Genomic DNA, 56,086 nt, shown 5'->3' on the forward strand with positions numbered 1-56,086 from the left:
GCGCTCGCGGAACCCCATCTCTTTCGGCGTCTGCCCGAGCAGCGGCGACTCGCGCCCGACCACGACCTCGACGATGTGGCGCGACGGCGCCTCGACGCTCGCCATGTGCACGCGCTCGGCGGAGTCGAGGCCGTCGATGTTCTGGAGATCGAGGATCAAGCGCGCCTGCCCGACGAACAGCAGGTGGTCGCCTTCGCGCAGCACCGTCGTCGGAGCGACGGGTGCGATCGGCTCTCCGTCGCGCTCGATCTCGACGAGGAACACGCCCTCCAGGTGGCGCAGGCCTGCCTCCTCGACCGTGCGGCCATCGAGGGGCCCGCCCGTTTCGACCACCATGCGCACGGAGAAGTCGCGGCCCGGATCCTCGAAGCCGCTGCGCGGCGGATTGCGCTCGGGAAGCAAGCGGCCCGCGGTCAGAGCGACCACGATCAACCCGACGATCGCCACGGGCAGGCCGACGTGGGTGATCTCGAACAGCCCGAATGGCGCGCGCCCGCTCTTCTCGAGCAGGCCCGAGACGACCAGGTTCGTGGAGGTGCCGATCGTGGTGACGACGCCGCCGAGGATCACCGCGAAGGAGAGGGGCATCAGGTAGCGCGATGCGGAGCGCCCGTTTCGCTCCGCCCACTCGGAGACGGGGCGGATCAGCATCGCCACGATGGGCGTGTTGTTGAGGAACGCCGACGCGGCGGCCGAGGGCACGCACAGTCGCAACAAGCGCACGATGTCGTGCGTGCCGCCGCCGAGCGCAGCGCGCACGAGGGGCCGCAGCGCGCCCGAGTCCTCGACCGCGCGCGCGAGCACGTAGAGCGCGGCCACCGTGATCGGTGCGGAGTTCGAAAAGCCGGCGAACGCTTCGGCCGGCTCGATGATGCCGACGCCGAGCAGCGCGATCACCGCGCACAAGATCGCGGTCGCGGGCGACGCCTTGCCGCGCGCCATGACGACGAACATCGCCGTGACGACTGCGAGCGTGAACCAAGCTTCGGGCTTCATGGGGCGAGCACGGTACCTGCTGAGAGTCTTGCCGCGACCAGCGCGAGCATCCGCGGGACATCGGCCGTGCGCGGCGGGTGCAAAAGCCATTACGTTGCCGCGCTCGCTCGGAGAACCTCGCGTGTCCGCACCCACCGCAGTGCCCGCCTTCACGACTCCCCCGCCCACGGTGCGCGATCTCTGGCGCGCGCGGCGCGATGACGCGCGCGAGGGCTTGCGCTTCGAGGACGAGGCCTATACGTGGCGCGAGATGGACCAAGCCGCGCGCGACCGCGCGGCGCTGCTGCTCGCGCTGCGCACGCCGGGCGTGCCGTTTCACGTGGGCGTGCTGCTCGACAACGTGCCGGAGTATTCGTTTCTGCTCGCGGCAGCCGCCTATGCGGGCGCGACCGTCGTCGGCATCAACCCGACGCGCCGTGGCGCCGAGCTCGAGCGCGACATCGCGCACACGGACTGCCAGCTGCTCGTGACGGAGGCTCGCTACGCCGCGCTGCTGGGTGGCCTCGCGCTGCCGATGGGCGCCGAGCGCCGCTTCGAGGTCGAGTCGCCGCGCTGGCGCGAGGCGGTCGCGAAGTTCGCGGGCTCGCCCGAGCCGCAAGTCGAGCTGAATCCGCTCGCGCCGTACCTGCTGATCTTCACCTCGGGCACCACCGGCCAGCCGAAGGCCGCGATCTGCTCGCAGCTGCGGCTCGGCGGCATCGCGCGCACGATCTGCGCGATGCGCGGCATCACGCCGGACGACGTGAGTTATCAGGTGATGCCGATGTTCCACTCGAATGCGCTGATGGCGGGCTGGGCGCCGGCCGTGCACGCGGGCGCGACGATCGTGCTGCGGCGCAAGTTCTCGGCCTCGGGGTTTCTCGCCGACGTGCGCAAGCACGGCGTCACCTACTTCAACTACGTCGGCAAGCCGCTCACGTACGTGCTCGCGACGCCCGAGCAGCCGGACGACGCCGCCACCACGCTGCGCCTCGCCTTCGGCAACGAAGCGGCCGACCACGACCTCGAGCGCTTCGCGAAGCGCTTCGGCTGCACCGTGATCGACGCCTACGGCTCGACCGAGGGGGCGGTGTCGATCGCGCGCGTGCCGAACATGCCCGCGGGCGCGCTGGGCGTGGGGATTCCCGGCACCGTGATTCTGAGCTCGGAGACGGGCGCCGAAACAGCCGTCGCGCGCTTCGATGCGGCGGGCAAGCTGCTCAACGCGGACGAGGCGATCGGCGAGATCGCGAACGTGCAGAGCGCCGTCACGTTCGAGGGCTACTACAAGAACGACGAGGCGAACGCCGCGCGCGTCCGTAACAAGATCTACTGGACGGGCGATCTCGGCTATCGCGACGAGCAGGGCTTCATCTACTTCGCCGGCCGCGACTTCGACTGGCTGCGCGTCGACGGCGAGAACTTCGCCGCGGCCCCGGTCGAGCGAATTCTCACGCGCCATCCCGACATCGCGCTGGCGGCGGTGTACGGCGTGCCCGACGAAGAGGTCGGCGACGCGCTCATGGCGGCGCTGATCCTCCGCCCAGGCGCCGCGTTCGACCCCGAAGCGTTCTCGGCATTTCTCGCGCAGCAACCCGACCTCGGTACGAAGCAGGCGCCGCGCTACGTGCGCGTCGCGAGCGAGCTGCCGCAGACGCAGACGAACAAGATCTTGAAACGCGAGCTGCGCAAGCAGCGTTGGGAGTGCGCGGATCCTGTGTGGCTGCGCACAAAATCGGGCTACCGCGCGCTCACGAGCGCCGACGTCGCGGCGATTCGGGAGCGATTCGAAGCGCGCGGGCGCGCGAACGTGCTCGACGCCTGAGCGCTGCACTGCGAGCTTCGCGCGCATGTTTCGCGCCGCGCTCGCACTCGCCATCGCCTCGCTCGCCGCGTTCGCGCACGCGCAGCCCACGTCGCGAGTCGTCGACGACGCGCGCCTCGCCGCCGCCGAGCGCGACGCCGCGAACTGGCTCGCGCACGGGCGCACCTGGAGCGAGCAGCGCTACAGCCCGCTCGCGCAGATCCACGAGAAGAACGTCGCGCAGCTGAAGCCGGCCTGGGTCTACGCGACGGGCGAGACGCGCGGCCACGAAGCGACGCCGATCGTCGTGGACGGCGTGATGTTCGTGACGCTGCCGTGGAGCATCGTGGTCGCGCTCGATGCGGCGACCGGCCGCGAGCTGTGGCGCCACGATCCCGAGGTGCCGCGCGCGTGGGGGCGCTTCGCGTGCTGCGACGTCGTGAATCGCGGCGCGGCGGTTTATCAGGGACGCGTGTACGTGGGGACGATCGACGGCCGGCTCGTTGCGCTCGACGCGAAGACGGGCGCGCGCGTGTGGGCCGTGAACACGATCGATCGCACAAAGCCGTACACGATCACCGGCGCGCCGCGCGCCATGCGCGGGCTCGTGATCATCGGCAACGGCGGCGCCGAGTTCGGCGTGCGCGGCTACGTCTCGGCCTACGACGCCGAGACCGGCGCGCTGCGCTGGCGCTTCTACACCGTGCCCGCGGCTCCAGACCGGCCGCGCGAGCACAAAGAGCTCGAGCTCGCGGCGAAGACTTGGTCCGCGAGCTCGCTCTGGGAGTCGGGGCTCGGCGGCACGGTGTGGGACTCGCTCGCCTTCGATCCCGAGCTCGACCTCGTCTACGTCGGCGTCGGCAACGCGAGCCCGTATCCGCGCGAGATCCGCAGCCCCGGCGGCGGCGACAACCTGTTCCTCGCCTCGATCCTCGCGCTGCGGATCGGCACGGGCGAGCTCGCGTGGCACTACCAGACCACGCCCGGCGAGAACTGGGACTTCACCGCGACGCAGCACATGATCCTCGCGGACCTCGCGCTCGGCGGGCGCACGCGCAAAGTCCTGATGCAGGCGCCCAAGAACGGCTTCTTCTACGTGCTCGACCGCGCGACGGGCGAGCTGCTCTCGGCGGACAAGTACGTCGCGGTGAACTGGGCCAGCCACGTCGACCTAACAACCGGGCGGCCCGTGGAGACGGGCCTCGGCGAGTGGAAGAAGACGCGCTTCATGCGGCCCGGTCCCGCGGGCGGCCACAACTGGCACCCGATGGCGTTTCATCCGGGCACGGGCCTCGTCTACATCCCCACCTACGCGATCGCGTACCCGTTCCATCGCGACAAGCAGTTCAAGCAGACGCCGCGCCGCTTCAACACCGGCGAAGACTTCGCACGCATGCAGAAGCGCGTCGACGGCTTCGAGCGCTCGCTGCGCTTTTGCGCACCGACGCGACTCGTCGCGTGGGATCCCGTGAAGCGCGAGCGCGTGTGGAAGATCGAGCACACCTCCGAGATGCACGGCGGCACGCTCGCGACTGCCGGCAACCTCGTGTTCCACGGCACCGGCGGGGACTCCACGCTCGCCGCCTACCGCGCTACGGACGGCGAGCTGTTATGGGAGGCGCAGGCGCCGACCGCCGTGCTCGCAGCGCCCGTGAGCTACGCGGTGAAGGGCGAGCAGTACGTCGCAGTCGTGATCGGCGCGGGCGGCTCGGCGGGGCTCAACTTCTCGCTCGTGCCCTACGAGAACGCGGGCTACGTGGCGGCGTTCAAGCTCGGCGGCAAAGCCGCGCTACCGCCGCGCAAGCTGCGCGCGCCGGGCATCGTCGACGCGCCGCCCGCGACCGCGAGCGCCGCCGACATCGAGCGCGGCCGCGTGCTCTACCACCAGTGGTGCATGTTCTGTCACGGCATCGGCACCAAGAGCGGCGGCTTGCTGCCTGATCTGCGCTTCGCGAAGCGCGACGTCTACGCGCAGTGGCAGGACATCGTGATCGCCGGCGTTCGCGCCGATCGCGGCATGCCGAGCTTCGCCGACTCGCTCTCGCGCGAAGACGCCGAGCTGATCCGCGCCTACGTCATCTCCCAAGCGCATCGCGAGCCCACTCTGCTCGAGAGCGCAGGCGAGTGGCTCTACGAGCAAGGCGCCTGCGTGCCGGCGCGGTGGGTAGCGGATTGAAGGTGTGCACTCGCTGTGAGTGCTGACAGAAACCGAGGTTCGCGGGCACGCACTTCCACGTTTACTCCGCATCGGCGTCGAAGACTCCGCCGCTGCTGCGCGCTTCGCTTGCGGTCTCGGCCGACACGCGCCGAGTAGCGTTCGACTTCAAGCGCGTTCCGCCGTTTCCTCAGCGCGGCAATGCACCGAGGTGGCGGCGTGCAGGTTGGCACCTCGGTGCCTTGCCGCGTTCGCGATGGAGCCGGAACGACCTCGGAGTCGAACGCTCCTCCCGAGCGTGTCGGCCGAGGCCGCAAGCGAAGCGCGCAGCTTTCCGCGGAGTCTTCGGAGCGGAAAGCGAAGTAAACAAGGAAAGGAGCGGGCGCCCCCACGCTCCGATGCGCCACTAAGAATCGCAGACCACCGAACGACTTGACCTGCACAACGCTCGGACCGCGCAGCTTTCCGCGGAGTCTTCGGAGCGGAAAGCGAAGTAAACAAGGAGAGAGCGCACCTCGATCTCGCGGGGACCACCGCGGTACGGTGCACCTCGATGAGCGCGCCCCTCGCAAGCTCGGATCCGAGCCATCCCCACTTCATTCCCGAGCCCACCTACGACCTCTTCTACGAGACGTTCGCGCCGATTTGGCGGTGGGCGTTGCGGGAGCGCGAGACGCGGCAGGTGTTGATCGAGCGGCTCGCGATCGGGCCGGGGCATCACGTGCTCGACGTCGGCTGCGGGCGCGGCGAGACCACGGTGATGGTCAAGGTGCACGAGCCGAATGCGCACGTGTACGGCATCGATCCGAGCCCCGCGCGCCTCTCGCGCGCGATCGGGCGCGCGCAGCACGCGGGCTATCGCGTGCAGTTCTATCGCGGCCCGAGCACGCTCTTGCCGTTCCGCTCCACGAGCATCGACCGCGTGATCTCGATCTTCCGCATGCACACGCTCACGCGCGCGCAGAAGCTCGTGGTGATGCGCGAGGCGCATCGTTTGCTCTACCGCGAGGGCTCGATCCACATCCTCGACTTCGGTCCGCAGCACTCGCGCTGGGGCAACGCGCTCGCGCGCATCTACAACCGCAAAGGCACCGCCGACGACAACCTGAGCGGCGAGATGCCGCGGCTGCTGCACCACGCGGGCTTCGTCGATCCCGCGGAGATCGCCCGCGTGCCCACGGCGGCTGGCAACCTGTGCGTGTGGGAAGCGTTTCGTACCTGACAAGGAGAACGGGATGAAGGTTCTTCGTTGGCTCGCGAAGGCGCTGTTCGCGCTTGTGGTGCTCGCGCTCGTCGCCGTCTTCGCGCCGCGCTTCTTCACGGATGGCCCGCTCGGACCGATCCCCGGCGGGCCGCTGAAGGCAGGCGAGCTGTTCGAGTTTCCCGTGAGCGACTGGTCGTTCGCGGCGGACGTGAAGCAGATCGAGTTTCAGCTCGAGAACGAGTCGATTTCGCGCACGAGCTGGATCCTCGTGCGCGGCGGCGTCGCGTACGTCCCCTGCGGCGCGTGCGAGCCGCCCATGAAGCGCTGGCAGCTTGCCGCGCAAGCCGATGGACGCGCGCTGCTGCGCATCGAGGGCAAGCTCTACCCCGCGCGCCTCACGCGCGACGACGACGCGAGCCTGCGCGAGTTCGCGCGCGGCGAGGTGATGCGCAAGTACGGAGTGGATGCGAGCGGCGCGGGCACGACGCTCTTCTTCAGGGTGGACTCGCGCGCGGCGGGGAGCTGAGGCGCGCGCGTGCGCGCGAGCGCTGGACCTCGCGGAGCAGGTCCGCGAGCGACGCGCCGGGGCGCGCGCGCCACCGAGATTCGCGCGACAGCTCAACCAACCGATGCAACCGCGCCCGCCTGGCGTCCGGCACTCGTCCTGCGTCCAGGATGAAGAGATTCTCAGGGCGCCGCCGCGCCGCACAGCTCCGGCCGATCCGTCAGCACGCCCGTCACGCCCAACACCTTCATCGCCTCGATCTCCTCGCGCGGCGCGCCGCCCATCAGCGCCCACGCTTCGGCGCCGAGGGCGCGCACGCGCTGCGCGAGCTGAGCGTCGCGGCGCAGCCAGGCGGGCTCGAGGCGGATGATCGCGGCGCCGGCGCGTGCGAAGGGCTCGGCGTCGCGGGCGTCTTTGGGAAACGCGAGCGTGCGCGGTCGCGGCGACTGCACGTGGGCCTCGCGCAGGGAGTCGACGTCGCGCACGCCGAGGATCAGCGCGTGCGCAGCGTCGTGCTCGTGCGCGATGCGCAGCAGGTCGCGCAGCGGTACGTCGCGCGTCTTCACGTCGACGAGCACCGCGGCGCGCTCCTGCGCGAGCAGGGCAAAGGCCTCCGCCAAAGTCGGCACTCGCTCGCCGTTGCCGGCGTCGAGGCCGCGCAGCTGCGCAAGGGTGAGTCGCGCGACGAGGCCGCGGCCGTTCGTGGTGCGCTGCACCGTGTCGTCGTGCATCACCACGAGCGCGCCGTCTGCGCTCCTGCGCACGTAGAGCTCGACGCCATGTGCGCCGCGCGCGAGCGCGTGGCGAAACGCGGCGAACGTGTTCTCGGGGATGCCGCGCACGATGCCGCCGCGGTGTGCGAAGCACGAGAACGCGGGCTCGCTCGCGCGCGCGGCGAGCGCGAGGCCTGCGATCGCGAGGGCGATGAATACGCGCAAACCCATGCGCGCATCTTCCCACGCGCGCGCCGAGTTCGTCACCCTGCGCGGCGATGCGCGCACGCATGCGGCTCCCGTTCCTCGCAGCGGCCCTCGCGTTGGCTGCGGCGAGTGCGTTCGGCCGCGACTTCCCGGCGATGCCCGGCGAGCCGCCGACACCCGAGCGCGCCGCCCTCGGGCGCCTCTTGTTCTTCGATCCGGTGCTCTCGCGCGACGGCTCGCTCTCGTGCGCGCATTGCCATCGCCCCGATCGCGGGCTCGCGGACGGGCTCGCCAGAGCGCGCGGCTTTCGCGGCGCCGTGCTCCAGCGCAACACGCCCACGCTCTACAACGCCGCGTTCAAGGCGCGCCTGATGTGGGATCGCCGCGCGAGCTCGCTCGAGGAGCAGGTGTTGCTGCCCCTGCTCGCGGAGGACGAGCTGAACGCGGATCCGCGCGAGCTACTCGCGAAGCTCGCTGCGGTTCCTGCGTATCGCGCTCAGTTCGCGGCGGTGTTTCCGGGCGACGCGAACGCGATCTCGCTCGCGAACGTCGCGCGCTCGCTCGCGGCGTTCGAGCGCACGCTCGTCTCACGCGCGTCGCGCTACGACCGCTACGCGCGTGGCGAACGCGAGGCGCTGAGCGCGAGCGAGCGCAACGGGCTCACGCTGTTCCGCTCGCTCACGACGCGCTGCTTCGAGTGCCATCGTCTGCCCACGTTCGATGCGCCCCTCGCGCTCTCGATCGGCGTGCCATCGGGCGACCTCGGCGTGAGCGCGATCAGCGGGCTCTCTGCGCAGCGCGGCTTCTTCGGCGTGCCCACGCTGCGCAACGTCGCGCTCACGGCGCCGTACATGCACGACGGCTCGCTCGCGACGCTCGAAGACGTCGTCGCGTTCTATCGCGAAGGCGGCGGGCTCGCGCAGGGCGTGCCGGCGGCGCGGCTGCACGAGTTCATCCGCCCGATCGAGATGAGCGACGCGGAGGCGGCCGACCTGGTTGCGTTTCTGCGCGCGCTCACGGATGAATCTGCGCGCCCGGAGGTTCCCGAGCGCGTGCCGTCGGGGCTGCCGCTGCTCGCTCCCTAATCACTCGCCGGACTGGAGATCGCCATGACCTCGCGGATTCGATGCGCCTCACTCACGTTGCTGTGCGGGCTCTTCACGCTGCCTGCACTCGCGGAGACGATTCGCGTGCGCGCGGGCGAGTCGATCCAGAGGGCGATCGAGAAGGCGCCGCCGGGCAGCGTGATCGAGGTGGAGGCGGGCACGTACCACGAGGCGCTCGTCGTCGACACGGCGGGCATCACGCTGCGCGGCCTCGTGAGCGGCGCAAAGCGGCCCGTGCTCGACGGCAAGGGCAAGCTGAACGACGGGGTGATCGCGTCGGGCAGCCCGTTCACGATGAGCGGCTTCGCGGTCCAGCACTACAAAGGCAACGGCGTCACGACGCAGCAGGTCGACGGCGTCACGCTCACGGATCTCGTGATCGACGACACCGGGCTCTACGGCGTGTACCCGATCCAGTCGCGCAACATCGAGATCACGCACTGCTCGGTCACGCGCATCAGCGACGCGGGCATCTACGTGGGCGAGTCCGAGCGCGCGGTCGTCGCCTACAACGCCGTGTTCGGGAACGTCGCCGGCATCGAGATCGAGAACACCAACGACGCCGACGTGCACGACAACGTCGCCTACGACAACACCGCGGGGATTCTCGTGTTCGTGCTGCCCGGCAAGGTGCTGAAGGAGGCGAAGCGCAATCGCGTGCACCACAACTGGGTGCTCCACAACAACACGCCGAACTTCGGGGACCCCGACGCGATCGTGGGTCAGCTGCCGTACGGCATGGGCATTCTCGTGATGGGCGCCGACGACACCGTGGTCGAGGACAACTGGGTGCGCGGCAATCACTCCTCGGGAATCGGCGTGATCCGTCTCGCGCGCGAGGAGAGCGCGAAGGACCCAGAGCTCGAGCCGCTGGCCGACGGCACGCGCGTGCTCTTCAACTACGCCGTCGGCAACGGCACGAAGCCGCACCCCACGATCGAGAAGCGCTACGGCGGCGGGCTCGACTTCGCGTGGGACGGCACCGGCAAAGGCAATTGCGTCTCGCTGCCTGATTCGTCGCTTCGCCGCGGCGTTCCGCTCGGGCCCTGCCGCAACGCTTCAGGAGCGCGCCGCGACGAGAGCGCAGGAGGCCGTCGCAGCGCCGCGGCGCTGCCCGAGCGACGGACCCTCGCGGCGCCGCCATCCGCGCACCACGCTTCCGCCCTCGACGCGCTCTTCGTCGCGAGCGATGCGCCGCCGCCGGATCTGTCGGGTGCTGACGCGGTGGTTCACATCCGCGCGATGTCGTATCAGCCGAAGCACCTGCGCGTGAAGCGCGGCGCGACGGTGGCGTGGGTGAACGACGATCTCGCCGTGCACACGGTCACGAGCGGCCACGAGCGCACGCCCACCTTCGCGCCGCTGCAGTCGCCCGTGATGACTCGCGGGCAGGTGTTTCGGCACGCCTTCCACGAGGCGGGGCGCTTCGAGTACCTGTGCCTCCCGCACATGGATCAGCTGCCGATGCGCGAGGCCACGGTCACGGTCGAGTAGCGCGAGAGCGCCTCAGTCCTCCGCGCCGGCCCCTTCGCGCAGCCGGCGCGGCGTGCGCCGGAACCACCAGCGGTAGGCGAAGTAGCCCGCGATGCAGACGACGATCGCGATCGGCCAGAGCCGGACGTCGCGCTGTTGCTCGAGCCACTGGATGATCGCGCGCCCGAACACCACGAACGCGGTCATCGGCGGGATGAAGCCGATGATGCTGCCGAGCACGAACGGCACGAAGCGCACGCCCGCGAGCGCGAGCGCCCAGTGCGCGGGCGCGGCAAGGCCGAACAGCACGCGCACGAGGATGACGGTGCGCAGCGGATGCTCGCGCGCCGTCGCGGTGAAGGCGCGCAGCCGGGGCGGCAAGCGCTGCTCGAACTTGTCGCCGAGCACGCCGCGCGCGAGCACGAACGAGACGACGCCCGCGCCCGTGGCGCCGAGCACCGACATCGCGACCGCGAAGCTCGTCTCCCACGCGAGGCTGGCGGGCAGCACGAACACCGCGCCGGGCACGCCGAACGGGTCCAAGGCCGCGAACGCGGCGACGTAGAGCACGGGGCCCCACACGCCGGACTCGTTGAGCAGGCGGTGGATGTTGTCGTGCGTGACCCAGTCGAACGCGCCGAATCGCCACGCGAGCAAGACCACGGCGGGCGCACCGAGGGCGAGCGCGATCCTCTTCCATGCGCTCATGCCCTAGCGCTCCGGGAACAGGCTGCAGTGAATCGCGTCTTCGCCCGGCACCTGCCGCGCGAGCGTGCGAATCGCCTGCTCGGCGTCGCGCAGCGAGAAGTCGTGGGTGTGCATCTTCTCGAGCGCGACCTTGCGCGACTCGATCAGCCGGATCGCGCTGCGATAGGCGGAGGACGTGACGCCGATCGCGCCGCGCACGGAGATCTCCTTCATCACGATCTTGTCGCTGATGAAGTTCTCGATCGGGCGGAAGCCCTTCACGCCGGCGAGCACGACGGTGCCGCCGGGCGCGCAGTAGTCGAGCGCGTCGCGCACCGGTGCGGTGGCGTACGAGGAGACGTCGACCACGACGTCGGCGCCGCGTCCGCCGGTCGCGTTCAGGATTCGCTCGCGCGCGTTCTCGTTCTCGACGTCGATCGTCACGTCCGCGCCGTACTCGCGTGCGAGCGCGAGCTTCGCGCGATCGGCAGCGAGCCCCGTAACGACGACCTGCGCCGCGCCCGCCTCGCGCGCGGCGAGCACGCACGCGAGGCCGCGCTGGCCGGGTCCCAGCACCACCACGGAGTCGCCAGGCTTCGTCTGCGGAATCTCCACGGCCCAGCGGTAGCCCGCGCCGAGCGGGTTGAAGAGCGCGGCGATCGCGGGCGCGAGCGTGGGGTCGACCTTGTGCACGACGGTGCCCTCGTCGAGCACCATGTACTGCGCGTAGCCGCCCCACAGGCCGTGCTCGACCGAGATGGGGATGTAGGAGTAGATCCGCCGCTTCGCGCACAGGTGCGACTTGCCCGCGAGGCACATCGCGCAGAAGCGGCACGAGATCATGTTCTCGACCGCGACGCGGTCGCCGACGTCGACGCCCCAGCGCCGCGCGGCGCCGTCGCCGATCGCCTCGATCACGCCGAGCGGCTCGTGGCCGGGGATGCAGTCGTTCGGCGTGCGCAGCTGGCCCTCGAACTGCTCGTAGTCGCTGCCGCAGATGCCGCACGTCTCGACGCGCAGCAGCGCGCGGTCGCGCCCGATCTCGGGAATCGGCAGCTCGCGGGCCACGAGCCTCCTCGGCTCGGCGAGCACCATCGCGAAGGACTTGCGCGTCACTCGGTCTCCTCGGGCCGCGGAGTGTACGGGCGCGGCGGGCGAGGAGGGGCGTTCATTCGAGAGGATCTTTGCGAGCGGGGAGGTGCACGGAGAACGTCGTGCCCTGTTGTTGGTTCGAGCGCACCTCGATGCGTCCGCCGTGCTCCTGCACGATCTGCCGCGCAACGTAGAGCGCGAGACTCGGCTCTTCGCCGCGCACCTTCGCGAAGGGCTCGAACAGGCGCGCGCGCTCGGCGGGGGGAATCGGCGCTCTGTCGTCCTGCACCACGACGAGCACCTCGTCGCCGTCGGCGGTCGTCGATGCGCGCACGATGCTCGCGCCACTCGCCCTGTGCATCGCCTGGACCAGCAGCGTGAGCATCACCTGCGCGAGCTGACCGGGCGCCCCGACGATCGAGGGCACTTCGCCGAGCTCGAGCCGCACCTCGCACGAAGACTCCGAGCGCGTCACGGCGAGCCGCGCCGCGTTGTCGAGCAGCGCGTTGACGTCGGTCGCCTCGCGCTGAGCGCTGCTCGAGTGCGAGAACTCGCGCAGATCGCGCACGACCGCGACTGTGCGCCCAACGCTCGCGAGTGAGCTCTGGAGCAGCTGGCGCAGCTCCGCGACCTGCGGGAGCGCGGGGGCGCCCGGCGCGTTCGCGGCGACGCTCTTCGAAAGCGCGTCGACCTCTTCCGCGAGCATCGACAAGTTCGCCCGCACGTACGCCATCGGGTTGTTGATCTCGTGAGCGATGCCCGCCGCGAGCTGTCCCACCGCTTCGATGCGCTGCGCGTCTTGCAGTCGCCGCTCGATCGCACGCTGCTCCGTCACGTCTTCTATCACGGCGAGCGCGCCGGTGATCGCGCCTTGCGCGCTCCGCCGCGGCGTCACCGACGCTCGCGTGATGAGTCGCCGGCCCCACCACGAGTCGAACTCGAACTCGGAGGAGAACGACTCGCCCGTCTGGAGCGAGCGCGCCAGCATCGGCGAGAAGCCCGAGCGCTCGGCGTTCTCCTCGTGAAGCACGTCGAATGCGCTCGCGAATTCCGTGAAGGTCGAACCGAGCATCGAGAGCAGCTTCGCGTTCGCGTGCTCCAGCTCGCCGCGCGCATTCACCGACAACAGGCCGATCGGCATGTTCTCGACGACATCGCGGTAGCGCGCCTCGCTGTCGGCGAGATCGCGTGAACGCCGCTCGGCCTGCGCGACGAGCTCGCTCTCGAGGCGGAACTGGTGGCGCATGACCAGGTGGCCCAAGCCGATCGCCATCGCGAGCAGCGCGAACTCGACGAAGCCGGCGTAGGAGGTGAGGGCAATCTCGTTGGCGAGCGAGAGCGCGGCCATTCCTCCGTAACCGACGAGCAGCGCGGCCAGCACGCGCTTGTCGTGCGCCGGCAGCTCGCGGGCGCGCACGAGCTCGCGCCCGCACCAGCCGAGCGTGGCGACGATGCCGAGGCCATAGAGCGGAACGATGTCGCCGCGGACGGCTCGGAAGAGAGCCGCGCCGTCCGCTCCCTCCAAGGCGACCGTGTCGCCCGTGATCACCCAAGGCGAGAGCACGGGCAGCAGCGAGAGGGGGAGGATCGCCCAGGACAGCCGCCTGATTCGCGCGGCCCCGCTGCATAGACTCTCGACGAAGCACAGGATCGTCCACATCACTGGCACGGCGGCGCCGGCCGCGAGCCTCGCGAGCCACACCGCAGACTCGGCGCTCTGCGCGTGGGTCTCGAACAAGCGCAGCGTGGCGAAGAGCGCTGCAGAGATGGCCCAGCTTCCCGCCCAGGAGCCCGGACCCGCCGTCTGGAAGCCGAACCAGAGGCGCATCATGCCGAGATAGTCGCACATGCCCACCGTCATCAGGAGCAGCGCTTCACTCACGGCTGCGCCCCTGCGGCCCCGGCGCGCGGTTCGATCGGGAGCGAGACCTCGAAGGTCGCGCCTTCCGCGGCGTCGGCGCGAAAGCGGATCTCGCCGCCATGTTTCTGGACGATCTGATACGAGAGGAACAGGCCGAGGCCCGTGCCCTGACCCGCGGGCTTGGTCGTGAAGAACGGCTCGAAGAGCCGGTCGCGATGCTGCGGCGAGATGCCGGCGCCGTCGTCGGACACGCGCACGCGCACGCAGTCGCCGTCGCGCTGCGTCTCGATCCACACGTGGCCGCGCTCGGGCGCAGCTTGCACGGCGTTGACGATGAGGTTGAGGAAGACCTGGCGCAGCTGCCCCGAGTTGCCGGTGACGAGCGGAATCTCGGCGTAGCGCTCGACGAGCTGCGCGCCGCGCCGCTGTGTGCCCGCCATGCGCGCGACGCCGGCGAGCAGCTGGTTGAGATCGACCGGGGCGATCGCGAGCGAGCCGCCGCTCGAGATCTCGCGCATGTCGCTCACGATGCCGAGCGCGCGCTGCACGCCTTCAGCGGCTTCGTCGACGAGCTGCTCGATCTCGCTGAAGCGTTCGCGCTGCTCTTCGGTCGCGCTGGGCGCGAGCTGCTTGCGCACGTCGTCGCACGCGCTGCGCACGCGCGCGAGGTTGTCGCGCACGCTCTCCATCGGCGCGGTGATGCCGCGTGCGATCCCGCCCGCGAGCTCGCCCACCGACTCCATCTTCTGCGACTGGCGCAAGCGCGATTCGATCGCGCGGCGCTCCGTCACGTCCTCGAGCAGCATCAGCGCACCAGCTACCTCGCCGGCGGAATCGCGCTGCGGGGCGACGATGAAGTGGACGTCGATGTTGCGCCCTCGCGTCGTGGCTTGGCGCGTCTCGGCGGAGATCGCCTTGGCGCGCTCGATCACGCTCTTCACGAGCGCCGCGGCGCCGTTGTCCCTCGTGAGCGGGAGATCCTGCAAACTCGCGCCGGGTTCCGACGAGCCTACCGGGAGCTCGAACATCTCGTAGATGCGCGGGGTGACTGTCAGCACCTTCCCTGCGCGGTCGATGCACACGATTCCGACCTTCGAGCTTTCGACCAAACCGCGGTAGCGCGCCTCGTTCTCGACGAGCTGCGCGGTCTTCTGGGCAACCAGCGCTTCGAGATCGCTCTCGAGCCGGCCTTGGCGGCGCGCGACGAGCCGACTTGCGCCGATCGCGACGACGGCCGGGGCGAACTCGCCGATGGGCGCGACCGGCAAGCCAAGAGTGGCCGCGACGTTCGTGGCGCACATCGCGGCGTAGATCACGAGCGCCACGATCAGCGTCCGCCTCTCCAAGGGCGCGAGGTTCGTCGCACGCGCGAGGCGCCAGGTGATCCAGCCCTCGGTGCCGAGCAGATACGCGGCGAACAGCGGCATCAGCGGGCCCGCGACCGAGCCGTGGTACGTCGTGCCGAGATAGGACTCTCGTTCGACGATCTCGCCCGTGAGGATCCACGGGGAGAACAGCGCTAGCGCTGCAAACGCGAAGCTGGCCACGCCGAAGCTGCGCAGGAGACGCGGGCTGCGTGGCGTCTCCGTGAGCTCGCTGGTGAAGCGCAGCAGCGTCCACACGAACTGCGTCCCGATCGCGGCAGCGCAGCGCGTGGCGGCGTTGGCGTACTCGGGAAGCTCGAGCTGAACGATCCGCGCCGCGGCGAAGCCCGCCGCCGCAAGCGCCCACGCGGCGAGCCACGCGTGCGCCGCGCCCGCGCGCCGCATCCCGTAGTGGAAGAACGCGACGTAGAGGCACACGCCGATCGAGATCAGCAGAAAAGTTTGCATGGAGAGAAGCTGCACCCGGCCCCTCCCGGCCCGGAAGGCTTTTCGGCGCAGGCCGCCACGCGCGTGAGGGCGATTTCGTTGACCGCAACATGCGCTTCCCCGTACGGTTGCGCGTCCATGTCCGCCGCCGACCCGAATCCGAGCCGCAGGCCGCTGGCGTTGCTCGTGCTGGGCGCAGCGGCCGGAATCGCGGCGGCGGGCTACGGCGTGCTTGGCCCGGGCAGCGAGCGCGCACTCCCGAAGGGCGCGGTCGCGAGCGTGAACGGAGTCGCGATCTCTGCGGACACCTGGACGCGCCTCGTGGAGGGCTTCGAGGCCGACACGCGCGAGGCGGCGAGCGAGGAGATGCGGCGGCGCATCCTCGATCGCCTGATCGAGGAAGAGCTGCTCGTGCAGCGCGGCCTCGCGATGGGCCTCGCCCAGAACGATCGCCGCGTTCGCGCCGACATCGTGCAGGCGATGATTCGCTCGGCGGTCGCGGAGTCCGAGACCGAGACACCCAGCGAGCGCGAGCTGCGCGCGTTCTACGAGGAGCAGCGCGCGTTCTTCACGACGCCAGGCCGCGTGCGCATCGAGCAGCTCGTGGTGCCGGTGAAGGACGCTGCGGCCGACTCGCGCGCGCGCGCGCGTGCGGACGACGCCCGCGCGCAGCTCGCGAGCGGCGCTTCGCTCGCGAGCGTTCGCGACGCGCTCGGCGCCGCGGAAGTGTCGCCCGTGCCCGATGCGCTGCTCCCGCCCGCGAAGCTGCGCGAGTACGTGGGGCCCAGCGTGCTGCGCGTCGCGCTCGCTACGCCGCCCGGCGAGTGGAGCGCGCCCGTGCGCTCGGGCGCCGGCTACCACGTGCTGCGCGTGCTCGAGCGCGAGCCCGAGCACACGCCGCCGCTCGACGAGATGCGCGAGCAGGTGCAGGCCGAGTGGGTGCGCCGCGGCGGTGATCGCGCGCTGCGGAGCTATCTCGACGAGCTGCGGGAAGACGCGGACGTGCAGGTCACGGACGAGCTGCCGTGAGCGCGCGCGTCTGGCTCGGATTGTTAGGGGGCGCGCTGCTGCTCGCCAGCTCCGCCGCGGCGCACACGCGCAGCACGTCGTACTCGACGTGGGCGATCGACGGCGTGGCCGCCACGGTGCGCTTCGACATCCCGCAGTACGAGCTCACGCGCCTGCCGTGGGGAATCGTGGCGCCGCCCCGGCTGCCGCCCGAGCTCGCGACCTATCTCGTGGGCGCGCTGCGGCTCGAGGCGGGAGGGGAAGCCTGCGCGGTGGTCGAGCCGCCGCGTGCGCTCGCGGCGCCGGCGGACCGCGCCGTGATCGAGTGGAGCGTGCGCTGCGCGCGCTCGGACGAGCTCGCGATCGTGAGCGAGGTGTTGCAGGAGGTGGCGCCGAGCCACCTGCATTTCGCGAAGCTGCGCGGCGAGCGCGTGGTGGAGCGGCTGCTCACGTCCGCGTCGCCGCGCTGGGAGCTGCCGCGCGCCGAGGGCGAGGCCAAGCCCGCACTCGGAAGCAGCTTGCTCGAGTACGTGAAGCTCGGCGTCGAGCACATCCTCACCGGCTACGACCACCTCGTGTTTCTGCTCGGCCTCTTGTTGTTGGCCGCGCGCGCGAGCGAGGTCGTCACCGTCGTCACGGGCTTCACCGTCGCGCACTCGATCACGCTCGGGCTCGCGGCGCTCGGCCGCGTGCACCCGGACGGCGCCGCGGTCGAGGCGCTGATCGGTCTCTCGATCGCGATCGTCGCCACCGACAACGCGTGGCTCACGAGTGCCCGCCCGCGAGCGCTGCCGCGCGCGATCACGCTCGGCTTCGCGGCGCTCGCGCTCGCAGCCGCGCTCGGCGCAGGCGCGATCTCGGCCACCACCTACGCCGGCCTCGCGCTGTTCGCGGCTTGCTACTTCGCATTGTTGGCGCGCAGCGAGCGGCCCGCGCGGCTTCGCTTCGCCGTCGCGTTCTGCTTCGGGCTCGTGCACGGCTTCGGCTTCGCCGGCGTGCTCGCGGAGTTCGCGCTGCCGCAGGATCGCCTGCTCGCCGCGCTGCTCGGCTTCAACGCCGGCGTCGAGCTCGGTCAGCTCGTTTGCGTCGCGCTGTTCTTCACGCTGGCTTGGCTCGCGGCTCGCTTCGTGCGCGACGCTGCGCGAGCTCTCGCGCGCGATGTCGCGAACGCCGCGGTTTGCTGCGCGGGCGTGTACTGGTGGGTCAGCCGCGCCTTCGCGTGACGAGGCGTGCGGCTTTGCCCGCCTGGCTTCGTTGCGCGGCGCTCGCCGTATGCCGAATACGTCTTCGCGCCGCGGCGCCTCGCCAGGCGGGCAAATCCGCACGCCTCGGCTAGGCGTGCGTCTCTTTGCCCGCCTGGCTTCGTTGCGCGGCGCTCGCCGTGTGCCGGATACGTCTTCGCGCCGCGACGCCTCGCACGGCCTCCGCGCTCGCTGGTGAGCCCGGGGTCTAGAACGCCGGCGCGTTCGGATCCGTCGGCGTCTCCGCCCAGCCCAGCGCGGTCACGATCGCGTGATAGATGTAGTTCTGTTCGCGCACGCCGGTGAACATCTCAGCGCCGGGGCCGCCTGCGTAGATCGCGACGTCCTCGCCGGCGTGCATTCCGGCGAAGAGCGGCGCCAGGGCTTCTTGCATGTAGTCGGGCGCGGTGGTGTCGACCTCGCTGAGATCCGGGCGAGGCACGTAATCGCCCTGATAAGCCGGCATGTAGTGCGGAAACTTCTTCGGGCCGGCGGGCTGAAGGTTGCTCTCGGACGCGTGACCGGGGCCTGCGGGATAGCTGAGTGTCGTGAGCGGGCGGCCGAACGCATCGGGCAGCGGCGCGGGCATCGGTTCGCCGTCGGTTCCGTTGATCACGAGCTTGCCGAGGATCGGATTGCCACGGACGGCGTAGCCGGACATCACGAGCGGCTGGCTGTGATCCGAGGTGACGACGACGAGCGTGTCGTCACCGGTCATGTCGAGCGCGCGCTGCACCGCGCGCGACAGCTCGATCGTCTCGGTGAGCGCGCGGTGCGCGTTGTGGCCGTGATGGGCGTGGTCGATCTTGCCGCCCTCGACCATCAGCACGAAGCCGCGCGGGTTCTTCGAGAGCAGCTGGATCGCCTTCTCGGTCATCTCCGTGAGCGACGGCTCGCCCGCGGTGTCCTGCGCGCGGTCGATCTCGAACTCCATGTGGCCCGCGTCGAACAGCCCGAGCACCTGCGTCGTCGTCGCCGGGTCGAGCGCGCGGAGCTGCTCCGCGTTCCACACGTAGGCGCCGCCGCGGCGCGCGGCCCACTCGGCGGGCAGATCGCGCTCGTCGAGGCGCGCGCCGGTCCTGTCCACGTCCTCGGGGTCGGGCTGATTCGCGCCGAGGAAGAACGCGCGCCCGCCGCCGAGCGCGACGTCGATGCCGTCGCCACTCGCGAACTCGACGAGCTGCCGCGCCAGATCGGGGAAGCCCGCCGCGCGCGCCGCCTCGGAGAGCTTCGCGTCCGTCTCCCACTCGCGATGCGGCGCGTGCGCATAACAAGCCGCCGGCGTCGCATGCGTGAGCGTCGTGTTCGTGACGACGCCAGTCGCGAGCCCGCGCTGCTCGGCCTCCTCGATCAGCGTGGGCACGCTGTGCGAGGCGACCGCTGCGAAGTCCCCGAGCTTCACCGTCTCGTCCACGCTGAGCGAGCCCGCGCGCGTCTTCACGCCGGTCACGATCGCGCTCATCGTGCCCGATGACTCGGGCACCTGCTGGTTCGTGTTGTACGTGCGCGAGAGCGCGGTGAACGGCAGTCGCTCGAACGAGAGCCAGTGATCCTCGCCGAGGCCGCCCGCCTGCTGACCCGCGAGGATGCGCGCGGCCGTCACGGTCGAGAGACCCATCCCGTCGCCGACGAAGAGGATCACGTTCTTGGCGCGCCGAAAAGCGCTGAGCTGCGCGCGTCGCTCAGCGGCGGCTTCACGACCGGCGCGAAACCAGGGGTCGTTCTCGCGGGCGTTCGGCGCAGGAGTGTCCGCGAGTGCTGGGAGCGCGGCAGTGATCAGGCCCAGCGCGAGCGCGGCGACGGGCCTCACGGCGTCGTCCAGCTCGCCATGTCTTGCGCGAGCGTGGCGCGGACGTGCTGCATCATCGGGCCGAACAACTTGCGCTTCGTGCCGCGATACGCGGCGCGGTTCAGCTTCGTGAGCGGCTGCGCCGCCGCGAGCGCCTCCGCCTCGAGCTGCTCGGGCGCGACGACGCGGTCGAGGTAGCCCGCGGCGAGCGCGCCGTCGGGGTCGTAGACCTCGGCGAGGTTCGTCGCGCGCGCGAGGTGCTCGCGGGCGATGCGCGCGCGTGCGAGCTCGAGCGCGAACACCGGCAGCGTGAGCCCGATCGCGACCTCGTTGAGCCCGATCTTGAACGCGCCGCGCGCACCCACGCGGTAATCGCTCGCGAGCAGCATCAGCGCGCCCATCGCGAGCGCGTGTCCGCTGCACGCGGCGACGACCGGCACGTCGCTCTCCAGGATGCGCACGAGCAGCTCGCCGCCTGCGGTGACGAGCGCGCGCGAGGCGTCGATGCCTTGGTTGATCACGGAGAGATCGAAGCCCGCCGAGAAGCGCCCGGGGCGCCCTAACAGCACGGCGGCGCCGGCTTCCTTTTCCGCGCGCCCGAGCGAGCCGTTCAGCGCGTCGATCGCCGCGTGCGACACCGCGTTGGCGCGGCCGTCGTCGAAGGCGAGAACTGCAACTCCGTCCCGAAGCTCGTAGCGAACGATTTCCGTCATGGGCGCGCAGGCTATCGCGTTTGCTTCGCTCGGCTTCGCCTCGCTGCGCGCTTCGCTTGCGCGTTTTCTCCGCTCGGCTTCGCCTCGCTGCGCGCTGCGCTTGCCGCGTTCACTTCGCTCGCCTGCGGCTCGCTGCGCGCTTCGCTTGCGCGTCGGGCTCCGCTCGGCTTCGCCTCGCTGCGCGCTTCGCTTGCGGCTCGCTCCGCTCGGCCTCGTGGCGCCTCAGACCTTGAGGACGCGGCTGCGCTCGAGCGTGTAGGCGAGCAGCGCGGCCTCGGTGCGGTCGTCGACGCCGCGGAAGCGCACGCCCATCCCGGTGGGCAGATTCCCGCGCGCGAGGTTGCCGGGGACGTTCGTCATCACGACCTCGGCCGCGACGCGCACGTCGTCGCCGGGCAGGGGCAGCCCCAGGTGCACGAGCGTGCGCGGCTGCGAGGGCTGCGTGGTCGCGACGAACGCGCCGCTCGCGGACAGCGAGTAGAGCTTCGCGGGGCGCTCGCGGCCGTTCGAGCGGAAGTTCACCGGCCAGTTCGTCGGCACGCGCTCCGCTTTGCGCTCCATGCGAACCGGCAAGCTGCCAGCGAGAGCGCGGTTGGCCTGGAAGCGCATGAGGTGGTCGTCGATCGGGAACCAGAGCGCATGGTCGACGCCCGCGCGGCGGAGTCGCTCACGCAGGTTCGGGTCGGGGCGCATTCCGCACGCGAGCATCGGCAGCATGCCCATGCGGCCGCCGGCGCGGATCGCTTGCTGCACGCTCGACAGATCTTGCGCGGGCAGGTCGACAGGAATCACGGCCGCACCCAGCAGGAAACGTGGATCGCGCAAAACCTCGGTGGCGTCGCGCGGCGTCTTCGCGCGCACGACGTGAAACTCGAGCGCGGCGAGGCGGCGTGCGATGGGCTCCAGCGGATCACCGCCGCCCTCGATCACGAGTAGGCTCTTGCGCAGCGCCATTTCGTTCCCCCTCGCGCCGGTTGCGCATCGGCGTGCGCAAGAGTTGCGCGCGTGACCGAAGTCACTGCGCGGCGCCCGCCGCTCCTCGCCTAAGCTCGGCGCATGCTCGAAGTCGGCCAGCAGCTGCCTGCGCTCGAACTGCGCGACGCGAGCGAGCGCACGGTCTCGCTCGCGTCGCTGCACGCGGACGCACCGCTCGCGCTGATCTTCCTGCGCCACTTCGGTTGACCCATCTGCCGCCAGCACCTCGGCGAGGTGCAGAAGCGCATCGCAGAGTTCGAGAAGCGCGCGGCGACGGTCGCCGCGATCGGCCAGGGCACCGGCGCCGAGGCGGCCCGCATGGCGCGCATGTTGAAGCTCGCGTACGGCTGTTACGGCGATCCGGAGCACGACGCCTACGACGCGCTCGCGATGGGGCGGACGGGCGTCTTCGGTCTCACGCTCGCGCCGTTCCTCAGCAATCCGGCCAGCTCGCTGCGCAACCTGCGCGAAGCCGACATGCGCGCTGCCGCGAATCCGCGCAGCGACGTGTTTCGCCTCGGCGGCGCGCTGGTGGCCGACAGGCGCGGCGTGATTCGCTTCCTGCACCGCTCGCGCACGACGACGGACGTGCCGAGAACCGACGCGATCTTGGCGGCGATCGACGCGACTTAGCTCGCGTCGCGCGGAGCGTTCTTGCGCAGCCAGAGCACGAGCGCGACGGCGACGACGATCAGCCCCAACAAGAGCCCGAGCCAGAGCCCGCGTAGGCCGAGCGGCGTGCGCAGCGCCAGATACCCGCCGACGGGCAGCGCGATCACCCAGTAGCCGGCGATGTTCGCGAGTGTCGCCGGCATCGGGCGGCCCATGCCGCGCAGCATTCCGCACGCGGCCGCCTGCATGCCGTCGAAGATCTCGAATGCCCCGGCGATGGGCAGGATCGCCGCGCAGGCGGCGATCACGGCGACGTCGCGGGTGAACGCGTGCGGCAGGACGTCGCGGCCCAGGATGAACGTGCCGGCCGCAAGCGCCATGAACGCGGCGCTGCACGCGATGCCGAGCCAGCCGGCGCGCGTGGCTGCGGCGGCGTTGCCCGCGCCGATCAGATTCCCCGCGCGAATCGTCACGGCCTGCGAGATGCCGAGCGGAATCATGAAGGTGATCGACGCGAACTGCATCGCGATCTGATGCGCCGCGAGTTGCGTCGCGCCGAGCGGCCCGGCGATGTAGTTCGCGAAGCCGAACGCCCACATCTCGGTGCAGGTCTGGAACGCGATCGGGATGCCGAGTGCGAGCACCTCGCGCTGATTGCGCCACGCGAAGGCGTGCGCGCCGAAGGGCACCCACGCGCCCTCGTGCAGGCGGAACGCGCGCGTCCACGCGACCAGCGTGAGCGCGCTCGCCACGCGGGTCGCTGCCGTCGCGATGCCCGCGCCCGTCGCGCCGAGCTCGGGCGCGCCGAACTGCCCGTAGATCAGCGCCCACGCCGCGGCGGCGTTCACGACGTTCGCCACGGCCATCACCACGACCGTCTGTCGCACGTGCTCGCGGTTCTGCAGGTAGCGCGAGAGCGCGGTGCTCCCGAGGAAGAACGGAATGCTCGGAATCTGCGCGTGCACGAATTTCGCCGCGACCTTCGCGAGCTCGGGATCCTGGCCCGCCGCGACGAGCACCGGCTCGGTGAAGAGCCAAGCGATCGCAACGGGGATCGAGAGCACGCCCGCGAGCACGAGCCCCGTGTGAAACGCGCGCGCCGAGCGCTCGCCGTTTCGCGCGCCGTGCGCCTGCGAGATGATCGGATCGAGCCCGAGCAGGATGCCGTTCGCGAACATGATCGTGCCGAAGATCCACGGGTTGCCGAGGCCGGCGGCAGCGAGCTCGCGCGTCCCGTAGTGGCCGAGCAGTAGCTGGTCGACCACGCCCATCGCGATCATGCCGATGTTCGAGAAGGCGACGGGCACCGCGAGGCGCGCCAGACGGCGAGCTTCGCCGGCAAGGGCGCCGCTCGGGGCAGTCGTGCTCGGCGTGCTGGAAATGGCGAGAGCTCCGCGCAGCCGGGTGTTATGGCGGATGCGTCGCGAGCGCGCGAGTCGGCTAGCTCAGCGCGAAGCCGACGTGCTCCGACAACTCCGCGAGCGCCGGGCCGGGCGCGTCGACCTTGATCGTGCGCATGCCGAGCTCGCGCGCGGCTTTGAGGTTGCGGCCGATGTCGTCCAGGAACACGGCCTCGCTCGGAGCGACGCCCAGCGTCTCGCAGGCGAGGTGGTAGATGCGCGGGTCGGGCTTGCGCAGGCCGACCTTGCTCGACTCGATGAACGCGTCGAACAGGTCCTTCAGATCGTGCGTCGGCTCGCCCCGCTCGTTCGCCCAGTTGTTGGTGAGCGCGCCCGCCCGCAGGCCGCGCCCGCGAATGCGCCGGATCGCCTCGAGCATCGCCGGCCGCGGTCCGCACTCGGCGATGCGCGCCATCATCGCGGCCGCGGAGAGGACGTGGCCCGCTGCGCGCACCTCCGCTTCGAAGTCGCGATGGAACGCGTCCATCGACACTTCGCCGCGCTCGAGCCGCGACCATGCGCCTTGCGGTCCCGTGTCGACGACGACGCGGTTCACGACGCCTTCCGGAATGCCGAGCTCGCGCTCGTAGCGGTTGATGGCGTGGAGAGGCGAGTCGATGACGACTCCCCCGAGATCAAATATCACGGCGCGAACGGGCATCGGGGCAGGCTACCTCGGTGGCGGTTTCGTTGCGGCTTCAGCCTTGTTTACTTCGCATCGGGCTCGAAGACTCGCCCGCTGCTGCGCGCTTCGCTTGCCGCCTCGGCCGACCTGCTTGGGTGGAGCGGTCGACTTCGAGGTCGTTCTGACTTTTGCTGCGGCGCGACAAACGTGTTTCTCGGGCGCTCGTTCGTTGCGGCGCGGCGTTCGAGGCTTCTTGGCGCGCTGCGGTGGTGTGCCTCAATCGCGCAGTGTTGCCGGCCGATGCGTCGTTTCATGCACGATCCTGAGAAGCAGCAGCGGGATGAAGTGGCGGCGGTGGTGTTGCCGCGGCTTGGGGAACAGCTCGAGGGGGTGCTGGCGCGGTTCGAGGCGCTGCCGCTGCTCGGCGTGTTCGTCGTGGATGCGAGCGAGCTCGCGTTCGTGGAGGCGGGGCATGGCGGCGCGGCGCGGGCGCAGGCGCTGGCGCGGGTGGGCGCGCTCGTGCGCGGGATCGTGGATCCGTTCTTTGGCGGCGAAGCGTTCGTCGTTTCCGGGGATGCCGGCACGCTCGAGGTGATCGGTTTCGTGTGCCGCGAGGCGAGCGACGGCGCGCTGTTCCGGCAGGAGCTGCCCGGGCTCGCTCGTGCGCTCGAGCGCGGCATCGAGCAGGCGGGGCGCAAGCTCGTGTATCCGTTGGCGCGCGAGGCGCCGTTGTTAGGGGTCGGCTACGCGGCGGCGCTCCGCAATCCGTTCCGCGCGGGCGAAACGCAGCTGCGCGCCGTGATCGACGAGGCGCGCGCGGACGCCGTGCTCGCGAGGCGCGTGCGCGAACGCCAGCGGCGACACGCGTTCCTCAGCATGCTGCTCTCGAACGGCGTGAGCTCGGTGTACGAGCCGATCGTGTCCGTCGCGTCGAAGACCGTGTTCGGATACGAGGCGCTCGCGCGCGGGCCGGAAAGCAGCGAGTTCCACTCGCCCGCGGTGATGTTCGGAACCGCCGAGCGCGAGGGCCTCGTCTACGAGCTCGACTGCCTGTGCCGCCGCAGCGGCCTCGACGGCGCGAACGCGCTGCCGGGCGGCACGCGGCTGTTCCTCAACGTGCGACCCACTGCGATCCACGACCCGCAGTTCCGGCCCGACGCCGTCACCCGCACGCTCGCTGCGGCGAACCTCTCGCCGAGCGACGTGGTGTTCGAGATCTCCGAGCAGGAGTCGATCGAGAACTTCGGCGCGTTCCGCGAGATTCGCGACGAGTACCGCAAGCTCGGCTTCCAGTTCGCGCTCGACGACACGGGCGCCGGCTACGCGAGCCTGCACGCGCTGATCGAGCTCGAGCCCGAGTTCATCAAGGTCGACCGTGCGCTGATCACGAACCTCGACACCGACGGCTCGAAGCAGAACTTGTTACGGGCGCTGCAGCTCGTGGCCGACGGCATCGGCGCGCAGATCATCGGCGAGGGCCTCGACACACTCGAAGAGCTGGACATGCTCGGGCAGCTGGGGATTCCGTTTGGGCAGGGTTGGCTCTTCGGCCACCCAACTCCGCTGCGAGCTCGCTGACGCTCGCTCTTCGCTGTGTTGGGCATCGAGGCTTGCGGTTTTCCTTGTTTACTTCGCAGCGGGCTCGCGGACTCGCCCGCTGCTGCGCGCTTCGCTTGCGGCCTCGGCCGACCTGCTTGGGGGGAGCGTTCGACTTCGAGGTTCTTCCGACTCTCGCTGCGGCGCGTCAGGCATCACGGTCGGCCGTGCGTCCAGTCGCCTCGGGTCGGAGTGGGCGCTTGTTAGGTCGCGGCGAGTCGGGCGGTGCGCTGGGCGTGCCAGGCGCTGGCGGTGAAGAGGGCGATGGCGATCCAGATGCAGGTGAAGGTGAAGGCGTGCATTTTCGTGAAAGGCTCGTCGTAGGCGAGGACGGCGAGGACGAGGGAGATCATCGGGGAGAAGTATTGGAAGAGGCCAAGGCTGATGAGGGAGAGACGCTGAGCGGCGGCGGAGAAGAAGATGAGGGGGAGGGCGGTGACGGGGCCGGCGGCGATCAGCAGCGTGCGTTCGAGAGGCGTGCCGCTCGCGAGCGCACCGCCGGCGGTTGGCGTCGCGAACAGCAGCCAGGCGAGCGCGAGCGGGACGAGCGCGGCGGTTTCGAAGGCGAGGCTCGTCAGGGCGGGGACGGCCGTGCGCTTCTTCGCGACGCCGTAGGCCGCGAAGGTCGCGCCGAGCACGAGTGCGACCCACGGCACGGCGCCGAACGCTGCGATCTGCGCGCCGACGCCGATCGCGGCGATCGCGACGGCGAGCCACTGCACGCGGCGGAGGTGTTCCCCGAACATCGCGACGCCGACCGCGGCGTTGATGAGTGGGGTCAGCAGGTACCCGAGGCTGGTCTCGACGATGCGGCCCGCCTGCACCGCCCAGATGAAGACGCCCCAGTTCACGGCGATGAACGCGCTCGCGAAGGCGAGGCCGCGCCGCTCGCGCGGCGAGCGCAGCGCCGCGCGCAGCTCGCCGAAACGCCCGAGCGCGGCCAGCAGCGCGAACGTGAAGAGCACCGAGAACAGCACGCGGTTCGCGAGCACCTCGGGCGGCGGCACGGCGCCGAGCGCCTTCCAGTACGCCGGCAGGAGGCCCCACGCCGAGTACGCGAGCAGCGCGTACGCGGCGCCCGACGAGCCTCGTGGGGCGCCTCTCGACTCATTAGGGACCGACCCCGCGTTTGGTCCCGCGCCGCTCACCCGCCCGAGTCCGCGTCTTCGGCTTCGCGGCCCGGGGGCGTCGGGTCGTCGCGCTTCGCGAGCCAGCCTTCGGGGAGCGAGACGCGCTGGCGGCCCGCGTGCTTGCCCCGCGCGACGCGCAGGCCTTGCGCGGGGAACGGCAGCTCGCGCGCGACGCCGGCGAGCGCGGCTTCGAGCTGCGCGAACGACTCGGCGGCGACGAGCGCGGGGCGCAGTCGCGCGCCGCCGGGGAAGCACTTCGTGTACCAGCTGGCGTGCTTGCGGAAGCCGCGGATGCCGTGGCGCTCACCCCAGGCGCGCACGAGCAGCTCGGCGTGCTCGAGCAGGATGTCGCAGACGCCGCCGAGCGTGGGCGGCGGCTCGGGCTCGCGGCCGTCGAACACGCATGCGAGCTCGCGGAACAGCCACGGGCGCCCGAGGCAGCCGCGGCCCACGACGACGCCGTCGCAGCCCGTGGCGCGCATCATGCGCAGCGCGTCCCAAGCCTCCCAGATGTCACCGTTCCCCAGCACCGGGATGCGCGTCACCGCCTGCTTCAGCTCGCCGATCGCGTTCCAGTCGGCCTCGCCGTCGTAGAGCTGCGCGGCCGTGCGCGCGTGCAGCGCGACTGCGACGCAGCCCTCCTCCTGCGCGATGCGCCCGGCGTCGAGGAAGGTTGTTATGGACTCGTCGACGCCGATGCGGAACTTGATCGTGACCGGCACGTCGCCCGCGTTCGCGACCGCCGCGGCCACGATGCGCGCGAGCAGCCGCGGGCGCGCGGGGATCGCGGCGCCGCCGCCGCGGCTCGTCACCTTGCGCACGGGGCAGCCGAAGTTCATGTCGATGTGGTCGACCTGGTCCTCGCCCACGAGCTGCGCCACCGCTTCGCCCACGATCACGGGGTCGACGCCGTAGAGCTGGAGGCTGCGCGGCTTCTCGTCCGGCGCGAACTGCGCGAGGCGCAGCGTCTTGGCGTTGCCCTCGACCAGCGCGCGCGCCGTGATCATCTCGCTCACGTAGAGCCCTGCGCCGAAGCGGCGGCAGAGCGTGCGGAAGGGTGCGTTCGTGACGCCCGCCATCGGCGCGAGCACGACCGGCGGCCACACCGCGAGCGGGCCCATGCGCAGCGTCGCGAACTCGCCCGGCTGCGCCGGAGCGACGCCCTCGTTCAGCGCGCTACGCGGCGCCCGCGGTGTCTCGCTCAGCTGCACGGCGCACTCGTTACGGCGTCTTGATCGTCATGCGGTCGATCGCATGCACCGGCGCGGAGTCGCCCGCCATCAAGTGCGCGATCGCGGCATAGACGGTCTGCTGCTGCTTCACGCGATTCAATCCCGCGAGCGCGCTCGACGTCACCGCGAGCTCGAAGTGACCGGCGCCGCCGGCTCTCACCTCGACCTCGGCGCCCGGCAGCGCCTTGCGGATCGCATCGCCGAGCTGCTGCGCGATCTCCTCGGGCTCCGGCGGCGGCGAGCTCAGAATCTTCAGCGCCATCGTGGCGTTCCTTCTGGACCGACATCGGTCCGTTGCGCTCTAGTAACGAGGGACGTTCGGGTCGACTTCCTGCGACCACGCGTCGATGCCGCCCGCCACGTTCCACACGTTCGTGAAGCCGAGCGCGGCGAAGTGCTCGGCGGCGCGCTGGCTGCGGCCGCCGTGGTGGCAGTGGAAGACGAGCAGCGTGGCCTTGTCGAGCTGCTCGAGCTGCGCGGCGACGTCGCTGTCCAGCAGCCGCGCGCCCTCGATGTGCGCGACCGCGCGCTCCTCCGGCGTGCGCACGTCGAAGAGCCCCATGCGCTCGCCGGAGCGCAGGCGCTGCGCGAGCTCCGCCACGCTCATCTGGCGCACTTCGGCGCTCTTCGGTGCGTTCGGATTGTCGATGCGGAACGCGGGGCCCTCGGCGCGCGCCTCCGCGTCGAGCGTGAGGCCGTTCGCGCGGGGCGCGCTCAGCGGATCGATCTCGATCGCAACGCCGTTCGCCGTGAGTGAGATCGCGCCCGGCTCGCTCGGGCCGAAGTAGAGGCTGTGCTGGAACTGCGCGTCGATCGCGATGTGCAGCGGGCCCGCCGAGCGCGACGCCATCTTGCGCAGCGAGTCCGCGGCCGCGTCGGTCAGCGTGATCTCGGGAATCTCGATCACCGGCTTCGGCACCCCGAGCGCGTCGTAGAGGGATCCGTCCGCGAGCATCTCCTGCACGATGTCGCAGCCGCCGATGAACTCACCGCCGACGTAGAGCTGCGGAATCGTCGGCCACGACGAGAACTGCTTGATGCCGTCGCGCAGCGCGGCGTCCGCGAGCACGTTCACCGTGGCGTACTCGGGGATCAGGCTGTCGAGGATGCGGCACACCGTCGCGCTGAATCCGCACTGCGGCGCGCCACGCACGCCCTTCATGAAGAGCACGACGCGCTCAGAGGCGATCAGTCCTTCGAGGCGCGAGCGGACGGCGGGATCGAGCTGCATGGGGAGACTCCTGAGCGCGGTTGTCACGCGAAGCCGCGCATCATCGCGCATCGGCGGCGCTTTGGCGGGCGGGCGTCGTTGCGCTCGGGTCGCTGGTGGGCCACGCTATCGCCTCGCTCGCGCGCCTAGACCGCCGGCCCAGTCCGCTCGCCGGCCTGAGGGGTCGAGAGCTCAGCTGCGCGGCGGCTGGAGCGTGACGAGGTCGGCGAGCACGCGCACGGCTTCGTCGAGGTCGGGGCGCTTCGGCTCCTCGCTCTCGTCGTCGCCGGTGAGGCTCGGCCGCGGCGCTACGGGCGCGACTGCTGCGGTGCGGCCCGGTGCCGGCGCGCCCCCGGGCGTCGCCTTCGCGACCGGCGGCACGGGATTCGGCGCCGCTGCGGCCTCTTCCTTCTTGCGCGCCTCTGCTTCCGCTTCTTCCTTCTCGCGGCGCTGAATCATCGTCGCGAGCTTCAGCTTGCCTGCATCGGCCGCGCGCTCTGCCAGCTCCTCGCGGATCTTCTCGTAGCCGGGCTCGCGCGACACGCGCAGCGCCGAGCGGCGCGACAGCTCCGCGATCGTCTTGTCGGTGACGGGCTCCCAGCGCGCGCGGCCGAGCGCCGCGTTCGCCGAGCGCGACAGGAACGGCGCGACGCTCTCGCTGGGCAAGGGGAAGCGCTCGTTGCTCTCTCCCACCACGTCGGGCGTGAGCAGCGAAGGCAACACCACGTCGGCCTCGACGCCCGCGTGCTGCGTCGATGCGCCGCCAGGGCGGAAGAACATCGCGGTCGTGACCTTCAGCGCGTCGCCTTCGCGACGCGGAAGCATCGTCTGCACCGTGCCCTTCCCGAACGTCGCGGCGTCGCCGACGATCACCGCGCGGCGATAGTCCTTGAGCGCGCCCGCGACGATTTCCGACGCCGAGGCCGAGACGCGCGAGGTGAGCACGACGAGCGGGCCTACCCACGCGATGCCGCCCTCGGGATCGTCGAGCGGAAGGGTTTTGAAGCCCTCGCGCACGCCCACGATGCCGCCGTCGTGGATGAAGAAGCCGGCGATGCGCACCGCGTCCTCGAGCAGGCCGCCGCCGTTGAACGCGAGATCGAGCACGAGGCCGTCGGCCTGCTCACGGCGCGCCTGCTCGAGGAGACGCCGCACGTCGCGCGACGCGAGCCGCTCCAACGGATTGCGCGGGTCGCCGCCGCCGTAGAAGCCGGGCAGCGTCAGCACGCCGAGCTTCAGCTCGCGCGTACCGACGGTCTCCTCGCGGAACTCGAGCTTCGCGGCCTGCTCTTCGAGGTCGATCTTCGCGCGCACGATCTCGATCTGGAAGCGCTTCGGCGGCGAGCCGTCGCGCTGCACGAGCAGGCGCACCTTCGTGCCTTTCGGCCCGCGGATCAGGCGCACGATGTCGTCGAGGTCCATCTCGGCCACGTCGACGTAGTCGCCCTTCTCCTGCGCGACTTCGAGGATCTGATCGCCCTTGATCAGCGAGCCCTCGAGCTTCGCGGCGCTGCCGGGCATCACCTCCTCGACGACGGCGACGCCTTCCTTGTCGCGCAGCTGAACGCCGATGCCTTCGAGCGAGAGACGCATCTGAATCTGGAAGTCGTCGTTGGCGCGCGGCGGGAGGTAGTTCGAGTGCGGGTCGAGCGCGCTCGCGAACGCGTCGAGCCAGCCGCCGAGCAGCTCCGTGTACTCGATCTCGCGCACGCGCTTGGTGCGGAGCTCGTAGCGCTTGATCAGGCGCTGCTTGGCTTCCTCGCGCGTGCGGCCGTCGTTCTCGAGGCCCGACATCTGGAAGTACACAGCGGCGCGCAGCTCGCGCACGCGGTCGGCCTCGGTCTTCGGCCAGCCGCGCTCGTCCGGATCGAGCACGATCTCGGCGTTCGGGTCGATCGCGAAGCTCGGGCTCGATACGAAAGCGCGCACTTCGTCTTCGAAGCGCTTGGTGCGCGCGACGAGGTCCGTGTGCAGCGCGCGCAGCTGCGTGCAGTTGCCGTTGCGGATGTCGCGGGCGGCGCGCGTCAGCTGCTCCTGGAGCCGCTTCGCTTCGGGCGCGAGGAACAGCAGCTTCTGGCCGTCGATGCGCTCGATGTAGAGCTGGGCAGTGCGGCGATCGAGCTCGCCGTCGATCGTGCTGCGGCTGCTGATGTGCGCGCGCAGGAATTGGCGCTCGAGATCGTTCACGTCGGAGCAGGCGATCTCCGCCTGAACGGCGGAGGCGAGGGCGAAGGCGCCGAAGGCGAGGACGAGGGCGTGTCGCATAGGCAGACCAGCATAACGGCGTGATCTGCGGGCGAGCTGCGTGTGCATTCGGCGAAACCCTCGCGTGGCGAAGCGCTCCAGAGAACGTGCCGCCCGAGGGCGGCTGCGTGACGAAACTGACGGCGCTTCGGCAGTTCCGCCGTGCAACTCAGGCGCAGAGTTGTACCGGCGGCCACTTGGGGTCTGGCACGGAATGGCGGTTTTGGCCAATTCGTGCCTGACCCCAATTGGCCTTCACACCTTCTCGGTGCCCGTGAAGGCGGTCTCCTCGGGCCGGCAGACGAAGCGGATCGCGGGGATCGCGATGTCGGCGAGCGTGATCGAGGCGGAGACGGGGTAGTAGGGATCGAGGCGCGGGTCGCCCCAGGCGGCGGGCGCGAACGCCGAGAGCTTCGGGCGCAGGCGCTCGGCGCGCTTGGGCGTGAACTCGGGGTCGACCTGCACGAGCCGCCAGCCGCGCGGCGTGTCGGCGAGGTTGAGCGTGCCGGAGAACTGAACGTCGCCGGCCGCGAGCGGGTCGGGGTCGGCGCCCTCGAACGCGAGGATCGTGTCGCCGCCGCGCGCGACCTCGAGGAGCACGGTGTCGTAGGCGCGCTGCCAGCGGATCTCGGCCGTGAGCGCGGGGAAGCCGAAGCCCGCGCTGAGCGCGCTCGCAGCGGCGGCGTTGTCGCACGCCGCGCCGGTGACGAAGCCGCGCGGGCGCACGCCGCTGCGCGTCTGCGCGCGCGCCATCACAAGCGAGAACGCGCCCCACGGCGACTCGGGGCAGCGCCATGCCTGCAGCACGAGCGCGGGCGGAATCGTGGGATGCAGGCCCGCGGGCACGATGCACTCGCGCGCGGAGGTGGGCATCTCGAACATCGCCTGCACGATCTCGACGCGCGGCAGCGCGACGGGCGCGGCGTCGAACGCCGGCAGCTTCGGGCGGCGCGCCTTCAGGTCCTCGAGCCTCGCGGTCCCCGTGATCACGCGCGCACCTCCGCGGCGCGCGCGGGAGCGAGCGCGTCGTGCTTCGTGAAGTGCGGCATCACTTCTTTCGCGAACAGGCGCAGCGAATCGAGCACCGCCTGCTGCGGCACGACTTCCATCCCGTTCAGCAGGAAGTTCACGCCGGTCACGCCGATCGACTCCCAGCGCTTGATCGCGTCGATGCAGTGCTTGGGGTCGCCGATGCAGAGGCCCTCGGGGAGCGCGACGCCCTCGCTCGGGTTCGTCGCCTGCGACGCCGAGCTTGGCGCGAGGTTCGCGAGCGACTGATACGCGCGCGTCGGAAACGCCTCGCGCGTCCACAACAAGTGCGAGTTCGCCACCGAGAACGTGCCCAGGAAGCGCATGCCGACGTCGGCCGCGCGCTTCCGATCCTCGTGGCAGTAGAGAAAGTTCAGCGTCGCGACCTGATCGTTCACCACGCTCGAGACGGGGTTGCACTGCTGGATGCGGCGGTGGAACTCGCGCGTGCGGCGCTCTTGCTCCTGGTAGCTCGCGGCCGAGACGCCCAGGCAGCCGATGCCGCGCTCGGCGGCGTCGAGCTCGGTGCCGGGGCTCGTGACCGTCACCCACAGCGGCGGGTGCGGGTCCTGCACGCACTTCGGCAGGATGTTGCGCTCCGGCATCGAGAAGCAGCGCCCGTTCCAGCGCACGGGCTCGCGCTTCCACAGCACAGGCAGCGCGCGCACGAACTCGTCCCAGGTCTTCTTCGTGTCGTCCGGATTCACCTGGAATCCGCCCAGCTCCGTCCACGTCGACGAGCGCGCCGTGCCGAGCTCGAGGCGACCGTTCGAGAGCAGGTCGAGCACGGCGGCGCGCTCGGCCACGCGAATCGGGTGGTTCATCTCCGGAACGCACACCACAGCCCCATGGCCTACTCGAATCCGTTTGGTCTGCATCGCAACCGCGGTGAGAAACAGCTCCGGCGCGGAGCAGTGCGAGTACTCCTCGAGGAAGTGGTGCTCGACGGCCCAGGCCCAGTGAAAGCCGAGCTCGTCGGCGACGCGGCACTGCTCGAGCGCGTTCTCGTAGACCTGGCGCTCGATGGCGGTGCTGAAGGGTCGCGGGACGGACAGCTCGAAGAAGATCCCAAACTTCATGCGCGCTCCGCGGGGGTGAGGCGCGGAGCGTAAGTCAGCCGCGCGGGTGACTGCTCGGCTCGACTGCGATCGCTCGCATCTGTGCCGTTTTTCGTCACCTCGCCTCGTGGGCGCCATACGTACCTCGCGAGGAGCCACGCTTCCGGATGAGTGCAGCCAGCGACGACAAGCCAAAGCCGGCGCGCGCGTTTCGGATCCCGCTCTGGGACGAGTACGGGCAGGCGCAGCGCTTCGCCGGAATCGTCGGGGTGCTCGCGCTCGGCGGCGCGGTGCTGCGCGCATTTCTCGGCGAGCCCCTCATCGCAGCGACCTGCGCCGCATTCGGTGCCGGCCTGCTGGCCCTGTGCATCGCGTCGGACCGCGCCGGCTCTGCTCGCACGCTCGGCCACGGCGCGGCTTTGCTGATGAACTCCGCGGCCTGCTCCCTGCTCGTCCTCACCGGCGGCCGGAGCTTCGCCGCGGCGGCTCTGCTCGCCGGGGCGCCTGCGGTCGCCGCGCTCTGGGGCAGCTTGCGCGCGGGCTGGTTCTTCTTGATCGCCGCATGCGCGGTCGCGGGAATCGTGCTGCGCTTCGTGTCGCCGGAAGCATTCCCCGGGAATCAGCCGTGGCTGCAGGTGAACCACGCCGCCTGGTTGGTCGCGCCGGCGGCCGTGGCGTTTCTGATGCTCGCGCGCGCGTGGAAACGCTCCCACGCGGAGTGGCGCGACGAGGTCGCGGCAGCGCACGCAGTCCTCGCTGCCAGCGAGGCTCGTTTCCGCGCGTACGTCGAGAACGCGCACGACGTGACCGCAGAGCTGAGCGACCGCGGTGAGGTGCTGTTCGTGAGCGCGGCGCAGGAGTCGCGCTTCGCGGTGCCCATCTCGAAGATGCTCGGCACGCTCGGCGGCGATTACGTCCATCGCGACGACTACAAGACCGCTCTCGCGTGCTTCAAGACCGCCGCGACGGGCAAGCCCGTGACGAGCGGGGCCATCCGATACCGCTCGCCGCGCGGCGGCTGGCGCTGGATGCGCGTCGCGGTGAACTCGTATCGAACGGCGGCCGGAGAGCTCCGCTTCGTCGTGCAGGCTCGCGACGTCAGCGCGGAGCAAGAGCTGAGCATCGCGCGCGAGGCGCGCATCGCGGAGCTCGCGGAGAAGCTCGCACGCGCCGAGGCGCTGCTATCTCAGACCCCGAGCGCTCGTGAGCCGGAGCTGGCGAAGGCTCTCTGACGCGCGCTTTCAGGCGGTGGAATCGCGGATGAGCTGGCTACCGGAGCGAGCGGAAGGCGCGAGCGAGTTCGAGCGCGCGTTCCGCCTGCGCGAGAACCTCTACGAAGCGTGGGCCGAGCTCGCAGCGCTGTCGTGGACGAAGCGCCTCGCGCCGCCCGTGATTCTGCAGCTGCTGCAGCTGCGCGTGCGGCAGCTGCATTCCGTCCCGCTCGGAACGCACCGCATGAGCGAGGCCGTCGACGAGGGCTGGGACGAGACCCGCGTCGCGGAGCTCGCCGCGTGGTGGAAGAGCGCGCGCTTCGACGAAACGGAGCGCGCGTGCCTGCGCCTCGCGGAGCAGTTCGTGCTCGACGCGAAGGGCATCGGCGAAGCGGAAGTCGCGCCGGTGCGCGGCGCGCTCGGGGACGCCACGGTCGTCGCGCTGGTGGAAGCCCTCGCGATCTTCGATGGCTTCACGCGCTTTCAGAAGATGCTCGGCATCGCCGAGGCACGCGGCGCTTCGCCGCCGAGCAGGCGCCGCGAGCCGCGCGTGGTGGCGCAGCCATCGATGCGCATCGCGCTGCCAAAGCAACTAGGGACCGACGCGATCTCGGGCAGCGCGCTCGCGCATCAGCCCGAAGCGCTCGCGGCGTTCATGAAGCTGTACGGCACGCTCTGGAGCCGCGGCCTGCTCGATCACTCGACCAAGGAGATGGCGCGCATCCGCAGCGCGCGCACCGTCGACTGCGGCTTTTGAAAGAGCGCGCGCTTCGCAGGTGCGAAGCAGGAAGGGCTCACGGAGGCCGTCGTCGACAAGATCCGCGATGACTTCGCGGCGAGCGATCTCACGCCCCGCCAGAAGCTCGTGCTCGCGTGGACCGACGCGTTCCTCGCGGACGCCGAGGCCACGCCCGCGCTGCAGCGTGAAGCGCTCGCGCATTTCACGCCCGCGCAACTGGTCGAGCTCGCGGCGGCCAACGCGATCTTCATGGGCTTCAGCAAGATCGCGCTCGCGCTCGGCGACGTGCCCGACGACATGCCGCTGATGGAGCAGGCGACGCCGGACTTGGCGTGAGGGAGGAGCGATGCGAGAGTTGTTATTGGCCGCGCTGCTCGCGTTGACGGCGAGCAGCGCACGCGCAGAGGACGCGAAGCGGAGCGAGCCCTTCGTGGGCGGGCTCAACCGGGTCGCGGGTGAGGCGCCGCGGCCCGTGCGCAACGACGCGCATCAGCCGGGCCGCGAGGTCGTCACGCTGCGGTACTTCAAGATCAAGGCGGGCACGTTCCCGGAGTTCCTCGCCGCGAGCCGCGACCAGGTCTGGCCGTACTTCGAGAAGCTCGGCGCGCGCGTGATCGGCATGTGGCGCGTCGTGCCGCCGCCGGGCGCGAAGGCGGATGCGCGCGACTACGACGAGGTCTACCTCGCGACGCGCTACGCGAGCGCCGCGCACTGGGCCGCGACGCGCGACACCGCGCTGCACGGCGGCAACGGCCCCGACTTCGAGGAATGCCAACGCGGCCTCGCGTTCCGCGCGAGCGTCACGCTCGCGAGCCACGTCGTCTTCCTCGAAGGCGAAATGGCGCCCGGCGGGCCCTACTTCATGCCGGGGCTCGACGAGAGCTACGAGCGCGTGGAGTGAAGGCGACATCGCGCCGCGCGGTTCGAGCGCCGAGCCGCTACTCAATGCCGCGCGACACGCGCCGACAGGACACCCGAAGGAGAGCCTCGATGGAATCGGTCGATCGCCGCAGCGTCCTGACGGGCGCCATGGCAGCCGCGCTCGCACTCGCTTCCTCGCGCGCGAGCGGGGCGCCGCAGCACGATTCGAACGCAGGGCACGGCCCCGCCGCGCCGGCGGCGGCACGCGACCCGAAGATCGCGGCCGCAGCGGACGCCGCGCTGGCGTGCTTCGCCGCCGCCGAGCGCTGTGTCGCGCACTGCGTCGATTTGCTCGGACGCGGCGACGCCGCGCTCGCGCGCTGCCTCGTACGCTCGCTCGACACGGCCGACGCCTGCGCGGTGCTCGCGCGGCTCGCGAGTCGCGCCGCGAGTGGGAGCGCCGAGCTGCGCGCGTTCGCGAGCGCCTGTGCCGGGTACTGCCGTGCGTGCGCGGAGGAGTGCCGCGAGCACGCGAAGCATCACGCCGCGTGCGCGGAGTGCCTCGACGCCTGCGAGAAGTGCGCGGCCGCCTGCGACGCGCTCGCCGCCTGAGCCGTCGGTTCGGTCCGGATCTCGGACGTGTCAGGTCGATGCGCGGCGCACGAGGCGCCAAAGCGCGTCGCCCGCGAGCACTGACAGGACCGACGCGCCCGCCAGCGGGAAGAACGCGCCGAGCGCGCTCGCGAGCGCGATCACGCCGACGCTCGGCGCGAAGCCCGGCGTGCGCGGGGGAGCCGCGAGCGCGCCGGGCGGCCGGCGCCGCCACCACGTCAGTACGCCCAGCACCACCGTCGCGATCGTGAGTGCACAGCTCGCGGCGAGCACGAGTTGGTTCGCGCGGCCGAACTGGCTGCCCATGTGAATCATCACGCCGAGCTCCACGGTCTTCCCGAGCGCGCTGTACTGGTCCCACCCCACGTCTTCGATCGCGGCGCCGGTGCGCGGATCGAGGTGCACCGTGCGCTGCTCCTGGGCGCGCGCGGGCACGAAGCTCAGCGTGAAGACGCCGCGTTCGTCGCGCGGGTAGATCACGCTGAGTCCCGGCTGCGCGATCTCGCGCGCTCGCGCCTCGCGCATCACGCGCGCGAGCGAGATCGCCCGCGCGTGCGCGGCATGCAGCTCGGGCACGCCGGCCTTGCGCACCGCCCACGGCAGATCGCCGTGCGCGGCGCCGTGATCGTGCACCGGCGCCCGCGCCGCGACCTCCCGCGCGCCCGGGACCGACGGCCAGGCGTGGAAGTTCGGAGACGGCGCGAGCGCCGGAGCGAGCGTGCCGAGCTTCGCCACCTGCTCGCCCCAGAAGCCCGACCACGGCAGGCCCGAGAGCACGAGGAAGCCGACGAGCGCGGCGTTCCAGAGCGACGGCACGGCGTGGAGATCGCGAAGCAAGACGCGGCCGCGCGCGCCGAGGCGCGGCCAGAGCACGCCCCCGGAACGCGCGCCGCGCGGCCACCACAGGAACACACCCGTGACGAGCAGGATGAACGTCCAGCACGCTGCGAGCTCGACGACGGTCGTGCCGAAGCGGCCGAGCAGCAGCTCGCCGTGGAGCTCGCGCACCACGCTCATCAGCCGACTCTCGGTGGCGACGTCGCCGCGCACCGCGGCGGTTGCTGGGTCGACGAACGCGGTGCGCAGCTCGCCTCCCGCGGTGCGCAGCTGCCACTCTGCCGCACGCCCAGCGCGGGGAAGCGCGAAGCGGACCACGCGCGCGCCGGGATAGGCCGCGAGCACCGCGCGCTCCTGCTGTTCGGGCGCGAGCGGCGACGCGGTCGGCGCGACGCGCGCGAGCTCGCGATTCGACCAGCCCTCGATTTCGTGGTCGAACAGGTAGAGCCCGCCCGTCGCGGCGAGCACGATCAGGAACGGCGCCACGAGGAGTCCCGCGAAGAAGTGCCAGCGCCATACCCAGCGATAGAGCGCGCCGTCGCGCCGCGAGTCGTCGTCCCGAGCGTTCGCCGTCACGCGTGTTCTCAGAAGTCGTAGGTGACGCGGAAGCTCGCCTGGCGCGGCTCGCCGGGATAGACGGCGAACACGTTGCCGCTCGCGACGAAGTAGCGCTCGTCGGCGAGGTTCGAGACGACGAGGTCGAGGCGCACGCGGCCGAGCGTGTAAGACGCGCCGATGTCGGCGACGACGTAGGAGCCGAGCAGAAATCCGTCGTTTACGAGCGGGCGATCGCCCACGTAGTTGAAGCCCGCCCAGAGCGCGAGCGGGAGGTCCGCCAGCTCGTAGCGAATGCTCGCGTTCGCCTGATGCTCCGCGGTGTCCTCGAGCCGGCCCTCGTCGCCGTCGTTGCTCCGCGTGACCTCGGCATCGAGGTAGGCGTACCCGCCCTGCAGCGTGAGGCCATCGAGCAGCTCGGCCGTCCCTTCGAGCTCGATGCCGCGCGAGCGGTGCTCGCCCTGCTGGACGCTGTACGTGTCGTCGATCGGGTCGGCGGTCAGCACGTCGCGGCGGCGGACCTGAAAGAGCGAGACGCTGCCCGTGACGGTGCTTCCCGCGTAGCGGATCCCGACCTCGCCCTGGTCGGACATCTCGGGCCGGAACGCGGCGCCCGTGCGCGAGCGCGCCGCCGCCGTGCTTTCGACGTCGAAGCCGGTGTTGTACCCGCCGAACAGCGACCAGGTGTCGGTGAGCCGAAAGGTCGCACCGACCTGATAGGAGAAGTCGTCCACGGTCGTCGCGACGCGCGTCCCGGGGACGCGAACGCCGCTCGCGTCGCGCTCCCAGAGGCGCGAGTCGAACCACGAGTAGCGGCCGCCGAGGACGAGGCTGAGGCGCTCCGTCACGTCGACCACGTCCTGCACGTAGAGCGCGACGCCGTCGATCGGATAGGTGATGTCGAAGGCGAACGAGTACGCCGGCCCGACCGCGCCGCCGAACTGGTAGACGGGCTGGAGCGCGTCGATCGGACCGATGTTGTCGAGCGAACGCTGGAGGAAGCTCCCGCGCTCGCGGTCGTACTCGATGCCGGCGAGCAGGCTGTGCGCGGTGCCGAACCACTCGACGTCGCCCTGCAGGTCTAGCTGCGCGATCAGATACTCGTCGTCTTCCTTCCCGAAGCGTCCGTTGCGGGTCACGGTCCGATTGTCCACGCCGATCCCGCGCACGCGGATCTGGGTGAACTCGGTGTCGAAGCCGTTGTAGGAGACGCGCGGCGTGAGCGTCCACGCGTCGTTCAGCTCGACGTCGACCCAGGCCTGCACGAGGGGCGCCGACGACTTCAGCGGCGACTCGCTGGGCTCGGAGAGATATGTGTCGCGCGGGATGCGGCGGATGCCGTTCGGGAGCTCGGTGCCCACGAGCGGAAGGCCCGGGTTGCGCAGGGTGCGGCGCTCCACCCACTCTGCGACGAGGTAAGCCGTCGCGCGCTCGCTCGCCTCCCAGGTGAGCGAGAGCGCCGCGTTCTCGCGATCGAGGTCCTGGAAATCGACGTACGTACCGGCCCGCTCGAGCTCGCCAGTCAAGCGGAAGTAGAGGCCGTGCTCCTCGGAGATCCGCCCCGTCACGTCGAAGCTGCCGGCGTAGCGCTGATACGAGCCCGTGACGAAGGAGAAGCTCCCATCCCACTCGCGCTGGGGTCGCTTGGTCACGATGCTGAGGACGCCGCCCTGCGCGGACTGCCCGAACAGCACGGCAGAAGGGCCCTTCAGCACCTCGATGCGGTCCACGTTCGAGAGCGCCGAGGCGTCGACATCCTCGTAGTAGCGTTGGCGCACTCCGTTGCGCATCTGGTCCGCGAGGAAGCCGCGCACCTTGAGATCGAAGCTCTGGTACGCCGAGGTGCGCGGGGATCCGACGTTGGCCGACGGCACGCTGCGGAGCGCGTCGCCGACGTTCGTGTAACCGCGCACGCGGATCCCGTTCGCGTCCAGCACCTGCACGCTCTGCGGCACTTTCGCGATCGGGATGCCGGACTTCTCGCCGAACTCGCCGCCGGTGGTCTTCGCGCCGGTGATCAGGATCTCTTCGACCGGCTCGCGGTCGGCGGCGGCCGCGGGCGTCGCTGCACTCGCGGCGTCCGGCGGGGGCTCGGTCTGCGCGGAGAGCGGAGCCGCGAGTGCGAGCAGCAGCGGCAGCGCGAGCGAGCGGAACGGCGAAGGCTTCATGGAGGCGAGGTCTCCCAAAGGGCCTCGCAGGCTATGGAGGATGCTCACCCCGCGCGCTGCGACACGTTGTCGCTGCCTCGCCTGCGACGAAGCGCCGCACCTTCGCGGTCTCGCGCGCGTCGGGAATAATGCGCGCATGCCTGCCGCGACGACGCACGCGCTGCTTCCCGCCGATCCCGGTGCCCAGAGCTTGCGCCGGCTGCTCGCGCTGCGCTGGCTCTCGATCGCGGGCCAGATCGCCCTCGTGCTCGCGACGCAGCGGATCCTCGGCATGCCGCTTCCGCTCGCGCCGATCTTCTCGATCGTCGCCTTTCAGGCGGCGCTGAACGCCTTCACGCACATGCGCGCGGCGCGCGGCGGGCCGGTCGCGGATGCGGAGCTCTTCACGCAGCTCGCGCTCGACGCAGCGGCGCTCTCCGGTGTCGTCGCGCTCGCCGGGGGGGCGTCGAATCCGTTGATCTCGCTGTACCTGCCGCTCGTCGCGATCGCGGCCGCGATTCTGCCCGGCCATCTCGCGGCCGCCTTCGCGGCGCTCTCGATCGTGGCGTACTCGGCGCTCGCGTTCGGCCTACCCGACACGCACGTGCAGCATGCTCCCGGCGCGTTCGAGTTTCATCTGCTCGGCATGTGGATCGTGTTCGTGCTGTCGGCTCTCACCATCGCGTTCTTCGTCGCGCGCATGACGAGCGCGATCCGGGCGCGCGACTCGGCGCTGGCGCGTGCGCGCGAGCAGGCGCTCCGCGACGAACGCGCGGTGGCGCTCGGCAACCTCGCGGCCGGCGCGGCGCACGAGCTCGGCACGCCGCTCGCGACGATCGCGGTGCTCTCCGAGGAGCTCGCACGCAGCGCGCAGGCGGGCGCCTCCGCGCGCGAGGATGCCGAGCTGCTTCGCGAGCAGGTCGCCGCTTGCAAGCAGATCCTCACGCGCCTCGCGCAGCGGGCGGGCAGTCCTCGCGCGGAGGTTCTGCCAGCGGTCGCGCTCGACGCGTGGCTGCTGGCGGTCGCCGCGCGCTGGCAGGCACGTCGCCCGAGCGTCGTGTCGCGCGTGGACGTGGCGGGCGACGCTGCGGCGCCGCTGATCGCGCCGGAACCGACGCTCGAGCAAGCGTTCTGCAACGTGTTCGACAACGCGGGCGACGCGAGTCCGAGCGCCGTGGAGATCGCGGCGCGCTGGGACGTGCGCGACCTCGCGATCGACGTGCTCGATCGGGGCCCCGGAGTCGCCGCGCCGCTCCGGGAAAAGCTCGGGCGCGAGGCCGTGACGACGCGCGCGGACGGCCACGGCCTCGGGCTGCTGCTGGCCTTCGCCGCCGTCGAGCGCGCGGGGGGTCGCATCTCGTTCGCAGCCCGCGATGGCGGCGGCACGCGGGCGCGCATCGAGCTGCCGCTCGCGGCATTGGGGGCGGCATGAAGGAGGTGGACGCGAACGGCCGACTCCTGTTCGTCGAGGACGACCCGGTCTTCCTGCGCGTGATGTCACGCGCCCTCGCGGCGCGCGGCTTCGCGGTGGAGACGGCGGCGAGCCTTGCGGACGCGATACGGTGCGCGGAACGCGCTGACCCACTCGATTGCGCGGTGCTGGACCTGAATCTGGCGGGCGAGTCGAGCTTGCCGCTCGTCGCGTCGCTTCACGCCGCGAAACCGGACTGCCGCATCGTCGTGCTCACGGGCTACGCGTCGATCGCCACGGCAGTGAAGGCGATCAAGCTCGGCGCGGCGGAGTATCTCGCGAAGCCCGTCGACGCCGACGCGCTCGCCCGCGCCCTGCTCGGCATCGCGCCCGAGGATCCGATCGCGCTGTCCGAGGGGCCGCTCACCGTCTCGCAGGTCGAGTGGGAGCACATCCAACGCGTGCTCGCCGAGAACGACGGAAACATCTCGGGCACGGCGCGCGCGCTGCGAATGCACCGCCGCACGCTCCAGCGCAAGCTCGCGAAGCGGCCCGACCCCGTGCGGCCGGCGGGGTCGTGACGCGATGAGGTCTACGCCCCTTCCGGTCCTCGATCTGTCCGCCCTCGAGCGCCCGGGTGCGTCCCTGCGAGCGCTGGACGAGATCTGTGCCGATTGGGGCGCGTTCCATCTCGTCGGTCACGGCGTGAGCGCCGCGGACCGCGAGGCCGCGCTCGCCGCGATGCGGGACTTCTTCTCGTTGCCGGAAGCGCAGAAGCGCGCGATCGAGAGGACGCAAGGAAACCCCTGGGGTTGGTTCGACCGCGAGCTCACCAAGAATCGCCGCGATTGGAAGGAGATTTGGGACTTCGGGCCGCCGAGCGATCGCGGGCCCCTCGCCGGAGCGAGCCCGCAATTCCCCGCGGCGCTTCCCGAGTTTCGCCTCGTGATGCAGCGCTGGTTCGAGGCGTGCCACGCGGTCGCGCTACGTGTGCTCGATGTCCTCGCGCGCGCGCTCGGCGAGGATCCCGAGACGCTCCGCGCCTCGTTCGCGCCGCAGCACACGAGCTTTCTGCGCCTGAACTTCTATCCGCCGTGTCCATCCCCGGCGCCGCACGACCTGGCGCTCGACGCCGAGGGGCACCTCGGCATTCGTCACCACACCGACTCGGGCGCGCTCACGATCCTCCTGCACGACGACGAGCCGGGCCTCCAGTTGCTGCACGGCGGAGAATGGACGCTCGTGCGTCCGATCGATGGCGCCTTCGTCGTGAACCTCGGAGACGTCGCGCAGGTGTGGTCGAACGACCGTTGGCGGGCGCCGCTCCATCGCGTGATCGCGAACGCGGATCGCGTGCGCTTCAGCGCGCCGTACTTCTTGAATCCGGGCCCGGATGCGACGTATGCGCCGCTGGCGAGTCAGTGCGGCGCCCTGCGTCCGCCTCGCTATCGGCCGATCGCGTGGTCGGAGTTTCGTGCGCGCCGCGCGGCCGGCGACTTCGCTGACCTCGGCAGCGAGGTGCAGATCGCCGACTGGCGCATCTAGCGCCGCGTCAGCGGGCGAGCGCCGCGACGCCCTCGTCGTAGCGGTGCACGAAGTCCTTCTCCGCGTGCGGCAGGTGGCACGCGCGGCAGGTGATGAGGTCGTCGGGCGCCGGCGTCGTGCCGTCGGCGAGGTAGGCGGCGTACACCCAGTCGCCGTTGCGCAGCGTCGCGTCGGGGTAGGTGGCGCCCCAGCCCTCGCCTTTGCCCATCAGGAAGATCTTCTTCAGCTCGCCGCGCACGAGCTGGCCGTCGGCGCCGGTCGCGAGCGTGCCGTCGGCGTTCGCCACCGCGGCGTACAGCTCCATCACGAACACCGTGCCGTTCGCGAACGCGCCGCCGGGCGTCGTCTTCGCGCCGACGTCGTTCACGTAGATCTCGCGCACCTGTCCGTTGTCGGGGCGCTGCACGTTCGTGAGGAACGGGCGCCACGTCTTGTAGCTCGCCGGCGTCGCGAGCTGGCCGTCGGCCACGGGCGCAGGCGGCGCGCTCGGCGTTTGGGTGCAGGCCAGGAGCGCGAGCGCGAAGAATGCGGCACGAGCGTTCATCGGAGTCCCCTAATGCTTCGGCAGATAGCCGAGCGCGCGCATCGCTTCGAGGTGCTGCACGATGCACTCCTCGCTGTCGATGCAATCGCCGAAGCCGAGCTGGCGCGCCTTGATGCTCGACACCAGCGTGGGCACCGGCGGCGGCGCGGGCGCGGCCCACAGGATGTCGGCGTACTGCCAGCTGAGGCCGATCAGCGCGTCCAGGTCCGCGACGCGAAGCGATTCGCGCTGCGCGATGCGTCGCCACACGTCGGCGCGCTGCGGCAGCGCGTCGCCCACGCGTCCGGGCTTCTCTTCCACGCGCATGCCGAACATCGCGGCGAGCCGCTCGAAGAACGTGCGCCACACGATCACGTCGCCGTTCGTGAGGTTGATCGCCTCGCGGTTCGCGCGCGGCTCGCGCCAGCTCCACTCGATCGCCGCCGCGATGATGCGCGCGTCGATGCACTCGGTCAGCACGTGCGCGTGACCCGGGAAGACGAGGGCGTCGCCGAGCTCGCGCTGGATCGCGGCGTAGGCGCCGAGCGTGGCGACGGGATTCATCGCGCTGCCGATGGCGACGCCGAGCACGACCTGCGGCCGGAAGATCGTCCACGCGAAGCCTTGTTTCGCCGCGCGCGTCTCCAGCTCGTCCTGCTGCACGAAATAGAAGTTCGCGTGGTTGCGCTTCGCGTCGTGCTCGCGCGCGGGCACGCGCATCGCGAGGCCTGCATGCGCGCCGTACGCCTTCGTGCCCTGGAGCAGCGAGACGTGCGCGAGCGGCGCGCCGCCGAGCGCCGCGAAGGTGTTTCGGAGCATGGCGCCGTTCACGTCGACGTGATCGGGCGCGAGCCAGCCGCGAATCAGCTCGGGCTTCTCGTAGAGCGCGGCGTAGACGAGATGCGTCGCGTCGCGATGCGGCGCGAGCGCCGCGCGCGTGGCGGCCTCGTCCTGCAGATCGCAGCGCACCCACTGCACCGCGTTCGGGGCGCCGCGCAGCGCGTGCTCGAGGCCGCTGTCGGGCGCGCGCCGCGCGAGGCCGACGACCTGCACGTCGTCGCGCGCCGCGAGGCGCTCCACTACGGCGCGTCCGATCACCCCGAGCGCGCCCGTCACGAGAACTTTGTGTTTCGCCATGACGCGACGCTATCGCGCGCGCACGCCTTCGCGCGCCAGCAGCGCGCGCGTTGCGGCGCAGAAGTCACTCGACGAGTCGAGCACCGCGACGCTGCCGTGCATGTCCTGCATCAAGCAGCCGGGCTCCTCGCAGTGCGGGCTCCCGAGCGCATGCCCGAGCTCGTGCACGCACACGCGCGAGAACATCACGCGCGCGTGGGCCGCGTCGTCGGCGCTGCGCGCGATGCGGTGACTCGACGCCACGGCCGCGCGGCCGCCGATCGTGCCGAGGCCGAAGATTCCCCAGTCGTTGGCTTCGCCCTGAGTCGTGGAGATGTCGCCGGCGGTGACGCCGAGAATGCGCGCGGCGCCGCTCGGTACGCGCGACTCGAGCACGCGCACGATCACTTCCGCGCGATGTCGGCGCCGCGGCGCGTACCACGCCGTCGCCGGCAGCGGCTCCGGCTCGAGGCGCAGCAGGACGGCACCCAACAGCTCGCGCGCCAGCCTCTCCACCGCGGCGAGCGTCGCTTCGTCGGGCGTGGGAAGCAGCGGCAGCAGCGCGATCGTGAGCTTCGCCGCGGGATCTCGCGCGCAGGCGAGGGCGCCCACGACGCCCGCACAGAACCCTCGCCGCGTGATCACGGTGCTACCTCCGCGCCTCGATGACGAAGATCGCGTTCACGTCTTGCGCCGCCGCAGACTTCGTTCCCGATCAGCCGGCCCTGGGACGAGATCGTGGCGCACGAGCCCGACGCGCTCCTCTTGCTCGGCGACAACATCTAACTCAGAGGCGACGCGCACGAGACGCCCGAAGCGCTCGTAGCCGATCTGGATGCGCGCTGGGCGGACCAGCTCGGGGGGGGGGGGGGGGGGGGGGGCGGACTTCGCCGCGCTGCTCGCGCAGCCGCGCGCACACGGGGCGGCGGTGCTCGCGACTTGCGCGCGTTCTCATGCTCGACGCACGTTCGTTTCGCAGCGCAAGCAACGCCGCGATGCATTCATCGCGCTCGCGGATCGGCGCGTTCCGAAGAGCGAACGCACGAACCGCAACCGCTGACGCTCGCCTAATACCTGTAGTGGTCGGGCTTGAAGGGTCCTTCGACCGACACGTCGAGGTAGCTCGCCTGTGCGGGCGTGAGCTTCGTCAGCTTCACGCCGAGATGATCGAGGTGAAGGCGCGCGACTTCCTCGTCGAGCTTTTTCGGCAGCACGTAGACCTTCTTCTCGTACGTCGCGCCGTTCGCGCGCAGGTCGAGCTGCGCGAGCACCTGATTCGTGAAGCTCGCCGACATCACGAAGCTCGGGTGGCCCGTGGCGCAGCCGAGGTTGAGCAGGCGGCCCTCGGCGAGCACGAGAATGCTCTTGCCGCCGGGGAACACGAACTCGTCGTACTGCGGCTTGATCGTGATGCGCGCAATGCCCGGCACCGCCTTGAGGCCGGCCATGTCGATCTCGTTGTCGAAGTGACCGATGTTGCCGACGATCGCTTTGTCCTTCATGCGCGACATGTCTTCGGCGGTGATGACGTGCGCGTTGCCCGTCGCGGTGATGAAGATGTCCGCGCTCTCGAGCACCTCGTCGAGCGTCGTGACCTGATAACCCTCCATGGCCGCTTGCAGCGCGCAGATCGGGTCGATCTCGGTGATGACGACGCGGCAGCCTTGGCCGCGGAGCGCCTGCGCGCAGCCCTTGCCGACTTCGCCGAAGCCCGCGACGACGGCGACCTTGCCGCCGAGCATCACGTCGGTCGCGCGCATCAGGCCGTCGGGCAGCGAGTGCCGGCAGCCGTAGATGTTGTCGAACTTCGACTTGGTGACGGAGTCGTTCACGTTGATCGCGGGGAAGAGCAGCGTGCCCGCGCGCTCCATCTGATAGAGGCGATGCACGCCCGTCGTCGTCTCTTCGGAAACGCCGCGCACCTTCGGCGAGATGCGTGCCCACACGCCGGGGTGGCTCTTCTGCATCCCGCGCGCGAGATCGAGGATCACGCCCCACTCCTCGGGGTCCTTCTTCGCGTCGAAGTCGGGCACGCGGCCCGCGCGCTCCCACTCGAGCCCGCGGTGGAGCAGCAGCGTCGCGTCGCCGCCGTCGTCGACGAGCTGATCGGGGCCGGAGCCATCGGGCCATAACAAGGCGGCGGCCGTGCACCACCAGTACTCCTCGAGCGTCTCGCCCTTCCACGCATAGACCGCGATGCCGCGCGGGTCCGCGGGCGTGCCGTCCGGGCCGACCGCGACGGCGGCGGCGGCGGAGTCCTGCGTGGAGAAGATGTTGCACGAGACCCAGCGCACGTCGGCGCCGAGCGCGGTGAGCGTCTCGATCAGCACCGCGGTCTGCACCGTCATGTGCAGCGAGCCCATCACTCGCACGCCGCGCAGCGGCTTGCTCGCGCCATGGCGCCGCCGCAGCTCCATCAGCCCCGGCATCTCGTGCTCGGCGAGCCGAATCTCCTTGCGGCCGAGCTCGGCGAGCGAGAGGTCCTTCACCTTGAAGCGGGGAACGGTCGTGTCCATGGGGCTCCTGAAAGTTTGGCGGGCGCGGGCGCCCATGCATCTGTGTATGCGGATGCATGGGAAGTGACGGCGCAAGCTAAGGAAATCGGCGGCGCGGCGGAAGGGGGAGAGCTGGGTCAGACCCCGAGGGGTGAAGCAGTGCAGGGGTCAGACCCTGCGAAGTTGTGGCGGGGCGGGCGGGGCGCTTCGCGCTTCGGCGGCATACGCTGCGCCGCCATTTCCGAAGCCGAAGCGCCTCCCGCTCCTGCCCCCGCTCCCGCCGCCGGCCGCGTCGTTCCGCGCGACGCCGCGGCGCTCGTGCTCTGCCGCCGCGATCAGGGCGAGCCGCAGATCCTGCTCGGGCGGCGCGCCGGCGGTCTCAAGTTCATGCCCAACCTCTACGTGTTTCCGGGCGGGCGTGTGGACCCCGCCGACGCGCGCGCGGCCCGGGCTACGGACCTGCGACCCGAGGTGCTCGCCAAGCTCACGATCGGCGCCTCGGCGGTGCGCGCGCACGCGCTCGCGATGGCCGCGGTGCGCGAGACGTACGAGGAAGCCGGGCTGCTCGTCGGTCAGCGCAGCGAGCGGCGCCTGCGCAGCAAGTCCGAGACGTGGGGGAAGTTCTTCGCGAACCGCGTCGTGCCCGCGCTGCACGGCCTCGACTACATCGCGCGCGCGATCACGCCGCCCGGCAACCCGCGCCGCTTCGACACGCGCTTCTTCCTGGCGGACGCCTCGCACGCGCACGCACCCGACGCCCTCGAAGGCAGCGGCGAGCTACTCGATCTGCGCTGGGTCGCGCTCTCGAAGGCGCGCGAGCTCCCGCTGCCCGAAGCGACGCTGATGGTGATCGCCGAGGTCGAGAAGCGCGTCGCCGTTGCCGACCCGAGCCGCGTGCCGATTCCGTTCGCGCGCTTCGTGCGCGACGGCGTGCGGCTGGAGCACCTGTAACCGCGCGGCGCGAGGTGCGAATGGCGCGACGCCGGTGTGCGATCGCACTCAGCGTCGGTGTCGTGCTGATCGCGCTGCTCACACCGCCGGTCTCCGCGCTGCGCTCCGGCGCCGTCGTCTACCTCGCTTACGAGGCTGACGGCGTCGCCCGCTTCGAACGCAGCGTCGGGCCGCTCGCGGCGCTCGGAGGGGGCGAAGCGTGGCTGGGCGAGAAGGACGTGAGCCCAGCCTGCCGCGCTGCCACCGTCGCCGCCGAGGACTTGCGCTTCTACGACCACCCCGGAATCGACCGCGTCGCGATCACGCACGCGCTGCTTCGCAACGCGCGGCACGGCCGCGTCGTGTGGGGCGGCAGCACGATCACGCAGCAGGTCGTGAAGAACTTGTTCCTCGGCCGCGAGCAGACGCCACTGCGAAAGCTGCGCGAGACGCTCGGCGCGCTCTGGCTCGATCGCATGCTCTCGAAGGAGCAGCAGCTCACCTGGTATCTGAACGTCGCCGAGTTCGGCCCGCGCACCTATGGCCTCGCGGCTGCAGCACAGCGCAGCTACGGCAAGCCCGCGCACGCTCTCGAGCTGGCTGAGTGCATCGCGCTGCTCGCGCGCTTGCCGGATCCCGTGCGCAGCGACCGCGAGCTCGCGCGCGGCCCGATTCCCGCGCGCATCGTGCTGCGCTGGCGCGGCACGCTGCGCGCGCTCGCTCGCGCCGGCTCCGTGTCGGCGGGTGAGCTCGCGCAGGCGCACGCAGCGCTCGCTCGAAGCAGCTTTCGCGCACTCACTGCGTTCGAGCGGTGAGCGCGCGCGAACGCGTCAGTCCGCGAGGTCGGCGAGACCGGCCAGGTCGATCCGATCCGCCCACGCGCGCAGCTCGTCGGGAGGAATCTGCGAGCTCTGGAGATGGACGAGGAAGCGGCCCGCGACGAGGATGTGGAGCTCGCATCGCCGTGAGCCGTTGTCCCACACTTCGTAGGCCGGGTTGCCCGCGATCGTCACGCCCTTCTGATATCCGGTCGTCGATTCGTGCGACATCATCGACATCATCTGGAACGGCGCCGCGACCATCTCCGCGAACCCGCCATCCGTGATCTGAATCGTGACGTCAGCTTGTGGTGAATCGCCGGCCGCGGCTCGGCTGTACTGGCCGGTTACGAACGTCACCTTGTATTCGGGCATCGAAGTGGTCGAGCCATCCGGAGTCGCGGCGGTCCAGTCCGTCGGCGCAGCGGGAAGCAGCGGGATGAGCGCGTTGAAGCTGACGGGATCGACGACCGTGCGCGCTGCAGGCGCCGCAGAGTCCGCGGGCTCCGCGTCGCCAGAGTCCGCGGGAGCCGTGTCGCCAACGTCCGCGACATTGGCGACGCGGTTGCCGGCGTCGTCGCCGCACGCGAAGAGGAAGAACGCCGCGACGAGCGCGGTCGAGATGCGATGGCAGCGCACGAGGTGACCTCCACTGAGAGCTCCGCGACCGACGCGACGCTACGCCACCCGAGTGAGCGTCGCTCACGCCGGGTACGTGAACCCCGTCAGCCGCTCGCTCACGTCCCACAGCCGCTTCGCGGTCGCGTCGTCGCGGCAGTGCGGCGCCGGCTCCTTCAGCTTGCAGTCGGAGTAATAGGCGCCGCTCCGGCCAGCCGCGTCGGGCGAGGTCGCCGCGTAGAGCGACGTCTCCGCGCCTTCCTCGGGCGTCTTCATGAACAGCATGATGAGCTTGTGCAACGCCTTCATCGCGGCGCCGCCTTGGCCCGCGCCGAGATTCGTGGAGACGCCGCCGGGGTGAACGCAGTTGATCGTCAGGTCCGCGCTGCCGTAGCGGCGCGCGAGCTCGCGCGTGAAGTGGATGTTCGCGCTCTTCGACTTTCCGTACACGCGCATCGCCGCGTACTTCTTCTCGCTGTGCAGGTCCGCGAGATCGAGCGCGCCGAACTTGTGCGCCTCGGACGCGACGCTCACGATGCGCGCGCCCTTCGTGGCGCGCAGCTTCGGCAAGAGGATGCCCGTGAGGTGGAAGTAGCCGAGGTGGTTGATCGCGAACGTTGCCTCGAAGCCGTCGGGCGTCGTCTCGCGCTTCATCAGCGTGACGCCGTGGTTGTTGATCAGCAGGTCGAGCGCGTCGACGCGCTTCGCGAGCTCCTCGCCGACCCGCCGCACTTCCGCCTGCGCCGCGAAGTCGCCGCGGATCACCTCGGCGTCGCACTTCGGCGCCGCGGCGCGAATCGCGTCCAGCGTCTCCTTCGCGCGGGTCTCGTTGCGCCCCACGAGCAAGAGGCGCGCGCCGCGACGTGCGAGCTCGACTGCGGTCGCGCGCCCGATGCCGGAGGTGGCGCCCGTAATGACTGCGGTCTTGCCTGCGAGCGAGGTCATCGAAGTCTCCTGGGCGGCCAAGTCAGTTGATCACGCGCGGCTCGCCGAGGCCGAACGGCGCGATCACCGCGTCGAAGGCGGCGCCGCCCGGCGCGACCATGCGGTACGTGCCGCGCATCGAGCCGACGGGAGTCTGCAGCGGGCAGGCCGACGTGTACTCGAAGGCTTCGCCGGGCTCGAGCACGGGCTGCTCGCCGACCACGCCCGGCCCGCGCACTTCCTGCTCTTTGCCGTTGCCGTCCGTGATGATCCAGTGGCGCGAGATCAGCTGCGCCACGCGGTCGCCTTCGTTCTCGATGCGCACGTGATACGAGAAGAACCACTGGCCCTCGTCGGGCGCCGAGCGCTCCGCTTCGAAGCGGGACTCCACCGTCACGCGAATTCCCTGGGTCACTGCTTCGCTGCGAAACACGGGATTACTCCATGCGCCAAACGTTCGAGGTGGCGGCGATCGTCGCGATCAGCGCGAGCATCGCGCAGCCGAGGGCCACAGTAGCCGCGAGCGGCCCGAGCGCGTCGCCGAGCGCGCCCGCGAGCAGCGCGCCGGGCGGGCCCGACGCGACGAAGGCGAGCTGATGCACGGCCATGATGCGCGCGCGTTCCTCAGCGGGAGCGCGCTCTTGGAAGAGCGCGCGGCCCGTCGTCATGAAGAATCCGCCGGCGAGGCCCCAGGCGAACGTGAACAGCACGATCGCTTCGAAGGCGAGCCCGAGGCCGCAGCCGATCACCGTGAGCGCGCCGAGCGCCTGCGCGGTGATCAATGCCGCGCCTTTGCGCCGCACTCCGCGCAGGAACACGAAGCCCGAGGCGAAGATCGTGCCGGCGGGGAACGCGAACAGCAGCACCGCGATCTCGTCGACGCCGCCCTGATAAACGTCGCGCACCATCACCGGGAAGAGCACGTTGTAAGCGCCGCTGAAGAACAGCCCGACGCCGGCGACGAGCGGCCACACCGCGCGCACTTCGTTGCGCCACACGAAGCGCACGCCCGAGGCGACTTCGGCGAAGCGCAGCGGCTCGCGGCGCGGCGCGCCCGCGGGCTTGCCGGGGAGCCGGAAGCAGAACGCGGCGCCGAGCGCGACGACGCACGCCTGGATCGCGAGCGCGCGCGGCGCACCGAGCGCGTCGGCGTTCTTCGCGACGAGCATGCCGATGCCCTGCGCGGTGAACTGCGCCGTAATCACTCCCGCGACGGCACGGGTGAGCTGCGTGCCGGCGACGCGCGAGAGCAGGCTGTCGCGCGACGGGTTCGCGAAGCTGTTCACGAGCCCCGTGAAGAGCGCGGCGCCGAACAGCAACTCGAGCGAGAGCGCGCCGCGCGGAATCGAGAGCGCGATCGCGAGCGGCGCGATCCCCGCCGCGACGTGCAGCAGCGCGAGCAGCCAGCGCGCGTCGACGCGATCCGCGAGCGCGCCGCCGAAGGGCAGCAGGAAGATCGTGGGCAGCATCGTCGCCATCTGCACGACGCCGGTGTTGGTCGCGCTCTCGTGCAGCACGTTCACCACGAGCCACGGCACGAGCACCTGCTGCATGCCCCACGCGCCGAACCAGCTCGCGGAGCCGGCGAGCAGCCAAGGGAATCGCGGGTCGAAGCGCTGCTCTGCCATGGAACGCGGAACGGTAGGAGAGAGAGCGAAGTAGAGTGCGGCCGGCGAGGAGAACTCGATGAAGATCGGCCTCCAGATTCCCAACTTCACGTGGCCCGGCGGGCCGGCGCAGCTGCCGGCGAAGCTGCGCGCGATCGCGCAGACCGCAGACGAAGGCGGGCTCGCGAGCCTGTGGATGATGGATCACTTCTTCCAGATCCCGCCCGTGGGCGCGGCCGAGCTCGACATGCTCGAGGGCTACAGCGCGCTCTCCTACCTCGCGGGCCTCACGAGGCGCGCGACGCTCGGCACGATGGTCACGGGCGTGACGTACCGGCATCCCGGCGTGCTCGTGAAGACGGTGACGACGCTCGACGTGCTGTCGGGCGGGCGCGCAGTGCTCGGCATCGGCGCGGCGTGGTTCGAGCGCGAGCACCGCGGCCTCGGCGTCGCGTTCCCGCCGCTGAAGGAGCGCTTCGAGCGGCTCGAAGAGGCGCTCGAGATCGCGCACCTGATGTGGAGCGGCGGCGTGCACCGCTTCGACGGCAAGCACTACCAGCTCGCCGAGACGCTGAACGTGCCGAAGGCACGAACGATCCCGCGCCCGCCGATCCTGATCGGCGGCATGGGCGAGCAGAAGACGCTGCGCCTCGTCGCGAAGTACGCCGACGCGTGCAACCTCTTCACCTACGCGGGCGCGGCGCTCATCCGGCAGAAGCTCGACGTGCTGCGCCGCCACTGTGATGCGCTGAAGCGCGACTACGACCGCATCGAGAAGACGTCGCTCGCGACGCTCACGCTGACCGACGACGCGAGCGTCGACGCGGCGGTGGCGACCTGCCGCGAGCTCGCGAGCGCGGGCATCCAGCACGCGATCTTCAACATGACGAACGTGTCCGACGTGAAGCCGGTCGAGCTGCTCGCGCGCAAGGTGCTGCCGCAGGTGCGCGGGCTGTAGCTACTCCGCGGTGAGCGCTTCGAGCGCGGCCTTCCGCGTCGTCTCGAACTCGTCGCCCGCGCGCCAGGTCGGCATCGCGTCCGCCTCAGCAGCCGCGGCGCCGACCCAGAAGCCGAGCTGCGCGTCTTCGACGGCGCCGGCGAAGTCCCAGGAGTCGTCGAGCTCGTCGCTCGGCTGGTGGTAGCGCTCGGCTTCGTACTGCACGCGCTGCTCGGAGAGCCATCCCGCAGGCTTGCCGATGCCCTCGCCCGCGGCACGGAAGTAGAGCGCGGGCACGCCGATGCGCGCGAAGTTGAGCTGGTCCGAGCGGTAGTAGAAGCCGCGGTCGGGGAAGCGCTCGTCGACGATCGCGCGGCTTTGGCGCGCGGCGGCCAGCGCGAGCAGCTCTTCGAGAGAGGATTTGCCGCGGCCGATCACTTCGACGGCACTACTGCGCGCGAGGATGTTCGCACCGTCGAAGTTGACGTTCGCGGCAAGGCGGCCGGGCGGCGCAGTCGGATTCGCGGCGTAGAACTTCGACCCTAACAAGCCTTGCTCCTCGGCTGCGACGAACGCGAACAGCACGCTGCGCCGCGGCGGTCTCGGCAGCGCCGCGAACGCTTCCGCGACGTTCGCGACGACCGCGACTCCCGCGGCGTTGTCGAGCGCGCCGTTGTAGATGCCATCGCCGCTCGCGTCGGGCTCGCCGATGCCGAGGTGATCGTGATGCGCCGTGTACACGACGATCTGGTCGCGCAGCTTCGCGTCGCGCCCAGGCAGCAGCGCCAGCACGTTCGCCGTCTCGATGCGCCGCAGCGCAGCGCGCACCTCGAGCGAGGTAGTCGCGCCGAGCGCGACCGGCGCGAACTCGCGCGACTTCGCGCGCTCGGTCAGCTGCGCGAAGTCGTGGCCGCCGAGCGCTGCGATCTCGCGCGCCTTCGCCTCCGTCACCCAGCCGCGCACTTCGTTCGTCGGCTCGTCGCCGAGCGGTAGCTGGTACTCCTCCTTGCCCCACGACGTGCGCACCACCTGCCAGGGGTAACCGGCGGACGGCGTCGTGTGCACGGCGACCGCCGCGGCTGCGCCGTGCCGCGCGGCCTCGGCGAATTTGTAATCCCAGCGTCCGTAGTAGAGCCGGCGGTTGCCTGCGAAGAGCGCGTCGTCCCAGTCGGGATCGTTGTTGAGGATCAGCACGGTCTTGCCGCGCACGTCGCTCTTGTAGTCGTTCCAGTCGAACTCGGACGCGACGATCCCGTAGCCGACGAAGACGACTTCGCTGTCCGCGACACGCGCGAGCTCGCGCTGCTTCTCGCCGATCGCGACGAAATCTTCGCGCGGCTTCAGCGTCGCGACGGCGCCGTTCGCGCCGAGAAAGCGCCACTCGGCCGGCAGGTCCGGCTGCACGGCGATCATCTCGAAGCGCTGCTGATACGTGCCGTCGGCGGCGCCGGGCGCGAAGCCGAGCGCCTGCATGCGCGCTTCGAGCCACGCGCGCGCCTTCGCGTCGCCCGCGCTGCCAGGGCCGCGGCCCTCGTAGGCGTCGCTGCCGAGCTCCGCGACGACACTGCGGATCGAGTCCGCGCTGATCTTCGCGGTTGCGCGCTTCGCACCGCGCGGGAGGCGCAGTTCGTCGCCGGCTCGCGCCGCGAGCAGCGCGAGCGGGAGCGCTCCGAGCAGAGTGATTAGGGCGAAGCGCGTGCGCATGACTCCTCCAGGGCGCGCGAATTCTACGTCTGCGCGGCGCGAAGCGAGCGCCGCCGAATCTGCGGGTTAGCGCCGAGGGGCAGCTCCGGCAGAGCGAGGCGCCGCGTCGACGAGCAGCTGAACGAGTGTCGGATCGGGAAGGCGCTGGCCCACGGGCAGCAGCGCCGCAAAGGCTGGGCCGTGCGCCGGAGCGCGCGCTACTCGCCGCCGGATCCAGACGAGTCCGGCGAACCGGACGGCCCGCGGTCACCGTCGCCGCCGAAGCCACCGCCGTCGCCACCGCCACCGCCATCGCCTTGCGGTGCGCCTCCTTCGAAGCGCTCTCGCCAGCGCCGTCCGCGTCCGCCGCGCCGGCGTCCGCGGCGCCGGCGGCGGAATCCGCCCTGGCCGTTGTTGTTAGGGCCACCGTGCCACGGCGCGCCGCCCTCGGGCCGTTCACCCTGAGCAGGCGCGCCGCCCTCGTGCATCTCGGACGCGATGTCGTCGAGCGAGATGCGCTCGTACGATTGGCCCGCGATCTGCGCCTCGCCGGCTTGGAAGCGCGGCTCGCCCGCGAACGGAGCGCCGCCTTCGCCGCCGGGATGCGGCGCGTTCGGGAACTGCCCGTTCTCGAAGCGCTCGCGGTTCCGGCCACGTCTGCGGCGGCGCTTGTTACGGCGCCCGCCGAACTGCTGGCCCTCGGGATGCGGGTGACCACCGCGCTGCGGATGTCCCCCGTGCTGCGGGCGGCGCCCGTGCTGTCCGTGGCGACCACGCTTGTTACGGCCGCGACCGCGCCGGCGCTCGTCGCCGCGCGGCGGCGCGAGCGGCTCCCAGAACGAATCGGGACGATCCGCCTGCCCGCGGCAGCGGTCGCACATGCCGCACGCCTCGCCGTCGTCCTCGCCGAAGTACTCGCGCAGGAACCACGCGCGGCACGAAGGGCCGGTGGCGTAATCGGCGACTGCGTCGAGGCGGCGCGCGTCCTGCGTTCGCAGCGTCTCGAACTGGCCGGCGAGCAGGCGCGCGCGCGGCTCGAACTCTTCGAGCGGCACCACGACG

51 protein-coding genes (2 of these 51 only partly in view) are annotated in these 56,086 nt (G+C 71.0%); 21 read left to right on the forward strand and 30 right to left on the reverse strand.

Going from position 1 to position 56,086, the window contains the following annotated elements; all coding sequences use genetic code 11:
- Positions 1-996, reverse strand: the 5' portion of a protein-coding gene (locus FJ091_01430) for an SLC13 family permease (protein MBM4382006.1). It extends 765 nt beyond the left edge of the window; only the first 996 of its 1,761 coding nucleotides appear in the window; the start codon lies at positions 994-996; its stop codon lies off the left edge, out of view.
- Here FJ091_01430 and FJ091_01435 point away from each other — a divergent pair.
- The 4 genes from FJ091_01435 to FJ091_01450 all read left to right on the forward strand — a co-directional run bounded on the left by FJ091_01435 (position 995) and on the right by FJ091_01450 (position 6,664).
- The gene (locus FJ091_01435; protein MBM4382007.1) at positions 995-2,800 is read left to right on the forward strand and encodes an AMP-binding protein; all 1,806 of its coding nucleotides are present in this window, start codon (positions 995-997) and stop codon (positions 2,798-2,800) included. The genes FJ091_01430 and FJ091_01435 overlap by 2 nt on opposite strands.
- A 25-nt stretch (positions 2,801-2,825) precedes the next feature.
- Entirely contained in the window at positions 2,826-4,955 is a 2,130-nt protein-coding gene (locus FJ091_01440) for a PQQ-dependent dehydrogenase, methanol/ethanol family (protein MBM4382008.1), read from the forward strand.
- A gap of 532 nt (positions 4,956-5,487) precedes the next feature.
- Positions 5,488-6,156 carry a methyltransferase domain-containing protein gene (locus FJ091_01445; GenBank protein ID MBM4382009.1) on the forward strand — a complete coding sequence of 223 codons (669 nt, stop codon included), beginning with the start codon at positions 5,488-5,490 and terminating at the stop codon, positions 6,154-6,156.
- Between the two features lie 13 nt (positions 6,157-6,169).
- The gene (locus FJ091_01450) at positions 6,170-6,664 is read left to right on the forward strand and encodes a hypothetical protein (protein MBM4382010.1); all 495 of its coding nucleotides are present in this window, start codon (positions 6,170-6,172) and stop codon (positions 6,662-6,664) included.
- Between the two features lie 161 nt (positions 6,665-6,825).
- Here the strand turns inward: FJ091_01450 and FJ091_01455 are convergent, their stop codons facing one another.
- Entirely contained in the window at positions 6,826-7,587 is a 762-nt protein-coding gene (locus FJ091_01455; protein MBM4382011.1) for a glycerophosphodiester phosphodiesterase family protein, read from the reverse strand.
- Between the two features lie 47 nt (positions 7,588-7,634).
- On the opposite strand from FJ091_01455, the gene FJ091_01460 reads away from it, so the two are divergent.
- Positions 7,635-8,648: a cytochrome-c peroxidase gene (locus tag FJ091_01460; protein ID MBM4382012.1), complete on the forward strand. Its 1,014-nt coding sequence runs from the start codon at positions 7,635-7,637 to the stop codon at positions 8,646-8,648.
- A 24-nt stretch (positions 8,649-8,672) separates the two neighbouring features.
- Positions 8,673-10,163, forward strand: coding sequence for a right-handed parallel beta-helix repeat-containing protein (locus FJ091_01465; protein ID MBM4382013.1), 1,491 nt, complete (start codon positions 8,673-8,675; stop codon positions 10,161-10,163).
- A 12-nt stretch (positions 10,164-10,175) separates the two neighbouring features.
- Here the strand turns inward: FJ091_01465 and FJ091_01470 are convergent, their stop codons facing one another.
- From FJ091_01470 to FJ091_01485, 4 genes are all read right to left on the reverse strand, one after another.
- Entirely contained in the window at positions 10,176-10,850 is a 675-nt protein-coding gene (locus FJ091_01470) for a TVP38/TMEM64 family protein (GenBank protein ID MBM4382014.1), read from the reverse strand.
- A 3-nt stretch (positions 10,851-10,853) separates the two neighbouring features.
- On the reverse strand, positions 10,854-11,924 hold the full coding sequence (locus FJ091_01475; GenBank protein MBM4382015.1) for a zinc-binding dehydrogenase: 1,071 nt from the start codon (positions 11,922-11,924) through the stop codon (positions 10,854-10,856).
- A gap of 73 nt (positions 11,925-11,997) precedes the next feature.
- Positions 11,998-13,803: a PAS domain S-box protein gene (locus FJ091_01480; protein MBM4382016.1), complete on the reverse strand. Its 1,806-nt coding sequence runs from the start codon at positions 13,801-13,803 to the stop codon at positions 11,998-12,000.
- Positions 13,800-15,614 (reverse strand): PAS domain S-box protein, encoded by a 1,815-nt coding sequence (locus tag FJ091_01485; GenBank protein MBM4382017.1) that lies wholly within the window; start codon positions 15,612-15,614, stop codon positions 13,800-13,802. The genes FJ091_01480 and FJ091_01485 overlap by 4 nt, the downstream gene beginning before the upstream one ends.
- A gap of 117 nt (positions 15,615-15,731) precedes the next feature.
- Here FJ091_01485 and FJ091_01490 point away from each other — a divergent pair, with 117 nt between their 5' ends.
- Complete coding sequence (locus tag FJ091_01490) at positions 15,732-16,622, forward strand: peptidyl-prolyl cis-trans isomerase (protein ID MBM4382018.1); 891 nt, start codon at positions 15,732-15,734, stop codon at positions 16,620-16,622.
- The gene (locus FJ091_01495; GenBank protein ID MBM4382019.1) at positions 16,619-17,824 is read left to right on the forward strand and encodes a HupE/UreJ family protein; all 1,206 of its coding nucleotides are present in this window, start codon (positions 16,619-16,621) and stop codon (positions 17,822-17,824) included. The genes FJ091_01490 and FJ091_01495 overlap by 4 nt, the downstream gene beginning before the upstream one ends.
- Positions 17,825-18,050: 226 nt before the next feature.
- On the opposite strand, the gene FJ091_01500 is transcribed toward FJ091_01495, so the two are convergent.
- The 3 genes from FJ091_01500 to FJ091_01510 all read right to left on the reverse strand — a co-directional run bounded on the left by FJ091_01500 (position 18,051) and on the right by FJ091_01510 (position 21,298).
- Positions 18,051-19,652 carry an alkaline phosphatase gene (locus FJ091_01500; protein MBM4382020.1) on the reverse strand — a complete coding sequence of 534 codons (1,602 nt, stop codon included), beginning with the start codon at positions 19,650-19,652 and terminating at the stop codon, positions 18,051-18,053.
- Positions 19,649-20,344 carry a crotonase/enoyl-CoA hydratase family protein gene (locus FJ091_01505; GenBank protein ID MBM4382021.1) on the reverse strand — a complete coding sequence of 232 codons (696 nt, stop codon included), beginning with the start codon at positions 20,342-20,344 and terminating at the stop codon, positions 19,649-19,651. The genes FJ091_01500 and FJ091_01505 overlap by 4 nt, the downstream gene beginning before the upstream one ends.
- Before the next feature lie 222 nt (positions 20,345-20,566).
- Entirely contained in the window at positions 20,567-21,298 is a 732-nt protein-coding gene (locus FJ091_01510) for a PilZ domain-containing protein (protein ID MBM4382022.1), read from the reverse strand.
- Between the two features lie 255 nt (positions 21,299-21,553).
- On the opposite strand from FJ091_01510, the gene FJ091_01515 reads away from it, so the two are divergent.
- A complete protein-coding gene (locus FJ091_01515; protein ID MBM4382023.1) occupies positions 21,554-21,952 on the forward strand; it encodes a hypothetical protein in 399 nt (132 codons plus the stop codon).
- Here the strand turns inward: FJ091_01515 and FJ091_01520 are convergent.
- Both FJ091_01520 and FJ091_01525 read right to left on the reverse strand, forming a co-directional pair.
- A complete protein-coding gene (locus tag FJ091_01520) occupies positions 21,949-23,238 on the reverse strand; it encodes an MATE family efflux transporter (protein ID MBM4382024.1) in 1,290 nt (429 codons plus the stop codon). The two genes, FJ091_01515 and FJ091_01520, sit on opposite strands and share 4 nt — an antisense overlap.
- Positions 23,239-23,371: 133 nt before the next feature.
- Positions 23,372-23,992: an HAD family phosphatase gene (locus FJ091_01525; GenBank protein ID MBM4382025.1), complete on the reverse strand. Its 621-nt coding sequence runs from the start codon at positions 23,990-23,992 to the stop codon at positions 23,372-23,374.
- A 276-nt stretch (positions 23,993-24,268) separates the two neighbouring features.
- On the opposite strand from FJ091_01525, the gene FJ091_01530 reads away from it, so the two are divergent.
- A complete protein-coding gene (locus FJ091_01530) occupies positions 24,269-25,534 on the forward strand; it encodes an EAL domain-containing protein (GenBank protein ID MBM4382026.1) in 1,266 nt (421 codons plus the stop codon).
- A 221-nt stretch (positions 25,535-25,755) separates the two neighbouring features.
- Here the strand turns inward: FJ091_01530 and rarD are convergent, their stop codons facing one another.
- The 7 genes from rarD to FJ091_01565 all read right to left on the reverse strand — a co-directional run bounded on the left by rarD (position 25,756) and on the right by FJ091_01565 (position 33,476).
- On the reverse strand, positions 25,756-26,700 hold the full coding sequence (gene rarD / locus FJ091_01535; GenBank protein ID MBM4382027.1) for an EamA family transporter RarD: 945 nt from the start codon (positions 26,698-26,700) through the stop codon (positions 25,756-25,758).
- A complete protein-coding gene (gene dusB / locus FJ091_01540; GenBank protein ID MBM4382028.1) occupies positions 26,697-27,803 on the reverse strand; it encodes a tRNA dihydrouridine synthase DusB in 1,107 nt (368 codons plus the stop codon). Before dusB ends, rarD begins: the two co-directional genes overlap by 4 nt.
- 100 nt (positions 27,804-27,903) lie before the next feature.
- A complete protein-coding gene (locus FJ091_01545; GenBank protein ID MBM4382029.1) occupies positions 27,904-28,176 on the reverse strand; it encodes a BolA/IbaG family iron-sulfur metabolism protein in 273 nt (90 codons plus the stop codon).
- A 39-nt stretch (positions 28,177-28,215) separates the two neighbouring features.
- Complete coding sequence (gene grxD / locus FJ091_01550) at positions 28,216-29,145, reverse strand: Grx4 family monothiol glutaredoxin (protein MBM4382030.1); 930 nt, start codon at positions 29,143-29,145, stop codon at positions 28,216-28,218.
- 171 nt (positions 29,146-29,316) lie between these two features.
- Complete coding sequence (locus FJ091_01555) at positions 29,317-31,389, reverse strand: carboxy terminal-processing peptidase (protein ID MBM4382031.1); 2,073 nt, start codon at positions 31,387-31,389, stop codon at positions 29,317-29,319.
- 234 nt (positions 31,390-31,623) lie between these two features.
- Positions 31,624-32,358 (reverse strand): acetoacetate decarboxylase family protein, encoded by a 735-nt coding sequence (locus FJ091_01560; GenBank protein MBM4382032.1) that lies wholly within the window; start codon positions 32,356-32,358, stop codon positions 31,624-31,626.
- Positions 32,355-33,476: an LLM class flavin-dependent oxidoreductase gene (locus FJ091_01565; protein ID MBM4382033.1), complete on the reverse strand. Its 1,122-nt coding sequence runs from the start codon at positions 33,474-33,476 to the stop codon at positions 32,355-32,357. Before FJ091_01565 ends, FJ091_01560 begins: the two co-directional genes overlap by 4 nt.
- A 146-nt stretch (positions 33,477-33,622) precedes the next feature.
- On the opposite strand from FJ091_01565, the gene FJ091_01570 reads away from it, so the two are divergent.
- The 5 genes from FJ091_01570 to FJ091_01590 all read left to right on the forward strand — a co-directional run bounded on the left by FJ091_01570 (position 33,623) and on the right by FJ091_01590 (position 36,878).
- On the forward strand, positions 33,623-34,687 hold the full coding sequence (locus FJ091_01570) for a PAS domain S-box protein (GenBank protein ID MBM4382034.1): 1,065 nt from the start codon (positions 33,623-33,625) through the stop codon (positions 34,685-34,687).
- Positions 34,688-34,715: 28 nt separating this feature from the next.
- On the forward strand, positions 34,716-35,423 hold the full coding sequence (locus tag FJ091_01575) for a hypothetical protein (protein MBM4382035.1): 708 nt from the start codon (positions 34,716-34,718) through the stop codon (positions 35,421-35,423).
- Between the two features lie 108 nt (positions 35,424-35,531).
- A complete protein-coding gene (locus FJ091_01580; GenBank protein MBM4382036.1) occupies positions 35,532-35,741 on the forward strand; it encodes a hypothetical protein in 210 nt (69 codons plus the stop codon).
- A 10-nt stretch (positions 35,742-35,751) separates the two neighbouring features.
- On the forward strand, positions 35,752-36,306 hold the full coding sequence (locus FJ091_01585) for an NIPSNAP family protein (GenBank protein ID MBM4382037.1): 555 nt from the start codon (positions 35,752-35,754) through the stop codon (positions 36,304-36,306).
- Between the two features lie 89 nt (positions 36,307-36,395).
- Positions 36,396-36,878, forward strand: a complete 483-nt coding sequence (locus tag FJ091_01590) for a Csp1 family four helix bundle copper storage protein (protein MBM4382038.1) — start codon at positions 36,396-36,398, stop codon at positions 36,876-36,878.
- A 30-nt stretch (positions 36,879-36,908) separates the two neighbouring features.
- Here the strand turns inward: FJ091_01590 and FJ091_01595 are convergent, their stop codons facing one another.
- Positions 36,909-38,291, reverse strand: coding sequence for a PepSY domain-containing protein (locus tag FJ091_01595; protein MBM4382039.1), 1,383 nt, complete (start codon positions 38,289-38,291; stop codon positions 36,909-36,911).
- Positions 38,292-38,299: 8 nt separating this feature from the next.
- Positions 38,300-40,438, reverse strand: a complete 2,139-nt coding sequence (locus tag FJ091_01600) for a TonB-dependent receptor (GenBank protein ID MBM4382040.1) — start codon at positions 40,436-40,438, stop codon at positions 38,300-38,302.
- A 136-nt stretch (positions 40,439-40,574) separates the two neighbouring features.
- Between FJ091_01600 and FJ091_01605 the strand changes: the two genes are divergently transcribed.
- The 3 genes from FJ091_01605 to FJ091_01615 are packed head-to-tail and all read left to right on the forward strand — an operon-like array spanning position 40,575 to position 43,373.
- Positions 40,575-41,849 carry a HAMP domain-containing histidine kinase gene (locus FJ091_01605; protein ID MBM4382041.1) on the forward strand — a complete coding sequence of 425 codons (1,275 nt, stop codon included), beginning with the start codon at positions 40,575-40,577 and terminating at the stop codon, positions 41,847-41,849.
- Positions 41,846-42,409 carry a response regulator gene (locus tag FJ091_01610; protein MBM4382042.1) on the forward strand — a complete coding sequence of 188 codons (564 nt, stop codon included), beginning with the start codon at positions 41,846-41,848 and terminating at the stop codon, positions 42,407-42,409. The genes FJ091_01605 and FJ091_01610 overlap by 4 nt, the downstream gene beginning before the upstream one ends.
- Before the next feature lie 4 nt (positions 42,410-42,413).
- Complete coding sequence (locus FJ091_01615; protein MBM4382043.1) at positions 42,414-43,373, forward strand: hypothetical protein; 960 nt, start codon at positions 42,414-42,416, stop codon at positions 43,371-43,373.
- A 7-nt stretch (positions 43,374-43,380) separates the two neighbouring features.
- Here the strand turns inward: FJ091_01615 and FJ091_01620 are convergent, their stop codons facing one another.
- The 4 genes from FJ091_01620 to FJ091_01635 all read right to left on the reverse strand — a co-directional run bounded on the left by FJ091_01620 (position 43,381) and on the right by FJ091_01635 (position 47,528).
- Entirely contained in the window at positions 43,381-43,917 is a 537-nt protein-coding gene (locus FJ091_01620) for a cytochrome P460 family protein (GenBank protein MBM4382044.1), read from the reverse strand.
- Between the two features lie 9 nt (positions 43,918-43,926).
- A complete protein-coding gene (locus FJ091_01625) occupies positions 43,927-45,033 on the reverse strand; it encodes an NAD(P)H-binding protein (protein MBM4382045.1) in 1,107 nt (368 codons plus the stop codon).
- 9 nt (positions 45,034-45,042) lie between these two features.
- Positions 45,043-45,657 (reverse strand): hypothetical protein, encoded by a 615-nt coding sequence (locus FJ091_01630; GenBank protein ID MBM4382046.1) that lies wholly within the window; start codon positions 45,655-45,657, stop codon positions 45,043-45,045.
- A gap of 422 nt (positions 45,658-46,079) precedes the next feature.
- A complete protein-coding gene (locus tag FJ091_01635) occupies positions 46,080-47,528 on the reverse strand; it encodes an adenosylhomocysteinase (protein ID MBM4382047.1) in 1,449 nt (482 codons plus the stop codon).
- Here FJ091_01635 and FJ091_01640 point away from each other — a divergent pair.
- A complete protein-coding gene (locus FJ091_01640) occupies positions 47,409-48,458 on the forward strand; it encodes an NUDIX hydrolase (GenBank protein ID MBM4382048.1) in 1,050 nt (349 codons plus the stop codon). The two genes, FJ091_01635 and FJ091_01640, sit on opposite strands and share 120 nt — an antisense overlap.
- A gap of 20 nt (positions 48,459-48,478) precedes the next feature.
- A complete protein-coding gene (locus FJ091_01645) occupies positions 48,479-49,252 on the forward strand; it encodes a transglycosylase domain-containing protein (GenBank protein MBM4382049.1) in 774 nt (257 codons plus the stop codon).
- Between the two features lie 15 nt (positions 49,253-49,267).
- Here FJ091_01645 and FJ091_01650 read toward each other — a convergent pair whose 3' ends face one another.
- From FJ091_01650 to FJ091_01665, 4 genes are all read right to left on the reverse strand, one after another.
- Positions 49,268-49,894, reverse strand: a complete 627-nt coding sequence (locus tag FJ091_01650) for a hypothetical protein (protein ID MBM4382050.1) — start codon at positions 49,892-49,894, stop codon at positions 49,268-49,270.
- A gap of 63 nt (positions 49,895-49,957) precedes the next feature.
- The gene (locus tag FJ091_01655) at positions 49,958-50,818 is read right to left on the reverse strand and encodes an SDR family oxidoreductase (protein ID MBM4382051.1); all 861 of its coding nucleotides are present in this window, start codon (positions 50,816-50,818) and stop codon (positions 49,958-49,960) included.
- 22 nt (positions 50,819-50,840) lie between these two features.
- Positions 50,841-51,230: a Co2+/Mg2+ efflux protein ApaG gene (apaG, locus tag FJ091_01660; GenBank protein ID MBM4382052.1), complete on the reverse strand. Its 390-nt coding sequence runs from the start codon at positions 51,228-51,230 to the stop codon at positions 50,841-50,843.
- Between the two features lie 4 nt (positions 51,231-51,234).
- Positions 51,235-52,425, reverse strand: coding sequence for an MFS transporter (locus FJ091_01665; GenBank protein MBM4382053.1), 1,191 nt, complete (start codon positions 52,423-52,425; stop codon positions 51,235-51,237).
- Positions 52,426-52,483: 58 nt separating this feature from the next.
- On the opposite strand from FJ091_01665, the gene FJ091_01670 reads away from it, so the two are divergent.
- Positions 52,484-53,362 carry an LLM class F420-dependent oxidoreductase gene (locus FJ091_01670; GenBank protein ID MBM4382054.1) on the forward strand — a complete coding sequence of 293 codons (879 nt, stop codon included), beginning with the start codon at positions 52,484-52,486 and terminating at the stop codon, positions 53,360-53,362.
- On the opposite strand, the gene FJ091_01675 is transcribed toward FJ091_01670, so the two are convergent.
- The gene (locus FJ091_01675; GenBank protein ID MBM4382055.1) at positions 53,363-55,045 is read right to left on the reverse strand and encodes a M28 family peptidase; all 1,683 of its coding nucleotides are present in this window, start codon (positions 55,043-55,045) and stop codon (positions 53,363-53,365) included.
- A gap of 197 nt (positions 55,046-55,242) precedes the next feature.
- Positions 55,243-56,086 carry the 3' portion of an ATP-dependent DNA helicase RecQ gene (locus FJ091_01680; GenBank protein MBM4382056.1) on the reverse strand. 1,670 nt of this gene lie beyond the right edge of the window, so only the last 844 of its 2,514 coding nucleotides appear in the window; its start codon lies beyond the right edge, outside the window; it ends in the stop codon at positions 55,243-55,245.

It is taken from the genome of Deltaproteobacteria bacterium, assembly GCA_016875395.1.
Classification (GTDB): domain Bacteria; phylum Myxococcota_A; class UBA9160; order UBA9160; family UBA6930; genus VGRF01.

Excerpts from the sequence above, each read along its gene's own strand:
- FJ091_01440 (MBM4382008.1), top strand. The coding sequence starts at position 2,826 with ATGTTTCGCGCCGCGCTCGCACTCGCCATCGCCTCGCTCGCCGCGTTC.
- FJ091_01555 (MBM4382031.1), bottom strand. The coding sequence starts at position 31,389 with ATGCGACACGCCCTCGTCCTCGCCTTCGGCGCCTTCGCCCTCGCCTCC.
- FJ091_01505 (MBM4382021.1), bottom strand. The coding sequence starts at position 20,344 with ATGACGGAAATCGTTCGCTACGAGCTTCGGGACGGAGTTGCAGTTCTC.
- FJ091_01610 (MBM4382042.1), top strand. The coding sequence starts at position 41,846 with ATGAAGGAGGTGGACGCGAACGGCCGACTCCTGTTCGTCGAGGACGAC.
- FJ091_01530 (MBM4382026.1), top strand. The coding sequence starts at position 24,269 with ATGCACGATCCTGAGAAGCAGCAGCGGGATGAAGTGGCGGCGGTGGTG.
- FJ091_01575 (MBM4382035.1), top strand. The coding sequence starts at position 34,716 with ATGAGCTGGCTACCGGAGCGAGCGGAAGGCGCGAGCGAGTTCGAGCGC.
- FJ091_01585 (MBM4382037.1), top strand. The coding sequence starts at position 35,752 with ATGCGAGAGTTGTTATTGGCCGCGCTGCTCGCGTTGACGGCGAGCAGC.
- grxD (MBM4382030.1), bottom strand. The coding sequence starts at position 29,145 with ATGCAGCTCGATCCCGCCGTCCGCTCGCGCCTCGAAGGACTGATCGCC.
- FJ091_01510 (MBM4382022.1), bottom strand. The coding sequence starts at position 21,298 with ATGGCGCTGCGCAAGAGCCTACTCGTGATCGAGGGCGGCGGTGATCCG.
- FJ091_01665 (MBM4382053.1), bottom strand. The coding sequence starts at position 52,425 with ATGGCAGAGCAGCGCTTCGACCCGCGATTCCCTTGGCTGCTCGCCGGC.
- FJ091_01445 (MBM4382009.1), top strand. The coding sequence starts at position 5,488 with ATGAGCGCGCCCCTCGCAAGCTCGGATCCGAGCCATCCCCACTTCATT.
- FJ091_01605 (MBM4382041.1), top strand. The coding sequence starts at position 40,575 with ATGCCTGCCGCGACGACGCACGCGCTGCTTCCCGCCGATCCCGGTGCC.
- FJ091_01675 (MBM4382055.1), bottom strand. The coding sequence starts at position 55,045 with ATGCGCACGCGCTTCGCCCTAATCACTCTGCTCGGAGCGCTCCCGCTC.
- FJ091_01635 (MBM4382047.1), bottom strand. The coding sequence starts at position 47,528 with ATGGACACGACCGTTCCCCGCTTCAAGGTGAAGGACCTCTCGCTCGCC.
- FJ091_01545 (MBM4382029.1), bottom strand. The coding sequence starts at position 28,176 with ATGGCGCTGAAGATTCTGAGCTCGCCGCCGCCGGAGCCCGAGGAGATC.
- FJ091_01485 (MBM4382017.1), bottom strand. The coding sequence starts at position 15,614 with ATGCAAACTTTTCTGCTGATCTCGATCGGCGTGTGCCTCTACGTCGCG.
- FJ091_01645 (MBM4382049.1), top strand. The coding sequence starts at position 48,479 with ATGGCGCGACGCCGGTGTGCGATCGCACTCAGCGTCGGTGTCGTGCTG.
- FJ091_01455 (MBM4382011.1), bottom strand. The coding sequence starts at position 7,587 with ATGGGTTTGCGCGTATTCATCGCCCTCGCGATCGCAGGCCTCGCGCTC.
- FJ091_01620 (MBM4382044.1), bottom strand. The coding sequence starts at position 43,917 with ATGAACGCTCGTGCCGCATTCTTCGCGCTCGCGCTCCTGGCCTGCACC.
- FJ091_01435 (MBM4382007.1), top strand. The coding sequence starts at position 995 with ATGGGGCGAGCACGGTACCTGCTGAGAGTCTTGCCGCGACCAGCGCGA.
- FJ091_01460 (MBM4382012.1), top strand. The coding sequence starts at position 7,635 with ATGCGCGCACGCATGCGGCTCCCGTTCCTCGCAGCGGCCCTCGCGTTG.
- FJ091_01525 (MBM4382025.1), bottom strand. The coding sequence starts at position 23,992 with ATGCCCGTTCGCGCCGTGATATTTGATCTCGGGGGAGTCGTCATCGAC.
- FJ091_01590 (MBM4382038.1), top strand. The coding sequence starts at position 36,396 with ATGGAATCGGTCGATCGCCGCAGCGTCCTGACGGGCGCCATGGCAGCC.
- FJ091_01570 (MBM4382034.1), top strand. The coding sequence starts at position 33,623 with ATGAGTGCAGCCAGCGACGACAAGCCAAAGCCGGCGCGCGCGTTTCGG.
- FJ091_01655 (MBM4382051.1), bottom strand. The coding sequence starts at position 50,818 with ATGACCTCGCTCGCAGGCAAGACCGCAGTCATTACGGGCGCCACCTCC.
- FJ091_01670 (MBM4382054.1), top strand. The coding sequence starts at position 52,484 with ATGAAGATCGGCCTCCAGATTCCCAACTTCACGTGGCCCGGCGGGCCG.
- FJ091_01615 (MBM4382043.1), top strand. The coding sequence starts at position 42,414 with ATGAGGTCTACGCCCCTTCCGGTCCTCGATCTGTCCGCCCTCGAGCGC.
- FJ091_01475 (MBM4382015.1), bottom strand. The coding sequence starts at position 11,924 with ATGGTGCTCGCCGAGCCGAGGAGGCTCGTGGCCCGCGAGCTGCCGATT.
- FJ091_01600 (MBM4382040.1), bottom strand. The coding sequence starts at position 40,438 with ATGAAGCCTTCGCCGTTCCGCTCGCTCGCGCTGCCGCTGCTGCTCGCA.
- FJ091_01490 (MBM4382018.1), top strand. The coding sequence starts at position 15,732 with ATGTCCGCCGCCGACCCGAATCCGAGCCGCAGGCCGCTGGCGTTGCTC.
- FJ091_01470 (MBM4382014.1), bottom strand. The coding sequence starts at position 10,850 with ATGAGCGCATGGAAGAGGATCGCGCTCGCCCTCGGTGCGCCCGCCGTG.
- dusB (MBM4382028.1), bottom strand. The coding sequence starts at position 27,803 with ATGGGCCCGCTCGCGGTGTGGCCGCCGGTCGTGCTCGCGCCGATGGCG.
- FJ091_01465 (MBM4382013.1), top strand. The coding sequence starts at position 8,673 with ATGACCTCGCGGATTCGATGCGCCTCACTCACGTTGCTGTGCGGGCTC.
- FJ091_01625 (MBM4382045.1), bottom strand. The coding sequence starts at position 45,033 with ATGGCGAAACACAAAGTTCTCGTGACGGGCGCGCTCGGGGTGATCGGA.
- FJ091_01450 (MBM4382010.1), top strand. The coding sequence starts at position 6,170 with ATGAAGGTTCTTCGTTGGCTCGCGAAGGCGCTGTTCGCGCTTGTGGTG.
- FJ091_01565 (MBM4382033.1), bottom strand. The coding sequence starts at position 33,476 with ATGAAGTTTGGGATCTTCTTCGAGCTGTCCGTCCCGCGACCCTTCAGC.
- FJ091_01640 (MBM4382048.1), top strand. The coding sequence starts at position 47,409 with ATGGCGCCGCCGCAGCTCCATCAGCCCCGGCATCTCGTGCTCGGCGAG.